46 protein-coding genes (2 of these 46 cut by a window edge) are annotated in these 57671 nt (G+C 43.8%); 29 read left to right on the top strand and 17 right to left on the bottom strand.

Going from position 1 to position 57671, the window contains the following annotated elements:
• Window positions 1–1738, bottom strand: partial view of a glutaminase family protein gene (locus tag ACFS5N_RS17615; RefSeq protein ID WP_377188727.1) — the 5' portion only. 722 nt of this gene lie to the left of the window's left edge; only the first 1738 of its 2460 coding nucleotides appear in the window; it begins with the start codon at window positions 1736–1738; the stop codon falls past the left edge of the window.
• Window positions 1739–2172: 434 nt separating this feature from the next.
• Here ACFS5N_RS17615 and ACFS5N_RS17620 point away from each other — a divergent pair, with 434 nt between their 5' ends.
• Both ACFS5N_RS17620 and ACFS5N_RS17625 read left to right on the top strand, forming a co-directional pair.
• Window positions 2173–2421, top strand: coding sequence for a hypothetical protein (locus ACFS5N_RS17620; RefSeq protein ID WP_377188730.1), 249 nt, complete (start codon window positions 2173–2175; stop codon window positions 2419–2421).
• A 41-nt stretch (window positions 2422–2462) separates the two neighbouring features.
• Window positions 2463–3236: a hypothetical protein gene (locus ACFS5N_RS17625; protein ID WP_377188733.1), complete on the top strand. Its 774-nt coding sequence runs from the start codon at window positions 2463–2465 to the stop codon at window positions 3234–3236.
• A 449-nt stretch (window positions 3237–3685) separates the two neighbouring features.
• On the opposite strand, the gene ACFS5N_RS17630 is transcribed toward ACFS5N_RS17625, so the two are convergent.
• From ACFS5N_RS17630 to ACFS5N_RS17640, 3 genes are all read right to left on the bottom strand, one after another.
• Window positions 3686–5989, bottom strand: a complete 2304-nt coding sequence (locus tag ACFS5N_RS17630) for a GH92 family glycosyl hydrolase (protein WP_377188736.1) — start codon at window positions 5987–5989, stop codon at window positions 3686–3688.
• Window positions 5990–6210: 221 nt separating this feature from the next.
• On the bottom strand, window positions 6211–6903 hold the full coding sequence (rpiA, locus tag ACFS5N_RS17635) for a ribose 5-phosphate isomerase A (protein WP_377188740.1): 693 nt from the start codon (window positions 6901–6903) through the stop codon (window positions 6211–6213).
• A gap of 54 nt (window positions 6904–6957) precedes the next feature.
• Window positions 6958–8121 carry an MFS transporter gene (locus ACFS5N_RS17640; protein ID WP_377188743.1) on the bottom strand — a complete coding sequence of 388 codons (1164 nt, stop codon included), beginning with the start codon at window positions 8119–8121 and terminating at the stop codon, window positions 6958–6960.
• A 152-nt stretch (window positions 8122–8273) separates the two neighbouring features.
• Here ACFS5N_RS17640 and ACFS5N_RS17645 point away from each other — a divergent pair, with 152 nt between their 5' ends.
• The 5 genes from ACFS5N_RS17645 to ACFS5N_RS17665 all read left to right on the top strand — a co-directional run bounded on the left by ACFS5N_RS17645 (window position 8274) and on the right by ACFS5N_RS17665 (window position 15083).
• Complete coding sequence (locus ACFS5N_RS17645) at window positions 8274–8663, top strand: VOC family protein (RefSeq protein ID WP_377188746.1); 390 nt, start codon at window positions 8274–8276, stop codon at window positions 8661–8663.
• 115 nt (window positions 8664–8778) lie between these two features.
• Entirely contained in the window at window positions 8779–9498 is a 720-nt protein-coding gene (locus ACFS5N_RS17650) for a ThuA domain-containing protein (protein ID WP_377188749.1), read from the top strand.
• Between the two features lie 51 nt (window positions 9499–9549).
• On the top strand, window positions 9550–10440 hold the full coding sequence (locus ACFS5N_RS17655) for a glycerophosphodiester phosphodiesterase family protein (RefSeq protein WP_377188752.1): 891 nt from the start codon (window positions 9550–9552) through the stop codon (window positions 10438–10440).
• Between the two features lie 166 nt (window positions 10441–10606).
• A complete protein-coding gene (locus tag ACFS5N_RS17660) occupies window positions 10607–11497 on the top strand; it encodes an ABC transporter ATP-binding protein (RefSeq protein ID WP_377188755.1) in 891 nt (296 codons plus the stop codon).
• Between the two features lie 10 nt (window positions 11498–11507).
• Window positions 11508–15083: a M1 family aminopeptidase gene (locus ACFS5N_RS17665; protein ID WP_377188758.1), complete on the top strand. Its 3576-nt coding sequence runs from the start codon at window positions 11508–11510 to the stop codon at window positions 15081–15083.
• A 246-nt stretch (window positions 15084–15329) separates the two neighbouring features.
• Here the strand turns inward: ACFS5N_RS17665 and ACFS5N_RS17670 are convergent, their stop codons facing one another.
• From ACFS5N_RS17670 to ACFS5N_RS17680, 3 genes are all read right to left on the bottom strand, one after another.
• The gene (locus ACFS5N_RS17670) at window positions 15330–15866 is read right to left on the bottom strand and encodes an RNA polymerase sigma factor (RefSeq protein ID WP_377188761.1); all 537 of its coding nucleotides are present in this window, start codon (window positions 15864–15866) and stop codon (window positions 15330–15332) included.
• A 222-nt stretch (window positions 15867–16088) separates the two neighbouring features.
• Window positions 16089–17108: a UDP-N-acetylmuramate dehydrogenase gene (gene murB, locus ACFS5N_RS17675; protein WP_377188764.1), complete on the bottom strand. Its 1020-nt coding sequence runs from the start codon at window positions 17106–17108 to the stop codon at window positions 16089–16091.
• Window positions 17109–17149: 41 nt separating this feature from the next.
• Window positions 17150–18523 (bottom strand): hypothetical protein, encoded by a 1374-nt coding sequence (locus ACFS5N_RS17680; protein ID WP_377188767.1) that lies wholly within the window; start codon window positions 18521–18523, stop codon window positions 17150–17152.
• Window positions 18524–18835: 312 nt separating this feature from the next.
• Between ACFS5N_RS17680 and ACFS5N_RS17685 the strand changes: the two genes are divergently transcribed.
• Both ACFS5N_RS17685 and ACFS5N_RS17690 read left to right on the top strand, forming a co-directional pair.
• Entirely contained in the window at window positions 18836–20887 is a 2052-nt protein-coding gene (locus ACFS5N_RS17685; RefSeq protein WP_377188770.1) for an IPT/TIG domain-containing protein, read from the top strand.
• Between the two features lie 110 nt (window positions 20888–20997).
• Window positions 20998–21978: a sugar phosphate isomerase/epimerase family protein gene (locus tag ACFS5N_RS17690; protein WP_377188773.1), complete on the top strand. Its 981-nt coding sequence runs from the start codon at window positions 20998–21000 to the stop codon at window positions 21976–21978.
• Here the strand turns inward: ACFS5N_RS17690 and ACFS5N_RS17695 are convergent.
• Together ACFS5N_RS17695 and lpdA are read right to left on the bottom strand one after the other, a co-directional pair.
• Window positions 21970–22431, bottom strand: coding sequence for a hypothetical protein (locus tag ACFS5N_RS17695; protein WP_377188775.1), 462 nt, complete (start codon window positions 22429–22431; stop codon window positions 21970–21972). The genes ACFS5N_RS17690 and ACFS5N_RS17695 overlap by 9 nt on opposite strands.
• Before the next feature lie 112 nt (window positions 22432–22543).
• Window positions 22544–23947 carry a dihydrolipoyl dehydrogenase gene (gene lpdA, locus ACFS5N_RS17700; RefSeq protein WP_377188778.1) on the bottom strand — a complete coding sequence of 468 codons (1404 nt, stop codon included), beginning with the start codon at window positions 23945–23947 and terminating at the stop codon, window positions 22544–22546.
• 109 nt (window positions 23948–24056) lie between these two features.
• Here lpdA and ACFS5N_RS17705 point away from each other — a divergent pair, with 109 nt between their 5' ends.
• The 3 genes from ACFS5N_RS17705 (at window position 24057) to ACFS5N_RS17715 (ending at window position 26980) form a co-directional block, all read left to right on the top strand.
• Entirely contained in the window at window positions 24057–24494 is a 438-nt protein-coding gene (locus tag ACFS5N_RS17705; RefSeq protein WP_377188781.1) for a hypothetical protein, read from the top strand.
• Window positions 24495–24535: 41 nt separating this feature from the next.
• The gene (locus ACFS5N_RS17710) at window positions 24536–26215 is read left to right on the top strand and encodes a M1 family metallopeptidase (RefSeq protein WP_377188784.1); all 1680 of its coding nucleotides are present in this window, start codon (window positions 24536–24538) and stop codon (window positions 26213–26215) included.
• A 66-nt stretch (window positions 26216–26281) separates the two neighbouring features.
• Entirely contained in the window at window positions 26282–26980 is a 699-nt protein-coding gene (locus ACFS5N_RS17715; RefSeq protein ID WP_377188787.1) for a head GIN domain-containing protein, read from the top strand.
• A 75-nt stretch (window positions 26981–27055) separates the two neighbouring features.
• Here ACFS5N_RS17715 and ACFS5N_RS17720 read toward each other — a convergent pair whose 3' ends face one another.
• On the bottom strand, window positions 27056–27370 hold the full coding sequence (locus ACFS5N_RS17720; RefSeq protein WP_377188792.1) for a Dabb family protein: 315 nt from the start codon (window positions 27368–27370) through the stop codon (window positions 27056–27058).
• A 41-nt stretch (window positions 27371–27411) separates the two neighbouring features.
• Window positions 27412–28074 carry an HAD family hydrolase gene (locus tag ACFS5N_RS17725; RefSeq protein WP_377188795.1) on the bottom strand — a complete coding sequence of 221 codons (663 nt, stop codon included), beginning with the start codon at window positions 28072–28074 and terminating at the stop codon, window positions 27412–27414.
• 167 nt (window positions 28075–28241) lie between these two features.
• On the opposite strand from ACFS5N_RS17725, the gene ACFS5N_RS17730 reads away from it, so the two are divergent.
• From ACFS5N_RS17730 to odhB, 4 genes are all read left to right on the top strand, one after another.
• Window positions 28242–29537 (top strand): DASH family cryptochrome, encoded by a 1296-nt coding sequence (locus tag ACFS5N_RS17730; protein ID WP_377188798.1) that lies wholly within the window; start codon window positions 28242–28244, stop codon window positions 29535–29537.
• A 568-nt stretch (window positions 29538–30105) separates the two neighbouring features.
• Complete coding sequence (locus ACFS5N_RS17735; RefSeq protein WP_377188801.1) at window positions 30106–32907, top strand: 2-oxoglutarate dehydrogenase E1 component; 2802 nt, start codon at window positions 30106–30108, stop codon at window positions 32905–32907.
• A gap of 1 nt (window position 32908) precedes the next feature.
• Entirely contained in the window at window positions 32909–33595 is a 687-nt protein-coding gene (locus ACFS5N_RS17740) for a hypothetical protein (RefSeq protein ID WP_377188804.1), read from the top strand.
• A 21-nt stretch (window positions 33596–33616) separates the two neighbouring features.
• Window positions 33617–34849 (top strand): 2-oxoglutarate dehydrogenase complex dihydrolipoyllysine-residue succinyltransferase, encoded by a 1233-nt coding sequence (gene odhB / locus ACFS5N_RS17745; protein ID WP_377188807.1) that lies wholly within the window; start codon window positions 33617–33619, stop codon window positions 34847–34849.
• Between the two features lie 164 nt (window positions 34850–35013).
• On the opposite strand, the gene ACFS5N_RS17750 is transcribed toward odhB, so the two are convergent.
• A complete protein-coding gene (locus tag ACFS5N_RS17750; RefSeq protein WP_377188810.1) occupies window positions 35014–35469 on the bottom strand; it encodes a DinB family protein in 456 nt (151 codons plus the stop codon).
• 109 nt (window positions 35470–35578) lie between these two features.
• Here ACFS5N_RS17750 and ACFS5N_RS17755 point away from each other — a divergent pair, with 109 nt between their 5' ends.
• Together ACFS5N_RS17755 and ACFS5N_RS17760 are read left to right on the top strand one after the other, a co-directional pair.
• A complete protein-coding gene (locus ACFS5N_RS17755; RefSeq protein WP_377188813.1) occupies window positions 35579–37288 on the top strand; it encodes an ArnT family glycosyltransferase in 1710 nt (569 codons plus the stop codon).
• Between the two features lie 10 nt (window positions 37289–37298).
• Window positions 37299–38330 (top strand): hypothetical protein, encoded by a 1032-nt coding sequence (locus ACFS5N_RS17760; RefSeq protein WP_377188816.1) that lies wholly within the window; start codon window positions 37299–37301, stop codon window positions 38328–38330.
• A gap of 6 nt (window positions 38331–38336) precedes the next feature.
• Here ACFS5N_RS17760 and ACFS5N_RS17765 read toward each other — a convergent pair whose 3' ends face one another.
• Window positions 38337–39647 carry an FAD-dependent oxidoreductase gene (locus ACFS5N_RS17765; RefSeq protein ID WP_377188818.1) on the bottom strand — a complete coding sequence of 437 codons (1311 nt, stop codon included), beginning with the start codon at window positions 39645–39647 and terminating at the stop codon, window positions 38337–38339.
• Window positions 39648–39696: 49 nt separating this feature from the next.
• Between ACFS5N_RS17765 and ACFS5N_RS17770 the strand changes: the two genes are divergently transcribed.
• The 4 genes from ACFS5N_RS17770 to ACFS5N_RS17785 all read left to right on the top strand — a co-directional run bounded on the left by ACFS5N_RS17770 (window position 39697) and on the right by ACFS5N_RS17785 (window position 43701).
• Entirely contained in the window at window positions 39697–41373 is a 1677-nt protein-coding gene (locus tag ACFS5N_RS17770; RefSeq protein ID WP_377188821.1) for an amidase, read from the top strand.
• Window positions 41374–41386: 13 nt separating this feature from the next.
• Complete coding sequence (locus tag ACFS5N_RS17775; protein ID WP_377188824.1) at window positions 41387–41923, top strand: YfiT family bacillithiol transferase; 537 nt, start codon at window positions 41387–41389, stop codon at window positions 41921–41923.
• 270 nt (window positions 41924–42193) lie between these two features.
• Window positions 42194–43357, top strand: coding sequence for a PepSY-associated TM helix domain-containing protein (locus ACFS5N_RS17780; protein WP_377188827.1), 1164 nt, complete (start codon window positions 42194–42196; stop codon window positions 43355–43357).
• A gap of 26 nt (window positions 43358–43383) precedes the next feature.
• On the top strand, window positions 43384–43701 hold the full coding sequence (locus ACFS5N_RS17785) for a DUF6686 family protein (protein ID WP_377188830.1): 318 nt from the start codon (window positions 43384–43386) through the stop codon (window positions 43699–43701).
• Between the two features lie 52 nt (window positions 43702–43753).
• Here the strand turns inward: ACFS5N_RS17785 and ACFS5N_RS17790 are convergent, their stop codons facing one another.
• The 3 genes from ACFS5N_RS17790 to ACFS5N_RS17800 form a co-directional block, all read right to left on the bottom strand.
• Entirely contained in the window at window positions 43754–44767 is a 1014-nt protein-coding gene (locus tag ACFS5N_RS17790) for a 2Fe-2S iron-sulfur cluster-binding protein (RefSeq protein WP_377188832.1), read from the bottom strand.
• Complete coding sequence (locus ACFS5N_RS17795; RefSeq protein ID WP_377188835.1) at window positions 44767–45762, bottom strand: zinc-binding dehydrogenase; 996 nt, start codon at window positions 45760–45762, stop codon at window positions 44767–44769. Before ACFS5N_RS17795 ends, ACFS5N_RS17790 begins: the two co-directional genes overlap by 1 nt.
• A gap of 149 nt (window positions 45763–45911) precedes the next feature.
• Entirely contained in the window at window positions 45912–46523 is a 612-nt protein-coding gene (locus ACFS5N_RS17800) for a superoxide dismutase (protein WP_377188838.1), read from the bottom strand.
• A gap of 292 nt (window positions 46524–46815) precedes the next feature.
• Between ACFS5N_RS17800 and ACFS5N_RS17805 the strand changes: the two genes are divergently transcribed.
• From ACFS5N_RS17805 to ACFS5N_RS17815, 3 genes are all read left to right on the top strand, one after another.
• Window positions 46816–49032, top strand: coding sequence for an ATP-binding protein (locus ACFS5N_RS17805; RefSeq protein ID WP_377188841.1), 2217 nt, complete (start codon window positions 46816–46818; stop codon window positions 49030–49032).
• A 126-nt stretch (window positions 49033–49158) separates the two neighbouring features.
• On the top strand, window positions 49159–49929 hold the full coding sequence (gene ku, locus ACFS5N_RS17810; RefSeq protein WP_377188844.1) for a non-homologous end joining protein Ku: 771 nt from the start codon (window positions 49159–49161) through the stop codon (window positions 49927–49929).
• 88 nt (window positions 49930–50017) lie between these two features.
• On the top strand, window positions 50018–50173 hold the full coding sequence (locus tag ACFS5N_RS17815; protein WP_377188847.1) for a lmo0937 family membrane protein: 156 nt from the start codon (window positions 50018–50020) through the stop codon (window positions 50171–50173).
• A gap of 102 nt (window positions 50174–50275) precedes the next feature.
• Here the strand turns inward: ACFS5N_RS17815 and ACFS5N_RS17820 are convergent, their stop codons facing one another.
• Window positions 50276–52075: a M61 family metallopeptidase gene (locus ACFS5N_RS17820; RefSeq protein ID WP_377188850.1), complete on the bottom strand. Its 1800-nt coding sequence runs from the start codon at window positions 52073–52075 to the stop codon at window positions 50276–50278.
• A gap of 128 nt (window positions 52076–52203) precedes the next feature.
• On the opposite strand from ACFS5N_RS17820, the gene ACFS5N_RS17825 reads away from it, so the two are divergent.
• The 4 genes from ACFS5N_RS17825 to ACFS5N_RS17840 form a co-directional block, all read left to right on the top strand.
• Complete coding sequence (locus tag ACFS5N_RS17825; RefSeq protein ID WP_377188853.1) at window positions 52204–52665, top strand: MarR family winged helix-turn-helix transcriptional regulator; 462 nt, start codon at window positions 52204–52206, stop codon at window positions 52663–52665.
• A gap of 62 nt (window positions 52666–52727) precedes the next feature.
• Window positions 52728–53813, top strand: a complete 1086-nt coding sequence (locus ACFS5N_RS17830; protein WP_377188857.1) for an efflux RND transporter periplasmic adaptor subunit — start codon at window positions 52728–52730, stop codon at window positions 53811–53813.
• A gap of 12 nt (window positions 53814–53825) precedes the next feature.
• Window positions 53826–56960 carry an efflux RND transporter permease subunit gene (locus tag ACFS5N_RS17835; protein WP_377188860.1) on the top strand — a complete coding sequence of 1045 codons (3135 nt, stop codon included), beginning with the start codon at window positions 53826–53828 and terminating at the stop codon, window positions 56958–56960.
• A gap of 3 nt (window positions 56961–56963) precedes the next feature.
• A protein-coding gene (locus ACFS5N_RS17840; RefSeq protein ID WP_377188863.1) for a TolC family protein crosses the window boundary here: on the top strand, window positions 56964–57671 show its 5' portion. It continues 621 nt past the right edge of the window; the window shows 708 of its 1329 coding nt (coding positions 1–708); it begins with the start codon at window positions 56964–56966; its stop codon lies off the right edge, out of view.

Here is a 57671-nt window from a genome sequence, read left to right on the forward strand (position 1 = left end):
ACTCTTCAACCGGCATACCTTCGCCATAGGTCTGGCCGTTGGCGTGTGGGTAACTGCCTAAATCATGCGCAGCAAAGTCATGTTTAAATTTACCGCTTTCGCTGAAGTAAAAGATACCGTTCAGCATACCCTGCATCAATTTAGGGTTGTAAATAAGATATAGCGGAGCAGAAGGATAAGTAACGTCAACGGTGTTAACGAAACCACCGCTAAAGTTCTCTTTCGAGAACCACAGGATCTCACCTTGAGGGCTTTGCACCAAAATATGTGCTGCAATACTTTGACGATAAGCCAAAACGCACAGGTTAGCATAAGTTTGCCCGCCGGCCTTAACGGCATCAGCAAACATCGACTTGTTGAAAGCTGAACATTTTTGCAGAATAGAAGCGTATTGAGTATTGGCTTTGGTCAACTCGCCAATAATGGTTGCTTTACCGCTGCGGTTCCACCATGGTCGCAGGTTGGCGTTGAAGTACTGCATGGAGTAAACATCGTCATAAGCAACTTCAACATATTTAGCCACAGATGTAGCGCCAACATTACCAAACGGAATAACCGTGTTCAACGCCAGGCCGGTGCCCTTGGTTTCGGTAGTTTTGGTTTGCCCCTGACGGAAAGCCAGAACAGATTCTTTCTCGGTAGTGATAAACTGTGTAGCGCCTGCTGTTTTTGGTACCGCTACGTACATATAACCCCAGTCTATACGCACGTCATCTCCGGCTTTTTGCAATACAGGTTGCTCGTCGGTACCTGCTTTAAGAAATGACAGTGCGCCATTGCCCGCTGCTGCAGCAGTAACAGCCTGTTTAGGCTGATTAACGGCCAGGTTTGTCGATGCGCTAAAGAATACTTTAACGGCATGTGTTTTTTTATCGTTTGATTTTACACGGTAGGTAATATAAGTTACCGGGCGAGATAACAAATCCAGATCATTAAGCAACAAAGGCGAAGTAAAGGTAACATCAAGGTCAACTTTACCCGCTTTGAAGTTGTAGATAGTTTGGGTAGCAGTAATACTTACGTTCTTCTGATCGGCAACTTCCAGCTCTTTGGCAATGGTTGGTTTCAGCTTGTCAACCAAACCGATATCGGCGCGTGCGCCACCACCGGTATTTACTACGTGCATGGTGATGATGTTTTCGCCCACTTTCAGCTTGTCTTTGTCTAACGGGGTCATTTCAAAACCTTTGCTTACGCCAACACGGGTAAAAATGTCTTTACCGTTCAAGGTAACCTCGATATTGTCATCCCATGAAGCTTTAAGAAATAGTTTGTTAATATCGTCAGTGCTGGTGATGTTGAAAGTACGTCTAACCCAGATATCTTTAGTTCTCCATTTGATCTTATCGCCGCGGCTATCGCCAATTGGGGCCATACCTTCTTTCCAGTCGGTTGCCGGGTATGACAGTGCAGTCCAGTCGCCGGTTGGCTCGGTAAAGGTGTATTTTACTGAGTAGTCTTTCTCGTCTGACGCAGCCAGGATGGTTTTATATTGCTCAGGCTCTTTACCCATAAAGCGGTAATCAGTGCCATCAACATTAATAATACCGATTAGTGACTGTGCAGCGCCGGTCCAGTGTGTAGTGGTTGATTCAGCCAGCTTATCGGTGTTCGACCAAACGCTGAAATAAGTATTGTGCGTGATTAAAGGATACGAAGGAGCTTTCCTTTCTTGTGCAGATGCAAATCTGAAACCTGACAGGACCGCTAAGCATCCAAACAGCAGTTTTTTTTTCATGAATGTATAGTTTTTGTTTGTAGCAATTGAATTTTAAAGGTATTAATATGGCGCAATTAGCATTACGCAGAATTATCGCCTAATTAACGGCATTTTATGCTAAAATCATTCATTTATTTTCAATATCCCTGAATAAAACGCTTATAACTAAATACGCCGGCATCCTTAATACGGGCGTTTGAGGTATAATATTATTGATTATGATAAAGCGACATTGCTTATCAGCCATCATATTACGGCGAATGAGGTAATTCTTTTCATAAGTATTTAACTGGTTTACAAGAATACGGTGTTTCACTAAAATATGAAACACTTTGAAACACCAAATTCACACAAACACCTGTTTATCAATTGAATAACAAATTTAGTGAAACACTTTGAAACAGTACAAAAGGTTGAGATATACTTCACAATCAATTAATTATCAGTAGCTTATGCCATTTTTAGAAAAACCAGATTTAAGGAGTGAAACACCCGGAGTGAAACAGCAGATTATGTCACTCGTCCTGAAAAAAGTTTACCCTGTTGATGAAATAATGCCGGGCATAGCTATCGCGCAGAGATTGCCACCTCGCGATGACCTGGTGCGGATTCACCCGCGTCCTTATTGGGTTACCGCCAACAACTGCGAGAGGAATTACAAACTCCCCACCATTGCGAATTTCGGTGTTTTGAAACAATAGCACCTGCTTAAAGTTGGTATAACAATACAATAAGCGCAAAAATGGGAATACTGGATAAGCTTTGGAGTAAAAAGACAACACCAACATCCCCGGTTTTAAGTGGGGCCGATAAGGAAACCTTACCCGTTTTACCTTTGATAACACGGATGGATCATCTACGTCCGCCAGGTATTTATACCGTTCCGTTTTTGCAACACCGTGGTGGAGAAACAGCCCTGAATATCGCTTTTACACAAGAAGCGGGCGGCGCACTTTATTACTTAACTGAAAAGGACCTGGAAAATCCCGCCATTAACAGTCAGTTTTTAAAATGGCGGGAAAACATAGACAGCTATGTATTTGAGCCCTATTTACCTCAAAAATTGAATCTGTTGGAAAACGTGCAGAATCGTATAGTCTTTGCTGCCGGTTATCATCACTCGTCTGAAAAGATTCTTTCCGCTGTTTCTTTAACCGAGCTTTGTGATATTTTACAGACAGATCAAATAATTGTTTCCATCCCGCGCAGAGGGCTGTTAATGGCAACAAGTTATGATGAAGAGTTTATGATGCTTGAGAATTTCTTTTTCACGCATCAGGATGGCTGGCAAAATGATAACGACGGCAGCGAGTTTATTACAGACCTGGTTTTTGTTGCCAACAAGGCCGGCATTATGTATGCGGCCTCGCTCGACTTTAGAATTAATTTATACGAACAACAGGGTAGCTATAAGCTATCGTACTCAACAACGGGCGAATTGTTTGAAAAAGATGGAACAATTAATTTCAGGGCAGTTTTAGAGCGGAATAAAATCAGTGTTGAATTGCCGGTATAAGGCTATGCCCTGTTGGTGTTATTACCATAAGTGTTCGGAAGATTCATTTTGTCATCCTGAACGATAGTGAAGGATCTTATTCACCCTTTAAAGGTTGCGAACTGTCCGCCTGTTTACTTATCAATCAGATAAGATTCTTCACTACGTTCAGAATGACAAGAAGCTTTTTAAGGTGATAACACCGACCACAGGCTAATTACCATAAGTGTTAGGAAATCCACTTTGTCATCCTGAGCGATAGCGAAGGATCTTATCACCCTCTACAGTTTGCGAACTGTCCGCCTGTTTACCTATCAATTAAATAAGATTCTTCACTACGTTCAGCATGACAAGAAGCTTTTTTAAATCTTCTGAACAGTGATAACGCCGATCATAGGCTAAAATACAAAAACGTGATGCCGATCCGTTGGCTGACGGGACGGCATCACGTAGATTATTTATACAATATCCTAATTTACCGTCGCCACCGACATAGACGGCGCTGCATCGCCAGGCGCGCTGCCCCAGTTTTTGTTAGGGCGCGGACCCATTACCAGCGTTAGGCGGCCGCCGTTAACAATATCGCTGTTTTTCATCCAGGGCTTGTTCCACACCTTGCCGTTCAGCATGGCGCTTTGCACATATTTGTTTTGTGCCGATGCGCCTTTGGCCTCTATTACAAAAGTTTTACCGTGGCCTACATTGATAGTGCTTTCTTCAAATATCGGACTGCCTAAGTCAAACACCGCGCTGGCCGGGCATTGCGGATAGAAACCCATCGCGTTAAATACGTACCAGCTTGAAGTTGCGCCGCCGTCTTCGTCGCCTGCTAAACCTTGAGGCGTTACGTCATACCAAAGATTCATCAGCAAGCGTATTTTTTGCTGGGTTTTCCATGGCTGGCCCGCATAGTTGTACAGGTACGGAATATGGTAAGCCGGCTCATTACCCTGCGGATACATACCCACTAAACCCGTCATATCCGGAAACTGGCCCTGAAAAGCCATTTTATCCATACCGTCATGGCCGGTAGTAAACAGCTCATCCAGCTTATCCACAAAATTCTGGCGACTGCCCTCCAGGTTGATCAAACCCTGAATATCGTGCTGCACGCTCCAGGTATACACCCACGAGTTGCACTCGGCAAAGTATCCCTCGCCGGCAAAGCCGCCCGAAGTTTTTGGGTTAAAAGGCTCAACCCATTGCCCGTCGGCTGTTTTTGGCGCCATCAGGCCGATAGACGGTTTAAAAAGGTTTTGGTAGTTATGAGCGCGTTTCATGAATAATTGATAATCGTCCTCTTTACCCAGAGCCTTGGCCATTTGCGCCAGGCACCAGTCGTCATAACAATGCTCCAGCGTTACAGAAACCGACTGGCGGCGGTGCCATGAATCAACCTCGGGAACCCACTCATCCACTTCTAAAGTTGGCGTCCATCTTACCTGATAAGGCAGTTTATCATATTTACCGACTGGTTTTCTTTCGTCAGCGTCTTTACGTATAGGTAGTGCCGGATAGAAACCATTTTCGTAATAACACTTTTCGAGTTCGGTAGTACCGGGGCCGTCTTTCCAGGGTATCATGGTACCTTCGGTAGCGTTTTTGCGCATGCCGGCATAAGCTTTCTCAATATCAAAACCACGCAGGCCCTTCAGGTAAGCCTCAACAATAACTGAGGTGGAGTGGTTACCAATCATAGCGCCTGAGTTTGTTAACCAACCGGTTTTCTCATAGGCATCAATAAAACTGTTAATAGCTTTTACCGATTCGCCGGGCTCAATCAGGTCCTGCAAAGCGTATGCGCTGCGGTAGGTATCCCAAACGTTACCCATACGCAGGGCGCGGGTACGGTAAAGCGTGCTGTAAAAAATACTGCGCTGGCGTTCGGTGCCGCCTTTAATTTTTATCAGATTCAGCTCGGCGTTCCAACGGTCCTTCAGTTTGGTTTTAACCTGCTCAAAGGTTTGCTTGCCTATTTCTTTATCCAAATTTGCTTTAGCATCGTCGGCGCTGGTGTTTGACAGGGCAACCTTAAACTCTAAAGTTACCGGCTGTGCGGCTGCGTTCCAGTGCAGGTAGGTGCCATTGCCGCCACCATTATTACCGCGCCGGCCGTTACCCCCAGCCGGCGCCTCTACCTTCCAGGTATCATGGCTTGTAGCAGCTTTACTTAGTTCAGCATAAAAATATCTTTTGGCCGGTGCGTCATTGCGGCGACCACCAAATGCGGCGCCTGAGCCCGACAGCACTTTGTTATTTTTTACATCAATAGCCGAATTTCCGGACAAGATCAGGTTAGTAGCCTGATTAGCCGGAATAGTAAAACGGAAGATGGCCGCATTATCGGTCATGGTATATTCCACGTTGATATTCGGGTCTTCCAGTAGTGCCTGGTAATAATATGGCGTGGCTGTTTCCATATCGTGGTCAAAGTGTGAAGCATTTTCGCGCACGCCTGGCTTAAACTCGCCCTTGCTTAACATCAGGCTGCCAAAACCCGTAGGGAAACCAAATATTTTGTCGGACAGGTAAAAATCCTCAACAGACGGGTTAAAGCTCGGAAAAATGCTCATATTACCACCCGGGGCTTTGATAACAGGCGCGGTGCTACCGTTTTTAGGATTAATGGAGCCTATGTACAAATCGACATAGTCGGCCGGCGATTTACCGGCCATTTGCTTATCGGCCACAGTTTTATACTTAGCCGGTTTTTGCTGCGCAAAAGCCGGACTACCCAGCACGCAAAATGCTAATAGCGTATACTTTAATTTCATAGTCATGACACGTCAAAAAAAAGAGCGGTTAATTGGTTTGTTTTGTTTGTATATCAATACTATGAAATTTATGGGTGATGTAACGTAATTGTTTGGTTACAATTGGGTTGGGGATACACAAAATAAACCAACTGTCATCGACCAACGCGAGAAATCTATACACGAGTATTTACGATTGCTAAGCATATGTATAGATTTCTCTCTTCGTTCGAAATGACAAATTAGATATAATGTTTCGGCTCCAAAATCTTCACTCCGTCCTCTCCGGCAATAATTGCCTTACTTGCCAAACCCACAAAAAGCGAATGCTCCACCACGCCCGGTACCATTTTAAGTGCATTCATCTTATCAAGCGGCAACACCTCACCAAAAAACACGTCCAACAAGTAGTTGCCATTCTCCGTGATCACTGCGCCGTCCTTTTGTGTGCTCATGCGCATGTTAACCTTTGCGTTAGGCATAAATACCGAAAGCCATTTATTTACCAAATGCAACGCGGCGGGTAAAACCTCTAAAACCAGCGGATAGGTGGCATCCAGTTTTTCGACAGATTTTGAAGCGTCGCCAATTAAGATAAATTCGTCGGCCAGGCTGGCCATGATTTTTTCGGAAGTATGGATCCCGCCGCCGCATTTCAAGGCATTTAGTTGTGCGTCGAACTGGTCGCAGCCGTCAAAATAAATGTCTATATGTTTAACCTGCTCATTGCCAATTAGCTTGAAGTTATGTTGTGAGATAAGCTGACCTGTTTTAAATGACGAGGTGGCGAAGCTTAAAGACGCAGACAAATTGCTTTCGGCAGCAATTAGTCCTAATAAATTGGCTATGGTCGACCCGGCGCCAACGCCAATGGTTTGCCCCGGTTTAATAAACTGCAATGCTGTTTTGGCGGCTTCCATTTTAAAGTCTGTCATAGCTTATGGTTTTACGCGACAATATCGGCATTTAATAACAAACGGCGGTTCAGGCTAAGAAGAAGAACTTTTTTTCATTAAAGCAATCAAACCCAACGCCGGGCCTATTGCCAAAAGCATATAGATATATTGCGCATTCGCGGATACCCGCAAAGCGGTAACCAGTTGTATGCTTACAATGGTTATAGCGAAGCCAATGCTGTTAACAATAGTTAGCGATGAGCCTTTAGTTTCAATTGGCGCATTTTGAGCGATAAGCGTGGAAAACAATGGCGAATCGGCAATTACAGCTATGCTCCAAATGAAAAGAAACGCGATAAAAACCCACATCGCGTTAGCAAATAAGCATAAAGGCGAAGCTATACAGCAGGTACATGAGGTAAGCAACGCGGCGGTTGCCACCCTTTTGGCGCCGAACTTTTGCGACAAATATCCACCCGCTACACACGATAAACTGCCAATGGCTATGATTAGAAAAGACAGCAGGGATACATTCATCTCCGCAGCGTAGCTCTCTTTATAGGCTCCCAAAATCACCGGCACAAAAACCCAGAAGGCATACAGTTCCCACATATGGCCAAAATAGCCAAAAGCTGCTGCGCGAAAACCGGGGTTCCTGAATCCGCTTAAAAAACCATTAAAATGTAGTCGCTGGCCCTGTTTGCGATGCGGGCCGTCGGGCACCAGCAGCAGCATGGCTATACCGCCCAGCGCTGAAAGAACTGAAGTGGCATAAATGACATATTTATAGGACAGACCGGTGTCTATACTTTTCAAAAAATGTGGGAAAGCCGTGCCCAGTACCAATGCTCCTACCAAAAATCCGAGCGATTTGCCCAAGCCCTGCTGATAATGATCGGAAGCTATTTTCATACCGACCGGATAGATGCCAGCCAGGAAAAAGCCGGTTGCAAAGCGGCACATGATAAGGGTTGCAGCGTCGATGCTGTTGAGCCCGGCACCAAGATTTATCGTCGCGGCAATCATCGCGCAGCAACAAAAAACCTTAACCGGCGAAAACCTGTCTGCAATACTCAATACGGCGAAAATAAGCGTACCGGCAATAAAGCCTAACTGTACTGCGCTGGTAAGGTGCGCCAGGTAAGATGGCTCCAGGTGTAATTGTCTGGCGATGTCGCCCATAATGGCATTACCCGCAAACCACACCGAGGTGCAAAAAAACTGTGCGATAATGATAACAGGCAGTATGCGTTTCATGGATGCAATAACAAAGCTATCGGTTTATTTTAAAATAGCCTAAACTAATTGGTTTGCAGCAATGTTATGCTAAAACGCCCCTGTTTATTGGCTTTTATGACCATCACAACTTATCTGTATAACACCTAATTTTAGAATAAAAAATAAAGATCATGTTTGGAGATTCAAATGCATTCAGCAGCTTTTCGGTTAACGACCTGCAAGCTGCCAAAGAGTTTTACAGCGAAGTACTAGGCCTGAAAGTAAGTGACAACCCTATGGGCGTGCTTGAGCTTCATATTCAGGGCAACAGCAATAATATAATGATCTACCCAAAGCCAGATCATCAGCCGGCAACATATACCGTATTGAACTTTTTAATGCCCGACCTGGAAAGGGCGGTTGATGCCCTGATTGTTAAAGGCGTTACTTTTGAGCAATATCATACTGAATATTTAAATACAAACGACAAAGGTATTATGTACGGCGATGGCCACGGACCTGACATTGCCTGGTTCAAAGACCCTGCGGGGAATATTTTGTCGTTAATTGCCCAGCGGTGATTGGCGGCTGCCCGATTAAAGAGTATCTAACCCAGGGTTTATTGGCTTGCCGTGACGTATAAAAATTTCTTAATTTAACAACCTCGCAGTACTTTAGCAAACCAGTTTAAAACCCATGAAGGCTCGTATTTATTTTAAAGCTTTACTTTTATTTGCTATCGCGACGTTTTTTTGTGTCCCGATGGTGGCTGCGGGAAAGATCCGCGTGCTGATTGTGGGCGGCGGTACCTCGCACAATTTTGACCGCTGGTACAAACAGGCAGATGCTGAGACTTTAAAGCGCGACGACCTGTGTTCGGTAATTTACACCAGCAACACCGATTCTATTCCGCAATATTTAAAAAATGCCGATGTGCTTTATTTGGTTACCAATCAGCCCGTAAACATTGATTCGCGCCAGGCGATATTTGAGTTTGTGGCTGCCGGCAAGGGTTTAATTTTGGGGCACCCCGCATTGTGGTATAACTGGCTGGGCTGGCCCGAATATAATTTAACGCTGGTTAGCGGCGGGGCCAATAAACATGACGCCTACGGCAGTTTTGATGAGGATATTATTAACCCTGACCACCCCGTTACTAAAGGTGTTGAGCAGCATTTTACGGTGAAAGACGAGCGGTATCATTATGCGGTAGATCCTTCAGGGCCGGGTATAGAGGTTTTAGCTACCAACCATGTTGCCGGTAATGTCCTGGTTTACCCATCAGTTTTTGTGGTAAAAAATGCAAGGGCGCGCATTGTCTGCATTGCTTTAGGGCATGATGAGGGCGCACATGACATAACACCCTATCAAACCCTTTTGCGCAATGCTGTTAAATGGGTGGCACATCAATCATAAAAATATGGTGAAGACGTTAAAAACTCATTCACTTAAACATTCATTACATCCATGAAACAACTGCTTACACTAATATTGGGCCTCGGATTTTTATCGGCCAATGCTCAAAAGTCGTTTGATACTGAGGCACACCGCGGCGGCCGCGGCTTGATGCCTGAAAATACCATACCTGCCATGCTAAACGGTGTGCGCACCGGCGTGCGTACTTTAGAGCTGGATACACATATTACAGCCGATGGCCTGGTAGTAGTATCACACGATGGCTTCATGAACTCGCTCATCATGCAAAAGCCCGATGGCAGCGATATCCCCAGGTCTGAAGAAAAACAGTATTTGCTGTATAAAATGACCTATGCCGAGATACGCCAATATCCAGAAGGGCTTAAATATTATCCGGCTTTTCCGCAGCAACAAAAAATCAAAACTTATAAACCACTACTGGCCGATCTGATTGACAGCGTTGAAACATACGTGAAGGCGCACCACCTTAAACCCGTACATTACAATATCGAGACTAAAAGCAGCCCCGCGGGCGACAATGTGGAGAACCCTATACCAGCGGTGTTTGTAAAGTTATTAATGGATGTTATAAACCAAAAACATGTTACAGACCGGGTCATCATCCAGTCGTTTGATCCACGCACCTTACAAATACTGCATCAGCAAATGCCCGAAGTAAAAACGGCCTACCTGGTACAAACCGGCGATTACGACAGCAGTATCAAAACCCTGGGTTTTACGCCAACCATTCTAAGTCCTGAACAAAAAATAGTAACCACCGAAATGGTGACTACGGCTCACCAAAATCATGTACAAGTTATACCCTGGACGGTGAACGACGAAGCCAAAATGAAAGCATTAATAGATATGCAGGTTGACGGTTTAATATCTGATTATCCCGACAGATTGGTTAAGCTTACAGGCAGCTACCAGGATAAATAAACGTTAACATACAACAAGAGTCGCAGGTATTGCGTGTCGGGCCTATGGGTCTTTATGGTATACGCAGTGACGGGTTTGGAAACCCCATCGCTACGCATAGCCATCACAACCTATGGGTGATAGTTTTCATGATTTTTGATATATTGCAAAAACTAACCTTCACTGCATGCAACTGATCATCAAAAATCTCTCGAAAACTTATTCAAACGGCGTACAGGCCCTTAAGGACATTAACCTCACTATTAACTCGGGTATGTTTGGCTTGCTGGGGCCTAATGGCGCAGGCAAATCAAGCCTCATGCGTACTATCTCTACCCTACAGGAGCCTGACAGCGGCACTATTACCCTGGGCGACATTGACGTATTGCACCAAAAAGACGAGGTACGCAAAACCTTAGGCTACCTGCCGCAGGAATTTGGCGTGTACCCCAAAATTTCTGCCGAAGATTTGCTGGATCACTTAGCAGTGCTTAAAGGCATTACTAACCGTAGCCAACGCAAGGAACTGGTAACTTCATTACTTCATAAAACCAATTTATTTAACGATAAAAAGAAACACCTGTCGGGCTACTCGGGTGGTATGAAGCAGCGTTTTGGCATTGCGCAAGCGCTATTGTCAAACCCCAAACTGATTATTGTTGACGAGCCAACCGCAGGCCTGGACCCAGCCGAGCGTAACCGCTTTTTGAACCTACTGGGCGAACTGAGCGACGAAACTATCGTGATCCTTTCAACTCACATTGTTGAGGATGTAAAAGAGCTTTGCACCGATATGGCTATCATCAACAAAGGCCAGGTACTGATGCAGGGCAATCCGCTAAAGGCCCTTGATGACCTTAAAGGCAAAATATGGAGCCAGCGTGTAGACCGTGAGCTTGCTGCGGATTACAAAGAGCGCCTGAACGTAATATCAGACAAATTGGTGGCCGGAAAACCTACGCTGCATGTACTTTCAGATACAAAACCTGAAGCGGGTTTCGAGCAAACAATTCCTGACCTGGAAGATGTTTACTTCTCTTACATTTTTGGCAGTCAACCACAAGCGTTAACCGTTTAACCGTACCGCTATGCTTTGGGAAGTCATAAAATTTGAGGTTAAGTACAGGCTTAACCGACCGGCAACTTACATCTACTTTTTCATTGTGCTATTGTTGGCTTTTGCTGCAGTAGCTCTGCCCGACATTATACAGTTTGGCGGCGCCACCGGTAAGGTAAAACAAAATGCGTCGGTTGTGTTATTTAATATTGCCGGGATATTCAGTCTGATTCCGTGTATGTTCATCGCCTCGGCGATTATGGGTGTGCCTATCCTACGCGATTTTGAGCATAAAATAGAGTCGCTGGTATTTACTACCAACATTAACAAAACCAGTTACCTGGTGGGGCGCTTTATTGGCTCTTTCTTTATTCTGGTAGTTATAAGCAGCGGCTTTTTATGGGGCACCTGGCTGGGCTGCTCCAAGCCCTGGGGCGACCATTCCAAATACATAGCCGGCGTTGGCATGGGCCAATATTTTAAGCCCTGGCTTGAGTTGGTGGTGCTTAACATGTTCATATTCTCCACCCTGTTTTTTTCCATAGGTGCGCTTACACGCAAAATGCTGTTTGTTTATCTGCAATCTATTGTGCTGCTGGCTATTTATGCCATTACAAGCACGCTTGTAGGCGATGTTGAGAACATTCACAAAGCAGCGCTTGTAGACCCGTTTGGCAGTTATGCCATTGGCGAAATAACACGCTACTGGACTGTAGCCGAGAAAAACTCGCTGGTGGTGCCATTTACCGGCCCGCTTTTAATCAACCGTTTGATATGGATAGCGGTCGGGCTGATATTTTTCGTTGTCGCTTTTTCAGTATTTAAATTCAGGGCGGTTTACACTGGTTTATTTAAGAAACGTGTTTTTCAGAAAGAAGCTATTGTTGCTGCCGATACCACGCCTATTCCGTTTGTAAGCCCAAGTTACAGTACGGGTACCTGGTTTAGCCAGGTGTTGGTATTAACCAAACTGTATTTTAAGGAGATAATTCGTTCCATACCATTTTTGGGTATAGCCGGTGTAGGCCTGGCTCTGATTGCCATGGACGCTGCCTATGCTACCTCCTGGTATGGGCAGGATCTATACCCGGTAACCTCAATAGTTGCAGAGTTTATAGCCAGCGAGGTAATACTCATCATTATAGTAATGACACTGTTCTACTCGGGCGAGTTGATCTGGAAAGAAAAAGAAATACGCTTTAACCAGATATTTGACGCCCTGCCTACCAGCTATGCCGTACCTGTTGTGAGTAAGTATCTGGCTATGGGCGCCGTATTACTGGTGTATCTCATCTTCCTTATCCCGATAGGCGCATTAATGCAGGCTTTTAAAGGTTTTGGCGTGATTGAGCTGGATGTTTATATCAAGGTGTTGTTTCTGAGGGTATTTATAGGCACCATGATTTACATGGCTATCACCATGTTTATTCAGAGTGTGTTCAGCAATAAGTTTGTAGGGTATGCAGTCAGCATTCTGTTCTACATCTTCATTTTGTTTGAGTATAAAATGAAGATATTTTACAACTTGCTGCAACCCAACAGCGGCAGTGTGGGTGTTTACTCTGACATGAACGGCTTTGCTGCCGAGTTAGAAAAATTCTGGGTGCTCAAACTATTCTGGATAGGTATATGCGGTTTGTTATTACTCATTGCTGTACTATTTTACCAGCGCGGTACCGATACCAGCTTTAAAGCGCGCTGGGAAAACAGTCGCCAGCGTTTTGGCCGGGCGCAGATGGTATTTGCCGTTTTGAGTTTGATAGTGGTAATTGGCGCAGGCAGTTTCTATTACACTAATACCAACATACGCAACCGTTACCGCAACCCCGACAGTGATATGGACCTGCACGCGCAATATGAGAAAGACCTGCGCCATTTGTACTTAAGGACATTGCAGCCCAGCGTTGTTGACACTAAAGGCAGCGTCGATTTGATACCCGAAAAAGGCGACATGAATTTCAGCATAGTACTAACGCTGAAAAATATGTTTAAAGCACCGATTACACAATTATTAATACAGGAGCCTGATGATGACATGCTGCACTATAACAAAGAGGACTTTAGCGTACCAACACAATTAATGAAAAACTACACTAAGTACCGCTTTAAAGTATTGAAGCTAAAGCAACCACTAAAACCGGGCGACTCCATACAATGGACGGTTAATGGCCAACGCGTTAACAATGGTTTTATTAATGGCAATGCCAATACCAGCTACGTTATCAACGGCACCTTTATCAACAATACTGATTTTATACCATCATTAGGTTATTCAGAAGGTAATGAACTGGGCGATACCGACGAACGTAAAAAACGTGGTTTGAAGGAGCAGGAAGGCCTGCCAAAACGAACAGACACGTTGAACCGTCAGCTGAATTTATTTGGCTCGCGCGGCCGTACAAATCTTGAATTAACACTGAGTACCACGCCCGATCAAATAGCTATATCACCGGGATATTTACAGAAACAGTGGATGAAGAATGGCCGGGCTTACTTCCATTATAAAATGGATAAGCCGATCTTTAATTTCTTCAATATCATATCAGGCAGATACCAGGTAGCGCGCGACAAGTGGAACGGTGTTAACCTGGAGGTGTATTACCACAAAGACCATCCGTTCAACGTACAAACTATGTTTACCGCTTTAAAGAATGGTTTGGATTATGACAGTAAAAACTTCAGTCCGTTTTTATACCGGCAGATGCGCATAATTGAATATCCAAAGTATCGGAGCTTTGCGCAGTCGTTCCCAAATACGGTTCCGTTTTCAGAAGGCATAGGTTTTATCTTCCGCAAAAAACCGGAAAAGCTAGACATGACGTATTATGTAACTGCACACGAGCTTGGCCACCAATGGTGGGGCCACCAGGTTGCCGAGGCTCATACCGTAGGCAGCGCCATGTATTCTGAAAGTTTGGCGCAATACAGTGCGCTGATGCTGCTTAAAAAGACATTACCGCTTGAAGAGCTGCGACGATATCTGAAATATGAACTGGACGGATATCTGAGCGGAAGATCGACAGAAAAGAAAAATGAGAACCCGCTTGATCAGACCGACAATCAGCAATACATCCATTATCAAAAAGGTACGCTGGCCAACTTTGCCATGCAAGATTATATCGGCGAAGACAAAATGAACATCGCCCTGCGTAAACTGATAGCCAACTGGGGCAATGGCAACTTATACCCTACTACCGATGTTTTAACGGGCTACCTCAAAGAAGTTACGCCTGATAGTCTGAAATATGTGGTGGATGACCTGTACAGCAAAATCACCCTGTTTGAAAATCGCGTGGTAAACCCAACGGCCAAAAAAGTAGCCGGTGGGTACGAGGTGACTATACCAGTGCAAACCGTTAAATATTATGCCGACCGTGCCGGTAACGAGAAACAGACACCAATAAAGGATTACATTGACATTGGCGTATTTACTATGGTAAATGGCAAGGAGAAACTGGTGTACTTAAAACGCGAGAAATTCACCAAAGAGCAAACCACGGTTAAGGCCATAGTAAAAGAAAAACCCGAGCGTGCCGGTATTGACCCTGTTTATAAGTTAGTGGACAGAAATACCGATGATAATACGGCTGTTGTAGAGATTAACTAAAAAGTGGACAGTGGTGGGATTCCGCCATTTCTCTCCATTTTGGCATTCTGAACGTAGTGAAGAATCTTATAAGAGCGAATAGCAAGGCGCATAAGATTCTTCGCTATCGCTCAGAATGACAAATGTTTTTACCGTTAGCGACGGGTTTTAAACCCATCGCTAACGGTAATGAGAACCACAAAAAAAGCAAAAGCCCGCTTTTCAGAGCGGGCTTTTGCTTTTTATAATTATTGAGTTGATTAATACTTAGTTTTCTGCGTAAACAGGTTTTTTTATACCACTATCGTAAGCTTTCAGGTTTTTCTTTAACAGCTTGCGTGCTACGTGAATGCGGGTTTTTACAGTACCGATCGGGATAGTTAAATGATCAGCAATTTCATGATATTTATGACCCTCAAAATACATAGTGAAAGGCACGTAATAGTCTTCAGGCAAACGCTCAAGGGCTTTACGGATATCATCCATTACAAACTTAGCTTCGCCATTGTTTTTTGTTGAGCTGAACACCAGGTTTGGTGATGAGATTTCGTCAGATTTAGTAACGAAAGTGCTCATTTTAACAAAGCGACGGTAGTTGTTAATGAAAGTGTTTTTCATGATGGTGTATAACCATCCTTTTAAATTGGTGCCTTCTTTAAACTTATTGTAATAAGTTATGGCTTTCAACATTGTGTCCTGGACAAGGTCGTTAGCATCATCAGCGTCATGGGTAAAATGCAGGGCGTAAGATCTCAATGAACTCGCTTGACGCAATACTAGGGTGTTAAACTCAATCTTTGTCATCTGTAAATGTTTTGTACTGGTTTATAGACAAACGCCATACCACTGTACCAAAGCAGTTACAAACAAACATCAGCGTTAAACAAATCAACTCAATAGTGTACAATATACACTAAAATAAATATAACTATCTTATTTTAAGTTATTTAAGTTTAAATATTAAAATTAAAAAAACTCCATGACAATAGGATTACAATATTAAATTGAAGTTTTATTAAAAGAAATTTAACCAATTATGTTCACCTCGCGTTGTAGGGTAACGCCAAATTTGGTGTACACACTGTCTATAATAAGCGACGAAAAGTTGTACACTTCCTGCCCGGTAGCGCCGCCATGGTTCACTAAAACCAGTGCCTGGTTCTTCCAGGTACCTGTGTTGCCCACTACTTTGCCGCGCCAGCCACACTGCTCTATAAGCCAGCCTGCCGCCAGTTTAACAAGGCCATCGCCCGCCGGATAATTAACTATATCCGGGTAATTTTGTTTGATGGGTTCAAACTCTGCAGTTGTTATTACCGGGTTTTTGAAGAAGCTGCCTGCATTACCGATGGTAGAGGGATCAGGCAGTTTAGCTACGCGGATATGCGCTACCACCTGAGATACGTCTTTAATCGTGGGTTCACTAATACCACGGTTTTGCAGTTCTTGCTCAATGGCCCCATATTTTAAGTTTAAGTTTGCCGTGAGCGACAAGTCGAATTTTACCGATACGATAATATACTGCCCCTTCAACGTATTTTTAAATACGCTTTCGCGATAGCCAAATTCGCAGTCGGCTTTGCTAAAGGTTCGAAACTTGCCCGTAGCTATCTCAAACGCTTTACAACTGCTAAATACATCTTTCAGTTCCACGCCGTAAGCGCCAATGTTTTGAATGGGCGACGCGCCTACCGAGCCAGGAATCAAGCTCAGGTTTTCCATACCGGCGAAGCCGCGTTGAACGCAGTAGTTTACCAGGTCGTTCCATACTTCGCCACCACCGGCTTCTACAAAAACTTCGTTATGGTTAATACGATGCTCAATGCCGCGGATATTCATGTGCAGCACCAGTCCGTCAAAGTCTTCGATAAAAAGCATGTTGCTGCCGCCGCCAATTACAAGTCGCTCAATTTGGTGCCATTGCGGGTCCATAAACAGCTCGACCAGGTCGTCAGCGTGATTGATCTCAACAAAATAGCGGGCCTTTACATCGACACCAAAGGTGTTAAAGTTTTTTAACGATACATTTTGTTGGATTTGCAGCATAGCCGCGAATTTCGGAATTAATTTGGAGAAAAAGAGATACGTTAATTCAGATCTATTTTAACCGGTATTTCACCTCCGGTAATTTTATTCCCTTTGTTATCGTAAACTATACAGTAATTACGATGTTTATTCCAGCCGGCTGGCTTCAAGCCTGCAAATATCTTATCACCTTCTTGAATCAACACATCGCTGCAAAAAAGTAAAATCATTTTGCCATCAGGTAGTAAAAGCCAACCTGAGTTTTTTTTACTGTCCCAGGCTCGATAATAATCGAATAACACGCTTATAAATTTGATATCATGATAATTATATTTTGTTATCGATGGATAGATAGCTTTAACCCCTTCGACGGTTTTTTGAGAAATGCTATTAACGAAAGCTATACTTGTTGAATGATGTTTTAAATAGTCAAAAAAGAAATTACCTTTTTTATAGCTATTTACCATTTGTTCTTCAACGGCATTATAAAGTTTGGTTTTCAATGTATCTCCTAATGTAAAACTAAATCTAAGTTGCAGGTTAAAGGGCAGTAACGAAGATTTAAAATATCCCGATCTGGATGAGTAAAAATAAGCTGGTTCTAACGTTTTGCTTAAGTTTTTGTAATTAAACGGATAATGCGTTTTATAATCCTCCCATAAGGCCTCGGTTAAAACCCATCTCCCATTCAACTCAAAAGCTATATTAAACACCAACCTATCCATTTCGTGTTTAGCAAAATCCTCTTCTCCAAGTATAGTTTCAAACAATTCGGAAAGATGGGGATTATAGTTATTCTTATTTTTTATTTGCCAAGGCAAGTGATACAAATGGCTATCGTTAACATATGCCGAAACGGTATCCTTATGCTTGTCTTTGTAAGTAAAAATCATATTGTAATAGCTCCGGTCATCATTAAATAAAGGACGTAACGCTTTTAATGTGGCGTCATTAACCGCTTGCTTTGAGGTAGTCATTTTTATATAATAAGCTTTTTGTCTGGCAGTTAAATTTGCAGTCAAACTATCGCTTTTGTCGTGGCGAGTTTTAAGCGAACTTCTTGCAAACTCTTTTAAAGTATCTATAAGCCCTACCAGCGCTTTTGCTTGGATCTTGAATTGTTTCAGTTTGATCGCAGTATCTGGATGATTAATATAAACCAGCAATTGTTTAATGTCTTTTTCAGGCACTACTTTAAGAAAACGCCGGACAGAGTCTCTAATAGGTTTTGGGTAGTTGAAATAGCGGGCACGCTGATAACTATTCCAAACCTTTCCTTCCGGCAAAACTTCAACAACATGAAGTGAGGCCCCAACCCAAAATGGACTAGATGAGATAAGCTCTATTTTAGAAATATCAGTCAGTTTTACCTGCTGTGCAAAAGCATGCAAGCCCGTCATCAAACACAAAAAAATACAGATTGCTATCTTTTTCACAGTACTAGGCTAGGTTAAATTGGTTATACCAATATACAAAACTATAGCAATTGGGGGCGCTATTCTCAGATAATTTTTGATTTACTTAGCTGGTTTATATAGTAGCCTGCAATAGAGTGGTGTTTCTACAATTTTTTTCGGTAATCACCACAAAAAATACCTACAAATAATATCCAGTGAAAAATATTTTTCATACTTACATAACAGTCTTTCATACAGCCGGATTAAAATATTATTAGAATTTTTTTTTGTTTTGTAATTTTCTTGTTATAATTGATTTATAATTATTTATTACCCCAATTAATAAAAACCATGATTAAAAAACCCCTATTAACAATAGGCGGCTTGATGCTGCTTATTGCCGTCATGGGTTCGTGCAAAAAAGACACCGTGTCTACAGCGCCAACCACTACTACAACAGTACCACAGACCAACTTTTCAGGTGTTGTTGACGGACGAACTCTATCACTCAGCGAATCATCAATGTCGGCAGTTTATTACGCCACCGACGGTGACGCTACCAAAGCATTATTAAGCACCAACACGCTAAGCTCGGCAGGCGACCAGTTGGTACTTTACATCGCCGATGTTAAAGCCGGCACGCAAACCCTCACCAAAAAACTAGGCACCTCCTCAAATCCGGGTAGCCCATCATTAAGGGTGAACGGCACCAGCGCAGTTTCAACGACTACACAAACCTACATCAGGTACAAAACAACTGGCGGTAACCTTTTTTATGCCATTTCAGGCACCATTGATATTACTATTGACGGTAATAACATCACTATTAAATGGGATATCAAATTCATGAACCCAACAAGTGGCGAGTTTCCGTCAAAAGGTAGCTTAACAATTCTTAATTATACCGCTAACAAAAAAGCCAAATCGGAAATTGTTGACCCTACCCCGCAAACTATTGCCCCTACTATTGAAAGCATAACACCTTTAATTGGTACTGCAGGCGATACGGTAACTATCAAGGGTGTAAACTACAGCACTACAATGGCCGAGAATATTGTAAACTTTGGCGGCAGCACACCAGCCAGGCTGCTTCAGGTTACATCAACCACTATAAGGGCTATTGTACCTAAACAGGGATATACAGGCGCCATTACTATTAAAATTAAAAACAGCGACCTTTGCACCGGCCCGACCTTTACTTATATATCACCTGTTGCTGTAACATCGTACGCACCGTTGGCTATAAAAATTGGCGACACCGTTACTATTAAAGGCGCAAACTTTTCAACCAAAGCATCTGATAACGTAGTTAGCTTTAATAATGGCGCCGGCTATGCTCAGGTAATAGCTGCCACGGCCTCTCAATTAAGTGTTGTTGTGCCAAGCGGCGCAACTACCGGCCGCATTACGGTGAGCATTGGTTCACATAGTGCAAAAACCAGTACAGACATAGTGGTTGCCAATAGTTTAGCATGGCAAAGTGTTAATTTCAACGGCTCAATTTCAAACTACAATCAAGCCGCAACTTTGGGTACTAAAACCATATTTGCCGGTGGTTTAAAATCAACCTATTTATACTTAACTACTGATGGGTCAAACTTTACAAATGTTTACAACAACCTGCCATTTAACAAAACCGCGTTAGAGATAAGACTTGTAGCGGCTAATGATTCGGCACTGTTTGTTACTTCAAACTATGGTGTTGCTAAATCAAAAGATGGCGTTACCTGGACCCAGTTGGTGCCAAATCCAAACAATCCAACTATGGGCTTCACCGGCATTGTGGCTTTGGGTAATACAGTAAATTTGGTTAACGGTACTACGTTATATACATCAACCGATGGTGGCAAAACTTTCACCAACACATTTGTACCTTCATTAAACGGCCTGGATTACATTACCAGTGATGCTGCAGGCAAATACTGGTATGCAGTTGATGCGGCCGGCAACCTGCCTAATGCCGCTGCCAAGAAATTCTATCGTTCAACAGATCAGGGTAAAACATGGGTAGCTACAAAAGGTACTACAGGCTATTATCTGTACGGTTTTGGCCAGCAAGAATATTTGAAAGCACATAGCACGGCAGGCGTGTTTGTATTATATACTCCGCCTTCAACTTCGCCAAGTCTTGCCGATCAACGTCTGTACAAATCAACCAACCAGGGCGATAGCTGGTCGCGTGTTAACGACGAGGCTACTTACGTAGTAAAAGTTACCGGCAGCGAAGTTATGTATGCTGGTTTAACCTTCAACTTATCAAAGGATGGCAGCAATTATACCAAATACCTGGCCCCTGCTGGTTACACTATTTACGGTGCTGAAAAATCAAACGGTTATTATTACATTTTTGCTACTAACAACACCACATCGGCACGTAGAATATTCCGCGCCGCTATTCAATAGTAAAAATCTCAACTAAATAATTTAATACCCCTCTTAAAGCCCTCTGCAATGCAGGGGGCTTTTGTTTGATTTTGAATTTGTAGTTTTGAATTAACCGTTAGCAATTAATTATGAACAAAGGCATCTCGCGCAAAAATTTTATTAAAACAACTGCTATAAGCATAGCTGCGCTGCCACTTGGTAATTTAGCCTTGGGCGATGATCTTAAATCGTCACAACAGTTAACGCCGCCCGCGGCAGATGGTAAAGTCACGCTTAACATTTTCTCTAAACATTTGCAGTGGCTCAACTATACTGATATGGCCAACCAGGCAGCCCGGCTGGGGTTTGAGGGCATTGATTTAACAGTGCGTAAAGGCGGCCACGTGCTACCCGAGCGAGTGAATGACGACTTGCCCAAAGCATTGTTGGCTGCTAAGGCTGCCGGCATAAGCATAAACTCAATCACCACCGATATTGTAGATGCTGATGACCAGCTTACACATGATGTTTTAAAAGCAGCATCGGCAGCAGGCATAAAAAGTTACCGCATGGGTTGGTACAGTTACGATAAAAAACTAAGTCCGCTGCAAAATGTCGACCAGTTAAAAAAACGCTTTGCCGCCTTGGCCAAAGTCAACCAACAATACCAGATGCGGGGTGATTACGAACATCATACCGGCCGGTTTGGCAACTCGATATGGGATTTGTATGAGGCGATCAAAAGCCTGTCGCCACAACACGTAGGCGTACAATTTGACATTCATCACGCCACAATAGATGGCGCTATGGCCTGGCCTATCAACCTGAACCTGATTAAAGACTATGTCAGATCAACCACCATCAAAGATTTTTATTGGAACAAAACGGCCAAAGGCTGGGAAATAGCCAATGCACCACTTGGCCAGGGCATGGTTGAGTTTAAAAAGTATTTTGCACAGTTAAAAAACTTTGGCTTTAAAGGCCCCATTATTATGCACTTTGAATACCCGTTGGGCGGCGCCGATCAGGGAGCAGCCAAACTAACGTTACCCAAAGAGCAGGTTTTAGCTTCAATGCAGGCAGATGTGGATACTTTGAAAGGTTGGTTGAAGGAGAGTGGATTAAACTAACTGCTCTTCACCCTCAAGTGCCCTAACCAAACCCTCTTTGAGCTTTTTACTTTCAGTATGCGAATTATTGATTAATGGAATATAGCACAAAAAGATAACAAACCAAGGAAAAAAGTTATGATGATCTCTTATAGTAAAGACCATGTTAATAAGTGTAGCAATTGTCGCCGCAATCATAACGCCAATAGATATCTTCAAAAAAAGAGTCGTTCTTTGAGGTAGTTTTATACTTGCCGTAATGCGGCTGCCGCTTTGCCATGGCTCAATGCTGCCGTCTATTTCAGGGCTGAGCGATTTTTTTGTATCTATTGGCTGCAGCTTAAAAATATTGTCTACGGTGTAGCCGCTAAACTGGTAGTTATGAACGCCCACCATTTCATCCAACCTGACTTTTACCTCTGCAGGAGTTAATTTGGTGGTAAAGTAAAAGTCTTCAGAAGAAAAAAGTTTCATGATAAAGTTTGTATTTATTTAAAGATAGCAAACAAGCCTACACAAACAAAAAAGCTTCGTCATTTTCATGACGAAGCTCAAAATCGTAAATCTAGATTCGTAAATCCGAAATTTAAATATGTATCGGCCTATTATCTGTTGCAGCTAAACAAGCTTCGCGGAATGCTTCGGTATACGTTGGGTGCGCATGGCTCATGCGGCTAATGTCCTCAGCGCTGGCGCGGTATTCCATCGCTACCACAGCCTCGGCAATCATATCCGCAGCACGCGGACCGATCATGTGTACACCTAAAATTTCGTCGGTTGCGGCATCAGCCAAAACTTTAACAAAACCATCCATGTCGCCGCTGGCTACTGCCCTGCCGCTGGCGCGGAAAGGAAACGAGCCGGCTTTGTATTTTACACCTTTTTCTTTCAGTTGCTCTTCGGTCTGTCCTACGGCGGCAACTTCGGGCCAGGTATAAACTACACCCGGTATCAGGTTATAATTGATGTGCGGTTTTTGGCCTACTATACTTTCGGCAACAAAAGTGCCCTCATCTTCGGCTTTGTGCGCCAGCATTGCCCCGCGGATAACGTCGCCAATGGCGTAGACACCTTTAACGCTGGTTTGCATATGATCGTCAACGGTAATTTTACGGCCGCGCTCTTCAACGGTTAAACCTATCTTATCAAGGCCCAAACCGTCGGTGTAAGCAATACGGCCTACGGCTACCAGGCAGTAATCGCCCTTAAGCTCTTTCTTCTCACCAGTGGGCGAGTCAAAAGTTACCGTAACTTCTTTACCTTTTACGGTAGCGCCGGTTACTTTATGGCCGGTGTAAAACTCCATGCCTTGCTTTTGCAATACTTTTTGCAGCTCTTTACCCAAAGCTTTATCCATAGTCGGGATGATGCCGTCCATAAACTCAATTACAGATACTTTAGCACCCAGGCGTTGATATACAGAGCCCAGCTCCAGGCCAATTACTCCACCACCAATCAGGATCAGGTGTTTCGGAACTTCAGGCAGCGATAAAGCTTCTGTTGAAGTGATGATGCGTTTTTTATCGATCTTAATAAATGGCAGGCTTGATGGTTTTGAACCGGTTGCTATGATTACGTTGGTACCGGTTATTTCTTGCGTAGTGCCGTCGGCTTTGGTTATAATAATGGTGTTTTTATCTTTAAAAGAACCTACACCTTGATAACCATCTATTTTATTTTTCTTGAATAAAAAGCTGATACCGGCGGTGTTTTTAGCCACTACTTCGGTTTTCCGCTTCATCATCTGGGCTATATCAACTTTTAGATCTTTAAGGTTGATACCGTGATTGGCAAAGGCGTGCCCAGCATTATAATAATGTTCAGACGAATCTAAAAGCGCCTTTGAAGGGATACAGCCCACATTAAGGCAGGTACCACCGTAAGTAGCGTATTTTTCAATACATGCTGTTTTTAAACCAAGTTGGGCACAACGTATAGCAGCCACATAGCCACCCGGACCAGAACCTATAACGATAACATCATATTGCATAGTAGTAGTATTTGTGGCGCAAAGGTACGTTTTTTAAAGATTGGAGGTTAGTTGATTAGTGATTAGTTGCGTCAATTGTCATGATTTTTACACTATCTTTATTATACATATGAAAACCTTAACCGCTATCCTATTTTCACTATTGTTTTGGACGATGTCGGTCCGGGCGCAAACCCTGTACGCCGCCGATGTTTACGAGCTTAAAAGCACCACGCCCCGTGGATTTTTGATTGATGGCAAAATCTACAGTGCCGATAGCTACGGACTGAAAGATAAAGTGGTTGGTTTTATTCAGGATAACAAAATCTATTCGGCCGACGCTTATGAGTTGAAAGACAAGGTGATCGGCTTTATTGAAGGCAAAACCATTTTCAGAGCCGACGCTTACGAACTTAAAGATAAACCAGCGGCTTTTTTGGACAATGGCAAAGTTTACAGCGCCGATGCGTACGGACTGAAAAATAAAATTATAGGCTTTTATGATGGTGGTCCCGGGGCGGGCGCCGCCTGCGCCGCAATTCTGCAGTTATTACACCGGCATAAATAGCAGATTATGCTATATTTGAATATAAAAATATCCTGATCTCCATGAAATTATTCAGATCGCTGCTGCCCATTTTGGTGGCTTTGTCATTTAGCGCGCACGCCCAGCTGATGGTTAAAAAAGAAAACTTTACCCGCGCCGATTCTTTACGCGGCAACCTCAGCCCTTTGCGTACCTGCTATGACATTAACTACTACCATCTTGATGTTAAGTTTGATATAGACCATAAGTATATCAGCGGCAGCAACCTGTTTAAATTTACCGCTACACAGGATTTCAATAAACTACAGTTTGACCTGTATGCCAACCTTAAGGTTGAAAAGGTAGTATATAAAGGCAAGGAGTTACCTTTTAGCCGTGAATTTAATGCTGTGTTTGTGACCTTCCCGAAAACCATTTTGCAAGGCAGTAAGGATGAATTCACCGTATTTTATTCAGGCAACCCAACCATAGCTAAAAATGCGCCGTGGGATGGCGGTGTGGTTTACGCCGTCGATTCATTGAACCGGCCATGGGTGGCTACAGCTTGCCAGGGCGCCGGCGCAAGTATCTGGTGGCCTAATAAAGATCATCAGGCCGATGAAGTAGACAGCATGCTCATCAGCATTAGCGCGCCAAAGGGTTTGATAGACGTTTCAAATGGTCGCCTGCGTAAAGCTACCGACTTAGCCGACGGATATACCCGTTACGATTGGTTTGTAGCCAACCCCATTAACAATTATGATGTCGAGGCTAATATTGCCAACTATACCCATTTCGGCGACATCTATAACGGAGAAGCAGGTAAATTGACCACTGATTTCTGGGTGCTGGATTATAATATCAACAAAGCTAAAAAGCAGTTTGCAGCCAACGTACCGCGCATGTTAAAAGCGTTTGAACATTGGTTTGGCCCGTACCCATGGTATAAAGATGGCTATAAACTGATTGAAACGCCGCACCTGGGTATGGAGCACCAAAGCGGTGTGGCATACGGCAACAATTATGTTAACGGTTACTATGCCGGGCATCGCGGCAAACCCATGGGGATTGATTTGTCAGGTACGGGCATAGGTTTAACCTGGGATTATATCATTGTACACGAGAGCGGGCACGAGTGGTTTGGTAATAGCATCACTGCAAAAGATATTGGTGATATGTGGATACACGAAAGCTTTACAGACTACTCGGAATCGCTGTTTATTGAAAGTGTTTCAAACAAAGAACGGGGGCAGAAGTATGTTTACGGCTTGCGTCGCTCTATTCGTAACGACGAACCTATTGTGGGGCCCTATAACGTCAACAAAGAAGGCTCGGGCGATATGTATTATAAAGGTTCAGTACTGCTGAATATGATACGTACCATTATTAACAACGATGCCAAATGGCTCAGTATTTTGCGGGGTCTAAACAAAACCTTTTATCATAAAACGGTTACTTATGATGACATAACCGGGTACATCAGCAAACAATCGGGTAAAAACCTGCTGCCTGTTTTTGACGAATACCTGCATACCACAGAAATACCGACACTTGAATTTAGCACCATCAACGGAAAACTCAATGCAAAATTTAATGCCATAGCCAACAATTTTGCCGTGCCGGTAAAGGTAAGAATGAAAGGTGGCGGCTGGATATTCAGAAATTTTGATAAACAGTTCAAACCTGTAAAAATTGATGGTATCACCAAAGACAATGTTGAAGTAGACACCTTTAATTATTACATTAAGGTAAAGACAGATTAATGTGAGATTTTCTGTAACGTCTTTACAAAAAAAAGCGTCTCATATAGAAACAAAACTTAGACTATTATGAAAACGATTAAAATTTTAGTTGCGCTGGTGCTTTTTGCGGCCGGACAAACTTTTGCTGCCAATATTGAGGACCGCCATTTATCAGGCTTTCATGCTATTGATGCCGCCGCCTCATTTGATGTTTATATTACTCAGGGCCGTACAGAATCTGTAAAGGTTGAGGCGCCGGCTGATGTTATAAAAGAAGTATTGACAGATGTGCGCGGCGGTACGCTAAACATTCACACCAAAAATCATTTCGGCGGCTGGGGAAATATCTTCAATCACAAAAAAGTAGTTGTCTACGTTACTGTAACAAGCATCGATGATATAAATCTGACCGGCTCTGGCGACATCTATTTTAAAGATGGCCTGAATACCGGTAATATTAATATCCAGATAACCGGAAGCGGAGACATCCAGGGTAAATTAACCGCCCGTGTTTTAAATGCAGGCATCAGTGGCTCAGGCGACCTGAAACTTTGGGGACGTGCCGAAACACAAAAGGTGGAGATCAGTGGTTCAGGCGATTACACTGCCAGAGACCTTAACACTGCTACTACCACAGTTTCCATAAGCGGTTCGGGCGATGCATCAGTTTATGCCAGCGCCACTTTAAATGCGCAAATTACAGGCAGTGGCGATATTACCTATGGCGGCAATCCAAAACGTGTAGCCAAGGCTAAATCTGGCAGCGGCGACATTAGCAGCTGGTAAGATTACTAAATATATTTTGTCATAAATGAAAGAGGCCATGCAAAACATGGCCTCTTTCATTTATTTATTGACTTATCAGGCATCTATACTATCCAGCACCATCACCTTTTTACAAAGCGGGTCGGCATACTGATCTCTGAAAATATCATGCAGCGGATCTATCTGGTAATAATCATGATCAGCTAACGAGTCGAACAAAACACACAATGAAGCGTCATAACTGCGCTCAATCACCTCCCGCATTTCGCTGGGTGCGGGTACCCCAATGTGTATTTGGCTTATAGTTTTTATAGGTACCAAAATATTCAGGCCCTCTATCAGTTTAGGAAGGTCGGCTTTATCCTTTAACCAGAAATATACCTGGTGGCTAAAAGTATTCTTTAATTGCATGGCTGTAAGTTTTAGTAAATGTAATAATTATAACCTGTCTGTTAACTAAACAAATCCAGTATCTTCTGCATATTCAATTCGGTATAGTCGTTAATGGTGAGGTTTGTGGGTTGCAGCTGGGCTGCCCCATGAGCCGTTGTAACGCCAATCACCTTCATTCCGGCAGCATTCCCGGCTTTTATACCCGCTATTGAATCTTCAAACACTACACAATCTTCGGGGCGCATATTCAGGTCGGCCGCTGCCTTTAAAAATATTTGCGGGTTGGGTTTTCCTTTGCTAACGCGATTTCCGTCAATAATCACATCAAAATACTGCCTTACCGGCACATGCTCTAGCACAAAATTAATATCATCAACCGTGGCCGATGAAGCCATAGCCAGTTTTATACCGCTGTTTTTTAATTCAATCAGCATGTTTTCCAATCCGTTTACCGGTGCAATAAATGGAGCGTATATCTGTTGGTAAAGCTTTTCTTTCTCACTAACCAGCGATGTTAAAGTTATTTCATCGGCGTCAGGAAATAGTCCGCGCATCGTATCTACGATGGGTACGCCGCTTATCTGAGCTTTATAGGTTTGGTTGCTGAGTTCGCCTTTATCATATTTTTCATATAATGCTTGCCAGGTTTTATAATGGTAGGGTGTGTTGTCTACCATTGTACCGTCCATATCAAAAATTGCTGCAAATTGTTTAGATGCCAAATCGTATAGAGTTAGTGTTGATCAATCGCCTTAAATGTAACACTTATCTGTAAATTGAACGTATAAGCCATACCTAAATATGCAAATGTTTGACACATGTCATAATATTTGAGGTAAAAGCTGCAATAAGCCAAATAAATTGCAATTTTGTAGGTGCTGAGTCTTATATGGGTGAGAAAATAATACTGGTTTGGTTTAGAAATGATTTGCGCGTACGCGATAACGAGATATTGTTAGAAGCCACACGTAAAGCCGACAAAGTGCTGCCGGTATATTGTTTTGACCCATATTATTTTAAAACCAATGCTGACGGCTCACTAAAGACAGGTGCGTTTCGCGCCCGTTTTCTGTTAGAATCTGTTGCCGATTTACGCAGAAACCTTCAAAACTTAGGCGGCGAACTAATTGTTCGGACAGGCAATCCGGCCGAGGTGATTCCGCAGCTGGCAGCGCAATATGGTGTAAGCGAGGTTTACCATCACCGCGAGGTGGCTTATGAGGAAACCAATATTTCTGAAGAAGTTGAAACCGCACTCTGGAACCAAAGGCTTAATCTGAAACATTTCATAGGGCATACTTTATACCATAAAGAAGATTTGCCTTTCCCGATCAAAGATATCCCTGACAGCTTTGCTGTCTTTAAGAAAAAAGTAGAGCGCGACAGCGATGTGCGCACAGGCTTGCCGACTCCTGAACAGATACACACCCCAGAAATTATTGATGCGGGCGAAATACCGGCGTTGAAAGACCTGGGTTTAGAAGAGCCGCAAGATGACCCACGTGCACGCGTAAAATTTACAGGCGGCGAAACCGCCGGTTTAGCACGCCTTGAAGCGTATTTTGCCGATAACCAGCAGGTGGCGCCAACCAAAGGGCGTAACGGTTCAACGGTTGACAGATCGTCAAAACTGGGTGCGTGGATTGCCCTGGGCTGCATCTCCATGCGAGAGGTTTATTGGGCTGTGGTAAAACACGAGAACGACAAAAATGCACATCATGCAGGCATGCTTCGCATGGAGCTGTTGTGGCGCGATTACTTTCGTTTTATGTTTAAAAAGCATGGCAAAGAATATTTTACTACCGATGTACAAGCCGAAGCTGCCTTGCCCGAAAAACAGCGCCTATTTGAGCAATGGAAGGCGGGAAATACCGGCGTTCCGTTTGTTGACGCCAGCATACATAAGCTCAATGCCACCGGTTACATAAGCAACTTTAGCCGACAGATGGTGGCCGGCTACCTGGTGCGCGACCTGGATATTGACTGGAAAAAGGGTGCGGCTTATTTTGAAGAAAAGCTGATCGACTACTCACCCGCCAGCAACTGGGGCAACTGGGCATTTGTAGCAGGGCTGGGCCATGACCCCCGCGACAATAAATACTTTAACCTGGCTAAACAAGCCGGCGAACTTGAAACTAACAGCGAGTTTATAAGCACCTGGGCTCCCGCCGATGTAATAGCATAATTTCTTTTTAAACATTTCCCTTTGTCTGAGCGATAGCGAAGAATCTTGTGTGAGTGAAAAGCAAGGCGTATAAGATGTTTCGCTATGCTCAACATGACAAAATTTAAATTCCCTCCCTACCCGAGGGAGGGAATCGCACAAAGCCCCGGATTCTAAATACCAAAACTATATACCCTCTTTACCGCTTGCGGAAGAGAAGGTGGCCCAGCGAAGCTTAGACCGGGTGAGTCATCACCACACCGCAAAAAAATCTCACTAAAAAATTAAACTAAAATGATACGCGCGCGGTCAAACCTGCGTATATTTAATCATGAATTCCTTCGAACAATATACTTTGATAATTGGTTTAATAGCCGTTCTGATTGAAGGGACAGATTACCTGCGCAATTTTGTTCAAAAACTTTGGCACTAAAGCCAATATTGTATGCTTTTTGAACACAATTATAACATAATTGTCTGTTTTGACATTTACCTCGTTTTTGTGAAAAAGTGGTAAATGTTTTGTGATTAATTTAATGTTTATAATACGTTAATGCTTACTTTTGCAACATCTTAAGATTGGTTTACCATGGATAGCCTCAATTATATCAATAATAATAACGCTGCTTTTATCGAATCGCTTTATGAAAGCTACAAAGAAGACCCTTCCCAGGTTGACTTTGGATGGCAAAAATTCTTTGAAGGTTTTGACTTCGGACGCGGATCTGAAGCACCTTCTATCAGTACTGAAACTCCTGATCACTTTTTAAAAGAAATTAATGTTTTAAACCTGGTTGATGGCTACCGCGGCCGCGGGCACTTGTTTGCAAACACTAACCCGGTACGGGGGCGTCGCCAGCATTTGCCCGACCTGCAGTTGTCAAACTTCGGTCTGTCAGACGCCGACCTGGATACGGTTTTTAACGCGGGCCACGAAATTGGCATTGGCCCTGCCAAACTGAGCGACATTGTGCAGATGCTGCAAGAGACTTACTGCGGCACTATTGGCGCCGAGTACCTGTACATACGTAACCCTGTTAAAGTAAAATGGTTCCAGGAGCGCATGGAGAAACAGCGCAACAAACCATCCTTCTCAGTTGATGAGAAAAAGCTGATGCTGCGTAAAGTAAGCGAAGCGGTAATTTTCGAAAACTTTTTGGGTACCAAATTTTTGGGTCAGAAGCGCTTTTCGTTAGAGGGTGCTGAGGCGCTGATACCTGCCATGGATTCGGTAATTCAAAAAGGGGCTACGCTGGGTATCGAAGAGTTTACTATAGGCATGGCGCATCGTGGCCGCTTAAATGTGCTGGCCAACATCATGAAAAAAACTTACAAAGAGATCTTCTCTGAGTTTGAGGGTAAAAATTATGATGAGGATTCAACTGCCGGTGGCGACGTTAAATATCACTTAGGTTTTTCGACTGACGTTGAGGCCGAGAACGGAAAAAAAGTTCACCTGAGCCTTTGTCCTAACCCTTCGCATCTGGAAGCGGTTGACCCTGTTGTTGAAGGCCTTACCCGCTCAAAAATTGACTTTAAATACAAAGGCGACGATAACAAAATCGCGCCTATATTAATCCATGGTGATGCTTCAGTAGCCGGTCAGGGTATTGTTTACGAGGTATTGCAGATGGAAAAACTGGAAGGTTACAGTACCGGTGGTACCATTCACCTGGTTATTAACAACCAGATTGGCTTTACCACCAACTTTACCGACGCGCGCTCAAGTACTTACTGTACAGACGTAGCTAAAACGGTATTGGCTCCGGTTTTTCACGTAAATGGCGATGACGTTGAGGCTTTGGCTTACGTTATTAACCTGGCAATGGAATACCGCCAGGAGTTTGGCGGCGACGTGTTTATTGATATTTTGTGCTATCGCCGTTATGGTCACAATGAGGCCGACGAGCCTAAATTTACCCAGCCTTTATTATATAAGGCTATTGAGGCACACCCTAATCCACGCGAGGTTTATATGAATAAACTTACCACCGAGGGCGTTGTGAAAGAAGATGAAGTAAAACAAATGGAGAAGGATTTCCGCGCCCGTTTGCAAAAAGATCTGGACGAATCAAAAGCTCAGGATCGTTTTACTGATTCTATCCCAATGTTTGCCGGCGCCTGGAACGGTTTACACCTGGCTACTGAAAGAGATTTTAATGCACCGGTAAAAACTGCCGTAAGCAAAGATGAATTACTGGCTATCGGTAAAAAAATTACCGAGCTGCCAAAAGATAAAGTATTCTTCAAAAAGATTGAAAAATTATTTGAGGAGCGCGCCAAAATGGTCAATGATACCCATGTATTTGACTGGGCCATGGGCGAGTTAATGGCCTACGGTTCGTTATTGACAGAAGGACATTTGGTTAGGTTAAGCGGAGAGGATGTTAAACGCGGCACCTTCTCACATCGCCATGCGGTTTTAACACTGGCCGATTCTGAAGAGGAATACAAACCATTGGACAACATCGAGGGCGAGAGGTTCCAAATCTTTAACTCCTTATTGTCTGAATATGGCGTTTTAGGCTTCGAGTACGGTTACGCTTTAGCAAACCCTAATGCATTAACCATCTGGGAAGCGCAATTTGGCGACTTCTTTAACGGTGCGCAAACCATCGTCGACCAATATATAGTAAGTGCCGAAACCAAATGGCAGCGTGGTAATGGTTTGGTAATGTTATTGCCTCACGGCTATGAAGGTCAGGGCCCTGAACACTCATCTGCACGTATTGAGCGTTTTATGGAGCTTTGTGCCGATAACAACATCCAGGTAGCTAACTGTACTACTCCGGCTAACTTCTTCCATGTGTTGCGCCGTCAGATCTATCGCGAGTTCCGCAAACCTTTGGTAATCTTTACACCTAAAAGCTTGCTGCGTGCACCAAAATGCGTATCGCCGCTGGCTGATTTTACCGATGGTGGTTTCAAAGAGGTTATTGATGATGCAAACGCAGACGCTAAAAAAGTTAAACGCGTATTGTTCTGCTCTGGCAAGATCTATTACGATTTGCTTGAAAAACAAACTGCTGATGAGCGTAAAGACGTAGCTATTGTGCGTTTAGAGCAGTTGTACCCTACCCCGGTACAACAAATAGAAGCTATTAGGGCCAAATACAATAAAGCCACAGATTTTATCTGGGTGCAAGAAGAACCGGAAAATATGGGCGCATGGCCTTACTTGTGGCGTAAATCGCGCACAGAAGAGGCGCTGCGTTTTGACGATGTAATATCAAGAAGCGAAAGCGCCAGTACAGCTACCGGTTTTGCCAAACAGCATGCCGCACAGCAGCTGTACTTAATTACTAAGGCATTTGAAACACCTGCCGGTAAAAAAGTAAAAGAAGCTATTAAAGCTACTACCGAAAAAATGGCAACTGCCGGTGCTGATTAATATGATAAAAAAATATTGCTTGCTTTTTGTGGCCTGGATGCCGTTAATAATGAGCTGCAAAAAGCAGAACAATACTGTCAGCCAAAGTACTTTAACATTTAGCAATGTGGTGATATTAGGAAACAGCATTACTTACGCCCCGCACGATAATAGCATTGGCTGGTACGGCGATTGGGGTATGGCGGCTACAGCCCTGGATCTGGACTATGCCCATTTGCTGCTTGCTAAGTTTAAGGTTAAAAATCCGAATGTGCAGGTGCAAATCAAAAATATAGCTGCTTTTGAGAAAGATGCCGTAAATTATGATTTGGATGCCAACCTGAAAGAGCTTAAAAATTCAAAACCCGATCTGCTTATTTTACGCATCGGTGAAAACGTGCCGGCAGGCACAGATATGACTGTTTTTGATGAGCGTTATACCGCCCTGATTAATTATTTTAAATCAGCTAATCCGAATATTATAATTTTAAGCGCTGGTTCTGTTTGGGCCGACAATATTGATGCCGTTATGATGAAGCACCCACCGTATGTGCTACTAAGTTCTATGATAAAAACCGGGTCAAACTTTTCATTCGGATTGTGGTCAAACCCGGGGGTAGAATTACATCCAAGTAATAAAGGCATGGAAAATATCGCGCTGGCTTTATGGAACAAGATCAGTTCATTTACCGCAAACGACAGAAAATAAGAATAATAACATATCCAAAATATGAGTTTAGAAATTAAAGTTCCGCCCGTAGGCGAGTCAATAACAGAAGTAACGTTATCAAGCTGGTTAAAAAAAGATGGCGATACCGTTGCAATGGACGAAGCAATAGCCGAGTTGGAATCAGACAAAGCTACATTTGAGCTTACCGCTGAAAAAGCCGGCGTTTTAAAAACTATAGCTAAAGAGGGCGATGTTTTAGCTATTGGGGCTGTTGTTTGCACTATTGAAGAAGGTGGCGCTGCTGCCGCTACCCCAAAAGTCGAAGCAGTTCCTGCAGCTAAAGCCGGAGTTGCCACCTCTGCTCCTACTGCTGCGGCTGAAAAAGGAACTACTTATGCATCAGGCACACCATCGCCTGCTGCAGCCAAAATATTAGCCGAAAAAGGCGTTGAGGCCGGCTCAGTAACCGGTACCGGCGTTAATGGCCGCATTACCAAAGAAGACGCTGTAGCCGCGCAAGCTGCACCTGCAAAAGCACCCGCTGCTCCAAGCCCACCTGCTGCCGCTCCGGCTCCTGCTGCACCGGCCGGTTCAAGAACAGAGCGCCGCGAAAAAATGTCGCCGCTACGCAAAACTGTAGCTAAACGTTTGGTAGCTGTAAAAAATGAGACAGCCATGCTAACTACCTTTAACGAGGTGGATATGCAGCCTATCATGGACCTGCGCGCCAAATACAAAGACAAATTCAAAGAAAAACACGGCGTTGGCTTAGGCTTTATGTCGTTTTTCACCAAAGCTGTTACTGAAGCACTGAAAGACTGGCCTGCAGTTGGTGCCCGTATTGAAGGCGAAGAGATTGTGTACAGCAACTTTGCTGATATCTCGATCGCCGTATCTGCTCCTAAAGGCCTGGTAGTGCCGGTCATCCGTAATGCGGATGCTATGAGCCTGGCTGATATTGAGAAGGCAGTTGTTGCCCTGGCTACCAAAGCCCGCGACAATAAATTGTCGTTAGAAGAAATGACAGGCGGTACCTTTACTATCACCAATGGCGGTGTATTTGGATCGATGTTATCTACGCCGATCATCAACTCACCGCAGTCGGCTATTTTGGGTATGCACAACATTATTGAGCGCCCTGTAGCAGTAAACGGCCAGGTAGTAATTCGCCCAATGATGTACGTTGCCCTTTCATACGACCACCGTATTGTTGACGGCCGCGAGTCGGTAAGCTTCCTGGTAAGAGTTAAGCAATTACTGGAAGACCCTGCAAGATTGTTATTAGGGGTGTAACGTAGCTCGATCATAAAAAAGAAAAGCGGCCTAATTTGAGCCGCTTTTCTTTTTTTACGTTTGTCATTTCGAGCGTCGCGAGAAATCTTATACAAGCGATTTGGCAAAGCGTATAAGATTTCTCCCGTCGGTCGAAATGACAATATGTTTTAAGTATTAGAGATCTATATCACCCTTTTCAAAGCCTGAACATACCCCAAATGTATCCCATCATGAAAGGCCAAAAAGGCAATGGCTTCTTCAATGTTATTAACGCTGTTGCCGTAACGGGTCGTCCACGGGGTATAATTGTCAAACTTATCAGTTTGCAGATCAGCTTCTAATTGTTCAAGAGTCGAAAAAAATAAACCCTTTATCAATTGCAGGTCTTCAGCACTTACAAAGCCTTCAGGTTTTGTCCCTCCTATAAACGGCGTGAAAAAACGCTCTTCAGTTACAATGTTTACGCCACCACGTTGGTAGCAAATATTTTGTTGCGTAGCTACAATATGAGCCAAATTCCAGACGATGTTGTTGTTAAAGCCTACCGGTATTTTATTCAATTGCTCCTGGGTCAGATCTTTTACTAAATCAAGCAAACTGGTACGGGTCAGTTTTATAAATTCAATAGTTGTTTTCATGGTGTGTGAGTTATTTGGAGCTAATGTAGTGGTTCTGCAGCAATTTATATTTCTAATGCCAGCGCCAAATATTTGCCTACCTTTGCGCTGCTGAAATTATTACGTTTAAATGTCGTTATCTGCCCATACAGCCAAACAATCTGACAAACCCATCTGGTACTTTTTGCTGTGCTGGACGATATTAAACGCAATCCAGGCCGCTACCCTCGAACTTCACGCCGACGAGGCCTATTACTGGATGTACTCGCGCTTTCTGGACTGGGGCTATTTTGACCACCCGCCAATGGTCGCCCTGTTCATCCGCATTGGCGATAGTATCGGGCACAATGAGTTCTGTATGCGGCTAATTACCGTAATGGCAAGCAGCATCAGTATTTACGTACTCTGGCTTATTTTAAAGCGATACGCAGTTAACGCATCAGCCTTTATTATGGTGGTAGCGGGTATGCTGATATTGCATATCTACGGTTTTATTACCACGCCCGACGCACCGTTGTTCTTTTTTGCTGTGCTGTTCTATTATTTCTACCAGCGTTATCTTGACGACGACAATTGGTGGCTGGCTACAGTACTGGGTGTAGTAATTGCATGTATGTTTTACAGCAAGTATCACGCGGTACTATTGGTGGCATTCACGGTGGTCAGCAACGTTAAACTGTTTAAGCGGCCGTCGTTCTGGTTCATTGCGGGGCTGGCGGTCGTGTTGTATATCCCGCATATTTTATGGCAGATTAATCACGGCTTCCCTTCGGTTAACTATCATTTATATGAGCGTGCAGTAAAGGTTTATAACCCAGAGAATAGCTACCTGTATGTTCCCGGGCAGTTGCTTATGGCAGGGCCAATTGTTGGTTGGTTCTTGTTCTACTCAGCTTATACCATCAAGATCAAGGATGCTTTTATACGTTGTCTGCTGGTGAACGGCATTGGCACTACTGCTTTCTTTTTCTTTGCGACTTTCAGAGGCGAGGCGCAGCCTCACTGGACGCTCATAGCCTTTGCGCCTTTAATTATGCTGGCGCTCATCCGCTTTAATCAAAAAGGCGGGGTGCCCAAATGGTTTAATACAGTAGCCGCTATCAATATTATTTTTGTTGTGGCGTTACGCCTGGGGATGATTTTTCAATGGCCTATAGTTACACAAATAGGCCAGATTAAAAGCTACTACGGTTTTAAAGACTGGGCGCAAACCATTCATAAAAAAATTGGCGACAGCTACCTGATTCTGGATAACGGCTTTCAAAATCCTTCAAAATATAATTATTATACTAACAGTCTTAAAGCCTTCTCTTACGATTCGCGCTATTACCGCCGCACACAGTATGATATCTGGCCGATTGAAGACGAGATGCAGCGCCAACGGGTTTACCATTTGATAGACACGCCGCAAGCGGATGCTCACGAGCCTATACGCACCAAAGCCGGCATTTGGTATGGCGGTTGGGTTGATGATGTACGTACTTATCAAAAACTACAGGTAGAAAGCGGCTTGACCCATTTAACTTTACACGCCGGTGAGCAAACGACTGTTGCTTTAACCATAACAAATCCATATCCTTACACGGTGAATTTTAGCGACAAAGGGCGCCTGCACAAAGCGCTTTTAGGTGTTGTGTTTTTCAAAGATGACGGTACCGGCTCGTCGCAAAAAAGTGGTGATGATTTTAATGATATCGTACTAAAGCCAGGGCAAAGCACGCATTACAACTTTAAATTTGTGGCACCAAAAAAAGGAAATTACGAAATGATATTCTCTGTCAGGACAGAACCTTTTGAGGGTAGCAAAAACAGCAGGATCATTAAACTACTGGTCAATTAATCAATTATCTATGTTAAAAAAAATCTACTTTATTCTTTTTGTTTCGATACTGAGCAGCACCGCGGCGCTAGCGCAACGCAGTTTAGATGTTAATTTTAACGGGCTCGGCTTTTTAGATAACCGTGAATACAAAGCATTCATCCCGCGCTCACGCACCTATTCAGGCACCCGCACTGCGCTTGACTTTGGTTTGAATATGGATAGCCTGAACCATTTCATAGTAGGTGTTAATGCCCTGCATGAGTTTGGCGCACAGCCTTTTTTTGCACAAGTTGACCCGGTAGCTTATTATAAATACACAGGCACCAGGTGGAATTTCTACGCAGGCGAGTTTCCGCGGCAGGGCTTACTGGACGATTACCCGCGCGCATTGTTAAACGACACATTACAATACTATCGCCCTAACGTTCAGGGTTTGCTGGCGCGATATCAAACCGAAAACTTTACAGAGACAGGTTGGATTGATTGGGTTAGCCGCCAGACAGCCACACGCCGCGAACAATTTTTATTTGGTTTCTCGGGCAAGTATCGCCCCGTTACATACGGTCCGTTTTATGTATCGCACTATTTCTTTTTGATGCATGATGCCGGTGCTGAAATACCCGTGCCTAACGACCGGATCAACGACAACGGCGCTGCCGAAATTAAAGTAGGGCTTGATTTCAGCCACAAAACGGTATTTGACTCATTAACCTTTGAAGCCGGCGGCTTAATGTCTTTAGAACGTGCGCGTGGTATTGACGGTTTCCAAACGCCTAAAGGTTTTATATTTAATGCTTACCTAAGTTACCACCGGCTGGCATTTTATGAAGAGTTTTATCACGGTCAGGGCAGCACAATTGAATATGGCGATTCCTTTTATTCAAAACCAACTTATAACCGTTTAGATATTATTTATACCCCATTTGCTTTTGAAAGGATAAGAGGGCAGTTTATTGCCAGTTTCCATTTCTCGCCGGGACATCTCAATGATAACCAGGAAGCGTTTAAAGTCACTTACGATCTGGGAAGGAAGATCATTGCACGGTTTAATCAGGATTGACAGATATTAATTAATAATTCGCCCGGTAAGATCAACGGTGCGGGCAAATGGATTTAGATACTGATTAGCCAGAATAGCAAACTCTCTGCGGGTTACAACATGGTTCAGGTCAAAGTCTGACTTGAACCTGTATCTCTCCTTCCAGTCTTTCTGCATTGTCAATCGGAAAGCCTCTGGTTCAGAAAGGGTAATTTCGCTGATAAAAGACAGTAAATCTTTGGTGGTAAATTTAATACCCGGTTTAGCGTTATTGAACCATATAAATGCCCGGCTATAAATTTCAGTAAGTACTGGCTTTATTTCGGCCGTATAAACCGCAGAGTCGGGCATAAAAAGATAAGCTGCCTGCTGGTTGTCAGCGTTCTTCACCACACCCTTTAACAACCCGGTAACAGCTACCTGCTGTATGGCCCTAAAATAACGATCTTGGGGATTTACATCATCAAAAGGGAGCAAGTAGCCTTTAAAATCGAGTAACTCGCTTTGTATGGCCCTGACTTTTAAATTCTTACTGGTAGTTTTAAAAAAGGCACAAAATGCAGCCATCGTACCGGCGCCCTGCCCGATAGCCATTTGCATGGGCAGGTTAGGCTTATTGTTGAGCACATTTTCGGTTACAAATAAATTATCAGCATTTTTTACTACTAATAAACCCATGGGTATAAAGCGCCATCCGGTCAGGTTTAACGGGGTGCCAGCTGAATTAACAGGTACCCGCAGTTCATCACCCGCAACTATTGATGTTCGGTATAAGTTGTCGTTATAAGTTAAAGGGGGTAATAAAGATGCGCCGGCCAGCTTGGTAACCTCATTACCCTCGGTTGCATCAATCAATGTTTTGGTTTTTACGTAATAAATTTTCCCGTTTTGAGTATAGGCCACTTCCCAGCCAGTGCCGTCTTTTTCAACAGTTTTATACGGGGCATCTAATTTTAAAGTTAAACGTGATGTGGTATCGGCTATTTTTTTCAGAATACCTGCGCCTGTAAAAGGTTCAAACTGAAGCGGCGCGTTATAAGTAGTATCGTAAGCCGGTTTGCTTTTATAAAACTGATGGATTTGCCTCCTGAACTCGCCCCAAATGCCGGATGGAAGATTGCTGTTATCGGTTAATGTAATCATATTCTTTCCTTGCAGCGTGGGCATCCAGCTACCATTAACCAACAACACCGTTTTGAGTTTGCTACGCGAACTTTGGATAGCCGCTGCAACTGCACCCGGCCCATTACCTATTACTAAAACATCTGTTTTGATGGTTTCGGCAACAGCCAGAGAAGAATAAAAAATAAAAATCAGGGCAAATAACTTTTTCACCATCAGCCAAATAAACAGATTAAAACGCTAAATTAGGGCAAACCTTGTACTTATGGCAAAAAATTCTACTTTAAAGTATGGTATTTTACCACTCAGCCTTGTTTTGAGTTTTATTTTCGGTGCGTTTGTTTGGAACGAAGTGCAAACAAGCCCGATTACTACCCAGGTTATAGCAGCTGCCGAAAAAATCATCGGTATCGAATTCAATGAGGCACAAAGAGACTCCATGTTAAGTTCGGTAAATGAACGGGTTCAATATTACCAGCAGATCCGCAAGCTTAACATGCCCAATAGCGTGGTGCCTTCGCTTAACTTTAATCCGGTACCGGTGGGCTTTGTGCCTCAGGACAAAAGCAATGGTTTTAAATTATCCAAAATAGGCCAGGTAAAGCTACCGGCCGATAAAAATGAACTGGCTTTTTACACTATTCATCAGTTGGCTGAACTGTTGCGCACGCGTCAGATCACCTCAGTAGAACTCACTAAATTTTATATCGATCGATTAAAAAAATATAACCCCAAACTGCTTTTTGTTGTTAACCTAACCGAAGACGACGCGCTTAAAGAAGCCGAACAAGCTGATGCAGAAATTAAAGCCGGCAAGTATCGGGGCGTACTGCATGGTATTCCGTACGGTGTAAAAGATCTGCTGTCAACGGCTGATTCAAAAACCACATTTGGTGCGGCCCCTTATAAAGAACAAAAGCTTGGCATTGATGCAACGGTGGTAAAACGCCTGCACGATGCCGGTGCAATATTGGTTGCTAAACTTACCTTAGGCGAGTTAGCCATGGGCGACACCTGGTTTGGCGGCATGACGCGAAACCCCTGGGATATTACACGCGGTTCGAGCGGTTCCTCGGCAGGGCCGGCTTCGGCTGTAAGTGCGGGTTGCCTGCCTTTTGCCATTGGCTCAGAAACTTTGGGTTCTATTGTATCGCCGTCAACCGAGTGCGGTGATACAGGTTTGCGTCCATCTTTCGGGCGCGTTAGCAAATTTGGTGCGATGGCATTAAGCTGGAGTATGGACAAGTTGGGACCCATAACCCGTGATGTTGAAGATTGTGCTATTGTATTTAACGCTATACAAGGCACAGACGCCAAAGACTTAAGCACTATAGCCGCGCCATTTAATTATGATGGCAATGTGGCTTCGCTTAAAGGCTGGAAAATAGGTTACATTAAATCGGCCTTTCAAAGCCGCTACGCCAATAAAATTAACGACTCGCTGACTTTAGTAAAACTGAAGGAGCTGGGCGCTGAGTTAGTACCGGTTGAAATACCTGATATGCCATTAGGCGCTATATCAACCATGTTAGATGTTGAGGCAGGCGCGGCCTTCCAGGAACTGGTGCTAAACCATAAAGACGATATGCTGGCACAGCAACGAAAATACTCATGGCCTAATATTTTCCGCGCGGCGCAATTTGTACCGGCGGTTGAGTATGTTCAGGCCAGCCGCGCACGTACACTTTTAGTACAACAATGGTATGAAAAATTAAAAGGCCTGGACATTTATGTAGCTCCGGCCTTCAGCGCCAATTTAACGCTCACCAACCTGACAGGTAATCCCTGCGTAGTTTTACCCAACGGGTTTAACCGTGCCGGCAGGCCAGCCAGTATTACGTTTATGGGCCAATTATTTGGCGAGGGTAAGACTTTAGCAGCCGCCAGAATTTACCAACAAGCCACCAACTTTAATAAAAAACATCCTACTTTGGCCTTCTAAGTAATGCAAAAGCATGAGTAGCACCACAACCGTCGACCCGTTACAATTTCCGATAGGTAAATTTGTTGTTCCTGAAACCTACACGCCCAACGCGATCAAAGGTTGGATCAACGATATCCGCGAGCTTCCCGCCAAAATGCGCGCAGCTGTAGCCGGCCTGACCGACGCACAACTCGAAACCCACTACCGCCCCGGCGGCTGGACTATAAGACAAGTCGTACATCACGTTGCAGACAGCCATATTAATTCGCTGGTGCGCTTTAAGTGGGCGCTAACTGAGGATAGTCCAACCATTAAAGCCTATAACCAGGTGGAATGGGCAAAATTACCCGACTATAAATTACCGCTCGAGCCATCGCTCATCATGCTTGAGGGTATCCACCAGCGCCTGATAGCCTTATTTGAAAGTTTTACTGATGCAGATTGGGATCGTCACTTTATACACCCTGAAACCGGGGCGGCAATAACTCTGAAACGAAACCTGGCGCTGTATGCCTGGCATAGTAAGCATCATTTAGCGCACATTACTAATACTATTGCTAAGTTTTAACCTCACCCCGGCCCTCTCCAAGGGAGAAGGAGTTTGATTACTGGTATATCAGTTCATGTCAATAACATAAGACGCAAAATATTGCGTCTCTACCAAACGTGAATCAACGTAGAGACGCAATATTTTGCGTCTCCTGCCATCCAACCCAATATACAACGCCAACGGTTCCCTCTCCTTCGGAGCGGGTTAGGGAGAGATTTTTTAAATATTATTTATAATTAGTCTAAATAAAATAACAAAAAGGTAGTAACTTGCGGGCATCAAATATTTATGACGCCTCTAAAAAAAACTATACTGTTTATTCATCGGTGGTTAGGGTTTATCTCTGGCCTGGTAGTGGTAATTGTGAGCCTTACCGGTTGTCTGTATGTTTTTCAGGATGAAATACAAGATGCCCTATATGACTACCGCAAGGTAGCGGTTGAGCAAAAACCATTTATGCTGCCGTCGCAGTTGAGGCAGATAGCTTTCAGATATTACCCTACTGCCGAAAAAGACCCGGTTGTGGGTTACTATGGCAAAGACCGCCCGGCTATTGTGATGCTGAACGTGCCAAAGGTTGGCCTGCGTTACATTAGTTTAAACCCCTATAATGGTAAGTTTTTGCATGACGAAAATATCATGCGCAACTTTTTTGTAGTGGTTGAATACATACACCTGTATTTGCTGCTGCCTCCGGCTATAGGCAGGCAGATTGTGGGCTGGTGTGTAGTGATATTTGTGCTGCTTTTGATAACCGGGATAGTACTCTGGTGGCCCAAACGTAAAAGCGACCGTAAACGCAGCTTCAGTATTAAATGGAACGGCCGCTGGCGCCGGGTTAACTACGACCTGCATAATGTGCTTGGTTTTTATGCCTGCAGTGCCGCGCTTATCCTGGCAATTACCGGCCTTTCTATTTGTTTTGATTGGGTTACTAAAGGCATTAACAAAGCGGTAAATCTGGGCAAAACCTACGCTGCCGAAGAGCGCACTTCGGTATCTGACTCGCTGCACAAACCCCGTATAGCTGTTAATACCTGGGACAAGGGCTTTTTGTATGCGACGCAACATTCGCCGCAGGCCCATATGTATATTATTTACGGCGAAACCGCAAAAGCCAGTGGTACCATAACCGTGAATGCCTATTACGAGGCCATGCGTTATTATAAAGGCGACAGTTATACATTCGACCAGTTTAGCGCCAAACCACTCAAAGAATTAAAGCATCAGGCCAAGAGCGCGGGCCTTAAACTAAACGACATGAACTATGATATTCATATTGGCCAGATATTAGGCTTGCCAGGCAAAATAATTGCTTTTTTAGCCAGCCTCATATGCGCCAGTTTGCCTGTAACCGGCTTTGTGATATGGTGGGGCAAACGCAATAAAAAAGGGAAGAAAGTTAAAGATGTTGTTCATCGTCGTACACACCAAAAACTGGCAATGAAGTAATTACTCACATCTAATTTAAAAACATCATGTGCGAAGTAAAAACGCTAAGTCAGCGTGGGTCTACCGTGATAAGCCAGTGCATTGAATGCAAAATGTTAAACATTTGGCACAATAACCTATTGTTCAATTTCACACCACAGCAATTTGCTGATTTCTGCAGTTTTGTAGGCAGTCTGGAATTTGAAGACCGCTCGCATCCTTTTCCTGACGGACAGGAACGGGCTATTTTAAAAACCCCTGTGGAGCATTTGAACTTTACTTTTACTAAAGATGAATGGGAAGATATGAAAGCGGCTATGGATGAAGCGACGTATATGCAGACGGTTTTTGCATTGATACGTTAAGTCGATTTGTCCTCTTGAATAATAGTGAGAAATGACCCGGTGTTATAAAAACCTACAAAAATTCAATCACCACATCGTCACTTACCGGATGGCCGGTACAGGTTAAAACCAATCCGTTTGCTAAATCAAGATCAGTCAGCACATCATTAACCGGCATGTCGATACGCCCGCTGATGCAGGTTGCCGTGCAGGCAGAACAGATACCGGCGCGGCAACTGTAAGGCAGATGCAGATTATTTTGCAACGCAGCTTGCAAAATTGTCTGGTTTTCGCCCACCATTAAATCATGAATTTCATTATTAAATTTTATGCGCACATAACGCGGCGGGTAATTAATATAACCCCCAGGCACCGGCACAGTGTTCAGTACAAAGTTTTCTTTGCGGATATTATGGTTATCAATGCCCATAAATAGCAACGTCAACCTCACCATACGCATATAGGCAAACGGTCCGCACAGGTAAAATTCTGCGTTTACTAATTCGAAACTTACAAAGCGTTTTACCAGTTGCTCGGTATTGACATTATTTAACCTATTCCCTTCGTTACTGAGCAGATGAATAATTTTCAACCTTTCGGGATGTTGTTTTTGCAGGTGGTTCAGGCTGTCCGAAAATAAAATGGAGGTGCGGTCCTGGCTGCTGTAAAAAAGGGTTAGTTTGCTTTCGCCGGCACGAGCCAAAATATATTTGAGCTGAGAAAATACCGGAACAATTCCACTACCAGCGGCAAAAAATACGATGTCTTTTGCTACGTAAAATCCGGTTGCTGTAAATCGACCGGCAGGTTCCACAGCTTGAATGATATCGCCGGGCTTTATTTTGGCAAGCATAAAACGCGATATCTCGCCATTGGCTACGCGTTTTACGGTAATGGCTAACTGTGCTTCGTCGGGCGACGAGCTAAGTGAGTATGACCGCCTGATCTCTTCATCCCGATGCGTAAAAACCAGCGTGATAAACTGCCCGGCTTTGTAGTCAATCTTTCTGCCTGACACTTCGGTCAGCAAAAAAGTCGCCGTATCGGCAGTCTCCCAATTTATAGACTCAACCCTTAATTGCAGCATCAGGCCTTCAGAACTATGTTGCCAAACTGCGAAGATGTTTTCATTTTTTCAATAGCCTTAACAGCTTCCGCCAGCGGGAAAACCTCATCAATGGTCGGGACGATCTGGTGCTCATCCATAAAAGCCAGCATAGTCTCAAAATCTTTTTTAGTACCCATGGTGGTACCTAATATTTGTAGCTGCTTCCAGTATATCTTTCTCCCAGGTATGGCCGGCATATCGCCGGCGGTGGCGCCAAAGAAAACTATCCGGCCGCCTGGTTTAGCCAGGTCAGCAAATTTGGCAAAGCCCGCACCCAGTGCGCTATCAATAATCACATCAAAACCACCGGACAGATACTGCAATTCTTCTGCCCAATCCTGCGCCTTATAATTCACGCCTGCTTGGGCACCCATTTGCCTGGCCCGCTCAATCTTATCGTTGCTGCCAGAGGTTACAAATACTTTGCAGCCTGCTGCTACCGCCCATTGCAGTGCAAAAGCGCCGGTGCCACCACCAACGCCCGAGATCAATACAGTATCGCCTTTTTTTGCGCGTCCTTTAGTAAACAGCGCACGGAAAGCCGTTAATCCCGCCAGCGGAAAAGCAGCCGCTTGCTCCCAGTTGAGGTAGGCCGGTTTGTTATACAAGTACTCGGCGCGGGTTTTTACATATTCGGCAAAAGTACCGTCCTCCGGCAGACCGAGAATTTTAAAATCTTTACCCTGGTAATTTTCGTCTTCGCCCCAGTTATTGCTGGGGTTGATAATTACCTCCTTATTTAACCATGAAGTATCTACACCTTCGCCTACTTCGGCAACGGTGCCTGCACCATCTGAGCCTAGTATAATTGGATATTTCAATCCGGCGTATTTGCCTATGCTTATCCAATAATCGCGGCGGTTTAGTCCTGCGGTTTTAATTTTTACCAAAACTTCGCCAGCGGCCAGGGTTGGTTTTTCAACTTCTTTCCAGGTTATTGGTTTGTCGGGGGCTTCAAGTACGTTGGCTTTCATATGGATAAATATTACCTCACCCTGCCCTCTCCAGTGGAGACGGTTCGTTTTGTTGGGTGGTTTTAATTTAACAAAAAAAGGCAGCGTATGATTGCTGCCTTTCAATTTATAAATTTTCAAATCCGAAATCGAAGATCCGACATTCGAAATTAAGCAATCGCTTTAGCGTATAACTCAGCAACGTGTGGCCAGTTAATAACATTCCAAATGGCTGCCAGATAATCAGGGCGACGGTTTTGGTATTTCAGGTAGTAAGCGTGCTCCCAAACGTCGATACCTAAAATTGGGGTACCTTTTACCTCGGCAATGTCCATTAACGGATTATCTTGGTTTGGAGTAGAAGTTATAGTCAGTTTCTTATCGGCAGTGACAATCAACCATGCCCAGCCTGAACCAAAACGGGTAGCGCCGGCTTCAGAAACTTTAGTTTTAAAATCAGCAAATGAACCGAACATGCTTTTAATTGCATCGGCCAAAGCGCCGGTAGGTTCGCCGCCGCCGTTTGGCGATAGCAAGGTCCAGAATAATGTGTGGTTGTAGTGGCCGCCACCATTATTACGTACGGCAGCCGGGTATTTTGAAATGTTTTTAATAATGTCGTCCAGGTTACCGTCTGCTTCTGGTTTACCTTCTAAAGCTTTATTTAAGTTGGTAACATAAGCCTGGTGGTGTTTGCCATGGTGAATTTCCATGGTCAGTTTATCAATGTGCGGTTCTAATGCATCAGTAGCATAAGAAAGCGCCGGTAGTGTAAATGCCATAATGGTTATTTTAAAGTTTAAAAATTGTTGTCTAGCAAATATAATGCGATGCTGCGGTTTTTGAAGTAAAATAATGTCATGTTTTTTTAAGGTATTATAATGCTGATGTAATTAAAAAAATACAAACCAACACGCCAAAGCCGCGTTATAGCTAACGCGAATAGATATTTTAAGCAAATAATCACTATTTTTCAGTACGTTGGGGCCTATTATTATTTCTATCATTTTTAAATTATAATTAAATTTATAATTTAGAACAAAAATACCTCTGACTACTACCAACACACAACGAATGACTGCAAGCATCGACCTAAGCAATTGCGATACTGAACCAATCCATATACCCGGCCAAATACAGTCGCATGGATTTTTAATCGCTGTTGATTCTAATTGCATTATCAGATTTCACAGCGAGAACATTGCTGATTTCCTGCCTAATTTGCCGCCAAATTTATTGGGACGGCCCATAAATGATATAGAACCGATTATAGGCGCTAATGAGCCGCCCGACTTTATTAACCAGCTTATAAGCTTTGGTCGCAGCAATAAAAGTTTCGATCAAACCAACCCCTTTACCACCGATTTGCAGGGCCGTCCGTTTTTCTTAATAATTAATGAATCGGGGCCCTTATACCTTTTGGAATTTGAACCGGCCGAGTCTGACATGAAAGTTGACTTACAGCGTATGGTGGGCCGTTCTGTTGCCGAAATGCTATCCGATAAGAATTTAAAAAACTTATTGAAAAACAGCGCCAACCAGGTTAAAAACATTATAGGATATGATAGGGTGATGATTTACCGTTTTGCGCGAGACGGCCACGGCGAAGTAGTTGCCGAAGCCAAAAACGACGAGCTTGAGCCATGGTTGGGCCTGCATTATCCAGCTTCTGACATACCCAAACAAGCGCGCGAATTATACAAACGCAACCTAACCCGGTTAATTGCCAATGTGCACACTACCCCATCAAGAATTGTAACTACTGTACAATTAAGTGAAAACTCGCTGGATTTAACGCATTCGCAACTACGTGCTGTATCCCCTATTCATATCCAATATTTGAAAAACATGGGGGTCGAGTCGAGTTTCAGCATCTCCCTGCTTTATAAAAAAGAATTGTGGGGATTAATTGCCTGCCATAATTACTCGCCGCGTTTTATTGACTACAAAGCGCGCGATTCGGCAAAGCTAATCGGGCAGATCCTGTCGTCGGCCCTTGAATTCAGACAAGACGAGGCAAATAAACATTTGCAGGAAAAATATAATGCCGCGGTTGATGTGCTATCCAAAAACATGTTAAAAAATAACAGTATAGAGGAAGCGCTTACCTTGCCAGGCAACAATATTATGCATGCAACCGATGCAACGGGCGCTGCTTTGATTTATGAAAATACCGTTACCAAAGTAGGCAACACACCAAACAATGAGCAAATACAAAAGCTACTTGCCTGGGTTAAAGAAAATATAGACGAGCCGCTATACTACACCAACGAGCTGCCTTATATATATCCCGAAGCTGATAGCTACAAGAAGATAGCCAGTGGTGTAATGATATTAACGCTCTCGGCCGAGCTATCTGAATATATTATCTGGTTTAAGCCTGAACATTTGGAGATAGTGCAATGGGCCGGAAACCCGGAAAAGAATGTAGAGGTTGCTGCTGACGGTTCGAAAATTATATCACCGCGAAACTCGTTCGAGGCATGGTCGCAGGAAGTATCGGGCAAGTCTGAGCCGTGGAACGACGAAGAAATCAAATCTGTAAGCCGACTACGTGCCGAAGTAAGTTATGCTATCACCCAAAAAGCGGGCGCCATCCGCATGCTTAATGAGCGGTTAAAACAAGCATACGAAGAGTTGGATACTTTCAGCTTTACCATATCGCACGATTTAAAAAATCCGCTGTCCACCATTAAAGGTTATGCACAGATGTTGTCAAAAACTTCGGGGCTGGAGGGTCGCGCACAAGAAGTACTCACTAAAATCGATAGTAAGGTTGACCGCATGAACGCCATGATTAACGAGGTTCTGGAATACTCACGTATCGGCCGGTTGGATCTGAAACCTGTTGAAGTGCAAGTTTTGCCGATCATAGACGATCACGTACGCGACCTTAAAATGGTTTATAATGCCGAACACCTGAAAGTCAACATTAAAAATACCCCACCGGTAATGGGCGACCCTACCATGGTATCGCAAATTTTTGCAAACTTACTGAGTAACGCCGTTAAGTATAGTCTTCCATCAGATGCGCCAGAAGTGACTATTGATGCTAAAGGTGGTGAAAGCGATATTATTTATACCATCAAAGACAATGGCGTAGGTATTGATATCAAACAGCTGCCCCGCGTGTTTGAGCTGTTTAAACGGATGGACAACGTGCAGGACATTGAGGGCACCGGCGTTGGCCTGGCCATTGTAAAACGTATTGTTGAAAAACATAACGGCAGAATATGGGTAGACAGCAAGCTGGGTGAAGGCTCGACTTTTTATGTAGCGTTTAAAAAGTAAAACCTGCCAATTTTATCATATTTGGCGAAGGTTTGCCCCATCGTCGCGAATCTGGTTTACAGCACTTTAACCCCTACGCAAACCCTTTCGGCCTTTAGTAGTTATATCTGTTACAAATATTTAACTATGAGATCGATCTGGAAAGGTTCAATAGGTTTCGGGCTGGTGAGCATACCGGTTAAGCTGTATTCGGCGGTACAAACCAGCTCACTTGATTTTGATATGCTGGACAGCCGCGACCATTCGCGCATACGCTACCAGCGCGTCAACGAGCATACACACAAAGAGGTGCCTTATGACAAGATTGTTAAAGGCTATAAAATGGGCGACGATTACGTCATCATGGAAGATCATGACTTTGAGGATGCCGCACCCGAAAAAAGTAAGGTAATTACTATTGAGGCCTTTGTTAATATCGATGAGGTTAACCCCATGTTTTACGAAACATCGTACTATACCGAGCCCGATACCAAAAACAATAAAGCCTATGCCCTGCTCCTGCAGGCACTGATAAAATCAAAAAAAGCCGGACTGGCACGCTTTGTCCTCCGAAGTACCGAAAGTTTGTGTATTGTTCACCCGGTAAATAATGTACTGGTAGTAACCCGTATTCGCTTTGGTCAGCAAATTCGCGAAACAGACGACCTAAACGTGCCGGATAAAGTAGAGGTGAGCAAAAAGGAATTGGATATGGGTTTAACACTGATAGACCAGTACTCTGAAAAGTTCGATGTGTCCAAGTTTAAGGACGAATATAATGCACAATTGCTCGAAGTTATCAAGGCAAAATCAAAGGGAAAACGCGCAACAGTTAAAAAATTAAAGCCTCATAAGACCAGTGGCACAGACCTTTACGACCAATTAATGGATAGTTTGAAGGTAAAAAAGGGCGCTTAGCTATTCAGGAGATTTTTTAATCGAAATTTTTGGATTGATAATTGTAAATATCAAAACATCTATCTATAAACATTAAAATAAAAAGATTATGAACTCACTTTTGTATATCATCGCAGTTATCCTGATCATAGGATGGGCGTTAGGATTTTTCTTCTATTCAGCAGGTGGTATTATTCACGTATTGCTGGTAATTGCAGTAATTTCATTGCTTTTAGGTTTGATCAGAAGACCAACCGCAATCTAATTTAACTGTTAGATATTCGAAACAAATAAGCCTTGCGTCATAAAACGCAAGGCTTATTTATTTATGCCAAATTGCAGAGATGCAAGGCTGTTCAGTGCGCTATTATTTAAGTGTTAACCACTTTTTACGTACTGCCAGCTGCTGTGCTCCCGCATCAGGCAACTCTTCAATTTTGTATTTTACCTTATTGCTTTTCAGCAAGGTTACCGGGATGTCCATACTCAGGCCATCGCGTATAACGGTTACTTTAATTTTGTCGCCTACCTTTTTGCCGGTTAACAATTTGCCGGCTTCGGTTACGGGTTCATCATTAATGGCAATAATTTCATCGTTAACATTAATACCATCTTTCCAGGCGGCGCTGTTACGGGTTACGGTAGCAACAAATAAACGCGGGATGTTCGGCACCGTAGTAATACCCAAAGTGGGTTCATTGGTGTCTGCCAGCTCGTCGGTTAACTTATAGCCCGCAAAACCCAGGTAATGGTTATAATTAACCGGAGTAAGGCCGTTGATATATTGGGCATAAAAATCATCCAGATTTTTATTGGCAAATTTTTCCAGTCCGGCTTTAAATTCAGCGTCAGTGTAACCTCGCTTTTTAATTTTGTAGTATTCGTTATACATGTATTTCATTACATCGTCAAGCGAATATTGGCCTTTACTGTCATTAATAATCTCCAGGTCAAGCAGCAGCGCAATAATTGATCCTTTGGTGTAGTAAGATATGGTACTGTTGCCTGAATTTTCATTTGGCCGATAGGCTTTTATCCAGGCATCATAACTGGCCTCAGACAGGGTCTGTACTTTGGCGCCTTCAGAGTTTTCCAGCAAATTGATATCCTCTGCCAATACACCTAAATAATTCTCAGGGGTATAAAGTTGCGTACGGCGCACAATAATATCCTGATAATAAGCGGTGAAGCCTTCGGCGATCCATAGGTTAGTTGTATAGGCTTCGTTATCATAATCAAACGGACCTAATACTATCGGGCGAAGCCTCTTAACGTTCCATAGATGAAAATGCTCATGCGCAGCCAGGCTCAAAAAATTTTGATAACCGCGGTCGGTAGCGTAAGCGTCGCGCGAGGCGCCGAGTGTGGTTGAGCTCAAGTGTTCAAGCCCACCCCCGCTTTTTAGCGCATTATGTACAATGAAGGTATAATGTTTATTGGGGTTTTCGCCGTAAATAGCCACTTCTTCAGCTACAATTTTTGCAAGGTCGTTTTTCAGACGTTCTTTGTCATAATTACCCCCGCCTTGCATACAAACCTCGTAATGCACGCCATCAGCATCAAAGTTAAAAATGTCCTGATTACCAATTTCTATAGGCGAATCAAACAAAATATCAAAATCAGGCGAGTAGCGGGTAAAGGTATCACCGTTAACTTTTTCTAAACTGGTTGACACAGCGTTCCACTCTTTGTATGGTTTGATGTGTATGGTAGCGGGCGCATGCAACATATTGCCCGGATATAAAAACATATCAGGCGATGACAGGAAAGCGTGCGTGGCATCAATAAAACTGGTACGTACCGATATCTCAAATGCATACACACGATATTTTACGGTCACGGCGTCAATGCCGGCGGTGTGCAGCTTCCAGATGTTTTTCCGGGTTTTTACCGCAGCAAGTGGCTTATTGTTGGCACTTGCACGCAAACTTTCAATATTACGCTCAAACTCGCGTATCAGGTACGAGCCGGGTGTCCAAACGGGCATTTTTAATTCAAGCTCATCCTGCTTTAAGCCGGTAATTTTTAGCTCGATATCAGCATAATGTGCCTGCGCTTCAGGAAATGATATGTTATAAGTAATCTGGGTGTTATCTGCCGCCATGCCGGTAGTAGCCATAAGTAATAGTATTAAAGAAAATATAATTGACAGTTTATTTTTTTTCATTTCGCAATGTATGAAATTTTGAACTCAGCTATAGTTGCAAAAATAAAAGTAAACAGACCCCGCAGTTGTAAAATGGTTGATACATGCAACTAATTGCCAAACTCGTATTTTATTTTAGTGTTTTACTTATGACGACAAAACTTATTGAACCGATATCGCGCAAGTTAAACGTCCTGGGAAGGGATTATTTAGCTGCGCTTGATCATCATATGATACGCTTTGGCATCGACCGGCACTATTACCCGCTGGCGTTGATTGTTCATCACGACGGACAGTTAACCCAAAAAGGATTGGCAGATATATTGAGTAAGGATAAATCGCTTATTGTAAAAATTATCGACCGGCTTAGCGATCAGGGCTTTGTACAGCGTGAAACTAACCCGGACGACAGGCGTGAACACTTTTTAGCGCCCACTGAAAAGGCTAAAGAAGTAATGCCGCATTTGCTTAAAACATTTGAACACATGAATGCATCGGCCTCAAAAGGCATATCAAAACAGGACATGGAGATTTTTGAGAACGTGCTGATTAAAATGAGAGAAAATTTGGCAGAATTTGAACAAACCGAACCTGTACCATACCCTGTTTAAAATAGAAGTACACATATAATAAAAAAACTCGTACCACACACCATTAACACACACTCATCAACATGAAGACCAAGTATGTTATATACATCTTATTGGCACTGGCAATTGGCTATTTGATTTACAATAAGTTTTTTAGCGCGCGGGCAAAAAAACTGGAACAAGAAACTACCCGTGGCGGAGGCAAAAGCAAAAAGGGCCGTAACGGCCCGGTTGCCGTAAAGCTGATGATTGCAAAGGACACTACACTTGACAACGCTATTGACGTTACCGGCAGCCTGGACGCTAATGAAAAAGTAAACCTGATAAGCGAAACGTCTGGCAATATTACCGGAATTTATTTTCAGGAAGGTACGCAGGTTAAAAAGGGCCAGCTGCTGGTTAAAGTTTACAACCAGGACCAGTTAGCCTCATTAAAACAAGTGAACTATCAGATCGCGTTAGCAAAACAAAATGAAACCCGTAACAAAATATTGCTGCAAAAAGAAGCTATAAGCCAGCAGGAATATGATACTTCATTAACCAACCTGAACAGCTTAACGGCACAGGCAGATATGTTGAAAGCACAGATTGCTAAAACCGAGATACGTGCGCCTTTTTCTGGCACTATAGGTTTGCGTAATGTAAGCCCGGGTAGCTACTTGTCGCCAAACACAGCAATAGCCTCATTGGTAAATATTGATCCCGCGAAGCTTACATTTTCAGTCCCTGAAAAATATTTACCGCTAATTAATAAAGGCACTAAGGTAACTTTCAGTGTAAGCAGCTCAAACCAAAACTTTAAAGCCGTGGTGTATGCGCTTGAACCAGCTATTGATGTGAACTCGCGGTCTATAACAGTCAGAGCCAGGGCCGCTAACCCGAATGGTTTGCTGAAGGCGGGTAGTTTTGCCAAAATTAACCTGCAACTGGACCAAATACCCAAAACCATTATGCTACCTACCGAGTGTGTAGTGCCCGGTTTGAAAACGAGTGTAGTATACGTTTACCATCAGGGCAAGGCGGTTGAACGGCCGGTTAAAACTGATGTGCGTACCGACACACGCGTGCAAATTACCAGCGGCATTAAACCAGGCGATAGCGTGGTGGTATCGGGCATTATCCAAATGCGGGCAAAAGTGCCATTGAAAGTTATTCAGGTTATTAAATAAGACTGTTTCCCCATGAGTTTATCCTCTGTCAGTATAAAAAGGCCGGTGCTGGCAACAGTAATGTCAGTTGTTATTGTTGTGTTCGGTGTTATCGGCTACAATTTTCTGGGCGTGCGCGACTTCCCGTCGATTGACCCGCCCATTATTTCGGTGTCCACCAGTTATACCGGCGCCAATGCCGACGTTATCGAGTCGCAAATCACCGAACCTTTAGAAAAAGCAATTAATGGTGTGCCCGGTATCCGTAATATATCGTCAACCAGCTCAGTAGGCAGCAGCCAGATCACGGTAGAGTTTAACCTGGACGCCGACCTGGAAACCGCCGCTAACGACGTGCGGGATAAAGTAGGACAGGCCCAGCGCCAGTTACCGCAGGATATCACCGCTCCGCCTGTTGTTACCAAAGCCGACGCGAATGCTGATAACATTATCACCGTATCAGTTACCAGCGACAAGCGTAACATTATGCAGGTAGACGACTATGCCGAGAACGTATTGCAGGAAGGCTTGCAAACCATACCCGGCGTAAGCGCCATTAATATTCAGGGGCAGCGCCAGTACGCCATGCGTTTATGGATAGATCCGGCTAAGCTAACCGCCTTAGGCGTTGCCGCAACGGATATTACAGATGCCTTGAACAAAGAGAATGTGGAGCTGCCTGCCGGTAAGATTGAGGGCAATAACACCGAGCTGATAGTGCGTGCCGTAGGTAAAATGAGCACCGAGGAGGAGTTTAACAACATGATTATACGCGCAGACAGCTCGCGCGTGATCAGGCTAAAAGATATTGGTTATGCCGTGTTAGGGTCGGCTAATGAAGAAACCGCTTTTAAAGAAAGCGGGGTTTTGCAGGTGGCGCTGGCCATTGTGCCGCAGCCGGGTGCAAATTATGTACAAATAGCTAAAGACTTTTACAAACGTTTTGATGAGCTAAAGAAAGACCTGCCCGCCGATATCCATGTAAAGGTATTGCTGGATAATACCAAGTTTATCAATCAATCGATAGAAGAGGTGGAAGAAACGCTGGCTATATCGTTCGTGCTGGTGGTAATTATTATCTACCTTTTCTTTAGAGACTGGCTCATTGCCTTCAGGCCGCTGATAGATATCCCCGTGTCGTTAATAGGTACGTTCTTTATCATGTATATTTTTGGCTTCTCTATTAACATCCTGACGCTGCTTGGTATTGTGCTGGCCACGGGCCTGGTAGTGGATGACGGTATTGTGGTTACAGAGAACATCTACAAAAAGGTAGAACAAGGAATGCCTATACGTCAGGCAGCCTTTGAAGGGTCGGCCGAAATTTTCTTTGCAGTTATATCAACATCAATTACATTGGCTGCAGTGTTCCTGCCTATTGTATTTTTACAAGGATTTACGGGCCGTTTATTCCGCGAATTTGCGGTGGTTGTGGCCGGTTCTGTATTGATATCAGCTTTCGTATCCTTATCGTTAACACCGATGCTGAATGTGAAACTGATTCGTAAAAATCAAAAGAAATCTAAATTCTACGAGCGTACTGAGCCATTCTTTCAAAACATGACTAGCTCATACACCGAGAGTTTAATCAGGTTTATGAAACACCGCTGGATAGCGATTGCTATCCTTATAGGCTCAATAGGTATCATATTGGTATTAAACAAAGCGATACCGTCAGAGCTGGCGCCGCTGGACGACAAGAGCCTGGTACGTTTTAATGTAACCGGGTCAGAGGGTGCGTCATATGAATACATGACCAAATACATGGACAATATCTCCAACATGATTCTTGACTCTGTACCCGAAACACAGGTTAACCTTGAAATTGTTGCAGCAGGTGCTGGCGGTAGCGGAGCCGTGAATAATGGTTTTGGCCGTATTGGTTTAGTACCGCCCGATCAGCGTAAACGCTCACAAAACGACATTGCCAACTGGCTGACGCGCCAGGTGAGCCGTTTCCCCGACGCCCGGGTTACTGTAACGCAGGAGCAAACCATTAGCGGCGGTGGTGGCGGCGCTAAAAGTGCGTTGCCTGTACAATTTGTTATCCAGAACCAGGATTTTGAGAAGATACGTGCCGTATTGCCTAAGTTTTTTGCCGAGGTTAGCCGCAGCCCCGTGTTTGTTACTCCGGACGTTAACCTGAAATTTACCAAGCCCGAGCTAAGCGTAGTTACAGACCGCGATCGCGCGAGAGACCTGGGCGTTTCAGTTGCCGATATTGCTAATACCTTGCAATTGTATTATAGTGCGGGCCGTTTAGCTTACTTTCTGTTAAATGGCAAGCAGTACCAGGTAATAGCCCAGGCTGACCGTGCCAACCGCGACCAGCCCCTCGACCTGAAAACACTTTATGTGCGTAACAACAAGGGCCAGCTGATACAGCTTGATAACGTAGTAAAAGTATCAGAGGATGCAACGCCTCCCGCCATCTATCACTTTAACAGGTTTAAGTCGGCCACGTTTCAGGCTGGTTTAGCTCCGGGTCGTACAGTAGGCGATGGCATTGCCGAGATGAACCGGATTGCCAAAGAAACCCTCGATGACAGCTTTAGTACAGAGTTAAGCGGCGCCTCCCGGGATTTTGCCGAGAGTGCCTCTAATATTATGTTCGCATTCATATTTGCGCTATTGCTTATTTACCTGGTATTGGCGGCTCAGTTTGAGAGCTTTAAAGACCCGGTTATTGTGATGCTAACTGTGCCGCTGGCGGTAGCCGGAGCTTTCTTATCGTTATGGTTGTTTGACCAAACGCTGAACATCTTTAGCCAGATCGGTATCATTACACTGGTTGGCCTGGTAACCAAAAACGGCATCTTGATTGTTGAGTTTGCCAATCAGCGCATGGAGCATGGTTTGCAAAAATATGAGGCTGTTGTTGAAGCTGCCACCGCTCGTCTTCGCCCAATTTTGATGACCAGTATGGCCGTGGTATTAGGCTCAGTACCTATTGCGTTTGCATTGGGTGCAGGTGCCAAGAGCCGTGTATCGTTAGGCATCGTGATTATTGGCGGTATGTTGTTTTCGTTGGTATTAACACTGTATGTCATCCCGACGATGTACGTGCTCATTGCCTCTAAAGAACGCCACGATCCGAACCACGTTGATGACGATGAGCAAAATGGCGATAAGAAAAAGAAACAAGTAAAACTGATTGAAAACGAATAAGCAATGATGATGAAACTCAAAAAAACAGCCCGCTTCGTTTTTTGCTTTATGGTAATTTGCAGTTTTGCCAAGGCGCAAACTGCACCGCCTATGTTAACCTTGAAAGAGGCGGTTGAATTAGCTTTAAAAAACAACTACAATATTGTTCTGGCTAAGAACAATCAAGCCATAGCCCAAAATAACACCACACTGGGTAATGCCGGTTTTTTACCATCGGTTGGGGCGAGTTTAACACAAAATAATAGCCAGCAGCATATTGAGCAGACGCGGTCTGATGGCACGGTAAATAAAATCCCCGCAGCCAAAAACAGTAGTTTAAGTTACGGCCCCAGCCTCAATTGGACTATCTTTAATGGCTTTGCGATGTTTGCTAATTACGACCAGTTAAAGCAACTAAACGAATATAGCACGGTAGCCGCTCACGATACTATTCTCTCAACTACAACTGAAGTAATACTGACCTATTATGACCTTATCAACCAGAACGAGCAGATCAAGGCGCAACATGGAGCTATTGACATATCGCGCACGCAGCTAAAATATGCCAGCGATAAATTTAGCGTAGGCACCGCATCACATTTGGATGTGTATAATGCGCAGGTTAATTTAAATACGGATACTGCCACTTTGCTGAATTTGCTGTCTCATTTTAAGGCTACCAAAATAAAGTTGAACCAAATGCTGGTACGTGACCCGCAAACTGATTTTTCG

It is taken from the genome of Mucilaginibacter ximonensis (genome assembly GCF_042686265.1).
Taxonomy (GTDB): domain Bacteria; phylum Bacteroidota; class Bacteroidia; order Sphingobacteriales; family Sphingobacteriaceae; genus Mucilaginibacter; species Mucilaginibacter ximonensis.

Excerpts from the sequence above, each read along its gene's own strand:
- lpdA (WP_377188778.1), bottom strand. The coding sequence starts at position 23,947 with ATGCAATATGATGTTATCGTTATAGGTTCTGGTCCGGGTGGCTATGTG.
- ACFS5N_RS17735 (WP_377188801.1), top strand. The coding sequence starts at position 30,106 with ATGGATAGCCTCAATTATATCAATAATAATAACGCTGCTTTTATCGAA.
- ACFS5N_RS17780 (WP_377188827.1), top strand. The coding sequence starts at position 42,194 with ATGACGCCTCTAAAAAAAACTATACTGTTTATTCATCGGTGGTTAGGG.
- ACFS5N_RS17665 (WP_377188758.1), top strand. The coding sequence starts at position 11,508 with ATGCTTTGGGAAGTCATAAAATTTGAGGTTAAGTACAGGCTTAACCGA.
- ACFS5N_RS17685 (WP_377188770.1), top strand. The coding sequence starts at position 18,836 with ATGATTAAAAAACCCCTATTAACAATAGGCGGCTTGATGCTGCTTATT.
- ACFS5N_RS17775 (WP_377188824.1), top strand. The coding sequence starts at position 41,387 with ATGAGTAGCACCACAACCGTCGACCCGTTACAATTTCCGATAGGTAAA.
- ACFS5N_RS17630 (WP_377188736.1), bottom strand. The coding sequence starts at position 5,989 with ATGAAATTAAAGTATACGCTATTAGCATTTTGCGTGCTGGGTAGTCCG.
- ACFS5N_RS17655 (WP_377188752.1), top strand. The coding sequence starts at position 9,550 with ATGAAACAACTGCTTACACTAATATTGGGCCTCGGATTTTTATCGGCC.
- ACFS5N_RS17785 (WP_377188830.1), top strand. The coding sequence starts at position 43,384 with ATGTGCGAAGTAAAAACGCTAAGTCAGCGTGGGTCTACCGTGATAAGC.
- ACFS5N_RS17815 (WP_377188847.1), top strand. The coding sequence starts at position 50,018 with ATGAACTCACTTTTGTATATCATCGCAGTTATCCTGATCATAGGATGG.
- ACFS5N_RS17750 (WP_377188810.1), bottom strand. The coding sequence starts at position 35,469 with ATGAAAACAACTATTGAATTTATAAAACTGACCCGTACCAGTTTGCTT.
- ACFS5N_RS17805 (WP_377188841.1), top strand. The coding sequence starts at position 46,816 with ATGACTGCAAGCATCGACCTAAGCAATTGCGATACTGAACCAATCCAT.
- ACFS5N_RS17620 (WP_377188730.1), top strand. The coding sequence starts at position 2,173 with ATGCCATTTTTAGAAAAACCAGATTTAAGGAGTGAAACACCCGGAGTG.
- ACFS5N_RS17765 (WP_377188818.1), bottom strand. The coding sequence starts at position 39,647 with ATGGTGAAAAAGTTATTTGCCCTGATTTTTATTTTTTATTCTTCTCTG.
- ACFS5N_RS17670 (WP_377188761.1), bottom strand. The coding sequence starts at position 15,866 with ATGACAAAGATTGAGTTTAACACCCTAGTATTGCGTCAAGCGAGTTCA.
- ACFS5N_RS17825 (WP_377188853.1), top strand. The coding sequence starts at position 52,204 with ATGACGACAAAACTTATTGAACCGATATCGCGCAAGTTAAACGTCCTG.
- ACFS5N_RS17820 (WP_377188850.1), bottom strand. The coding sequence starts at position 52,075 with ATGAAAAAAAATAAACTGTCAATTATATTTTCTTTAATACTATTACTT.
- ACFS5N_RS17790 (WP_377188832.1), bottom strand. The coding sequence starts at position 44,767 with ATGCTGCAATTAAGGGTTGAGTCTATAAATTGGGAGACTGCCGATACG.
- ACFS5N_RS17640 (WP_377188743.1), bottom strand. The coding sequence starts at position 8,121 with ATGAAACGCATACTGCCTGTTATCATTATCGCACAGTTTTTTTGCACC.
- rpiA (WP_377188740.1), bottom strand. The coding sequence starts at position 6,903 with ATGACAGACTTTAAAATGGAAGCCGCCAAAACAGCATTGCAGTTTATT.
- ACFS5N_RS17730 (WP_377188798.1), top strand. The coding sequence starts at position 28,242 with ATGGGTGAGAAAATAATACTGGTTTGGTTTAGAAATGATTTGCGCGTA.
- ACFS5N_RS17705 (WP_377188781.1), top strand. The coding sequence starts at position 24,057 with ATGAAAACCTTAACCGCTATCCTATTTTCACTATTGTTTTGGACGATG.
- ACFS5N_RS17795 (WP_377188835.1), bottom strand. The coding sequence starts at position 45,762 with ATGAAAGCCAACGTACTTGAAGCCCCCGACAAACCAATAACCTGGAAA.
- ACFS5N_RS17800 (WP_377188838.1), bottom strand. The coding sequence starts at position 46,523 with ATGGCATTTACACTACCGGCGCTTTCTTATGCTACTGATGCATTAGAA.
- murB (WP_377188764.1), bottom strand. The coding sequence starts at position 17,108 with ATGCTGCAAATCCAACAAAATGTATCGTTAAAAAACTTTAACACCTTT.
- ACFS5N_RS17740 (WP_377188804.1), top strand. The coding sequence starts at position 32,909 with ATGATAAAAAAATATTGCTTGCTTTTTGTGGCCTGGATGCCGTTAATA.
- ACFS5N_RS17645 (WP_377188746.1), top strand. The coding sequence starts at position 8,274 with ATGTTTGGAGATTCAAATGCATTCAGCAGCTTTTCGGTTAACGACCTG.
- ACFS5N_RS17625 (WP_377188733.1), top strand. The coding sequence starts at position 2,463 with ATGGGAATACTGGATAAGCTTTGGAGTAAAAAGACAACACCAACATCC.
- ACFS5N_RS17710 (WP_377188784.1), top strand. The coding sequence starts at position 24,536 with ATGAAATTATTCAGATCGCTGCTGCCCATTTTGGTGGCTTTGTCATTT.
- ACFS5N_RS17835 (WP_377188860.1), top strand. The coding sequence starts at position 53,826 with ATGAGTTTATCCTCTGTCAGTATAAAAAGGCCGGTGCTGGCAACAGTA.
- odhB (WP_377188807.1), top strand. The coding sequence starts at position 33,617 with ATGAGTTTAGAAATTAAAGTTCCGCCCGTAGGCGAGTCAATAACAGAA.
- ACFS5N_RS17760 (WP_377188816.1), top strand. The coding sequence starts at position 37,299 with ATGTTAAAAAAAATCTACTTTATTCTTTTTGTTTCGATACTGAGCAGC.
- ACFS5N_RS17770 (WP_377188821.1), top strand. The coding sequence starts at position 39,697 with ATGGCAAAAAATTCTACTTTAAAGTATGGTATTTTACCACTCAGCCTT.
- ACFS5N_RS17695 (WP_377188775.1), bottom strand. The coding sequence starts at position 22,431 with ATGAAACTTTTTTCTTCTGAAGACTTTTACTTTACCACCAAATTAACT.
- ACFS5N_RS17690 (WP_377188773.1), top strand. The coding sequence starts at position 20,998 with ATGAACAAAGGCATCTCGCGCAAAAATTTTATTAAAACAACTGCTATA.
- ACFS5N_RS17720 (WP_377188792.1), bottom strand. The coding sequence starts at position 27,370 with ATGCAATTAAAGAATACTTTTAGCCACCAGGTATATTTCTGGTTAAAG.
- ku (WP_377188844.1), top strand. The coding sequence starts at position 49,159 with ATGAGATCGATCTGGAAAGGTTCAATAGGTTTCGGGCTGGTGAGCATA.
- ACFS5N_RS17755 (WP_377188813.1), top strand. The coding sequence starts at position 35,579 with ATGTCGTTATCTGCCCATACAGCCAAACAATCTGACAAACCCATCTGG.
- ACFS5N_RS17715 (WP_377188787.1), top strand. The coding sequence starts at position 26,282 with ATGAAAACGATTAAAATTTTAGTTGCGCTGGTGCTTTTTGCGGCCGGA.
- ACFS5N_RS17650 (WP_377188749.1), top strand. The coding sequence starts at position 8,779 with ATGAAGGCTCGTATTTATTTTAAAGCTTTACTTTTATTTGCTATCGCG.
- ACFS5N_RS17660 (WP_377188755.1), top strand. The coding sequence starts at position 10,607 with ATGCAACTGATCATCAAAAATCTCTCGAAAACTTATTCAAACGGCGTA.
- ACFS5N_RS17830 (WP_377188857.1), top strand. The coding sequence starts at position 52,728 with ATGAAGACCAAGTATGTTATATACATCTTATTGGCACTGGCAATTGGC.